Below are 57,281 nucleotides of genomic sequence, written 5' to 3'. Positions count from 1 at the left end.
GGGAGCACATTAGGAGGACCGCTTGGACCACCTCTTCCTGCCGCTACCATTCACTCTAGCTCGCAAAGCCTACCTCCAACAGGCGATCCGCATCCAATACGGTACCGCCAAACTGTTAGCCTCCGAACTCGGGGTCACGCCGGCCACACTATCCCAGGTCATCTCCGGGGAGTCCCGCTCCGCTCGCATCGAGGCCCGTCTCGCCGAGATCGCCCACATTCCCAGCCACCTCCTCTTCCCAGGCCGGGAAAGGGCCGCATGATGCCCACTCACACCTCCGCCTCCTTTCCTCACAGGGCTCCCGGGAGCGCCACCCGGGGGCCCTCCTTCTCCCCCAGTATGGGGCTCGGAAATCACGGAGTCAATTAGCGAAATCAAGCAGTTACTCAACGTCCACACTAGCGGACGTTAGCAGGAGGGGCGGGGAATGCGAACGCTGGACCAGGTGGTGGCCACCACGATCCGCCGGTACCGGGGCGGCGAGGGCATCGAAGACCTCGCGGACGCCCTCGGCATCAAGCCCGGCATGCTCTACCGCCTCAGTAACCCCCTCGACGAAGAGGCCAGAATCAACAGCAAGCACCTGATCCCCCTCATGGAAAAGACCCGCGACTACAGCATCCTCAAACACATTGCGGCCCGCCTTGGCTTTCTCTGCGTCCGCCTACCCCGGGTGCGCTCCGCCCGCGAGGCGGAGATCGCCGACTACCAGCGCCGCCAAGCCGAGGCCATCCGCGCGCTCCTGGGCTTCTTCGCAGGCGAGCGTGGGCAAGAGGACACCCTCGCCGCGATCCGTGCCGAGCTCGAGGCGGCCGCCGGGTGGGCAAAAGCCGTCGAGAGCCACCAGACCCCCTCCCTCTTCGAGGAGGACCCGGCGTGAGGACTGTGAAAAGTTCCCAATACAGACACTCCATTGGGAACTCCATTAGGAACTCCATTAGGAACCGCCAATGAGACGCCAACATGGAGCGTACACCATGACATGTCAACAGGATGCGCAACAGACCGCTCCGGCCGAAGGGTGGCTCAACCTGCACCTATTGGGAACTTTTGAAGGTATTACATCAAGGGCTGTGAAAAAGAGAATCGCACAAAATCTTTACCCCCCCGACAAGGTCAGGAAGGTCACCTCTGTGGGCTTCGCGGGCTGGACTTACGAGGTCCACTGGACAGCCCTCAGCCCAGACGGTCAGCGCGCCTACCTCGCCCGTAGGGGGGAGACACTGGAGCAAAAGGTCTCCACCGTCCTGGCTACCCAGACAGCCGAGCCGCTCCAGGACGCCCCCCAAGCCGAGGTCCCCGCCGAGACCCTCCAGCGCGCCTCCGGGAAGGCCCTCCGTCAAGCCGCCCACCGCGCCGGCCTGGTCGAGGCATTCCGCGCCTGCCAGACCAAGGCGGAGAAGGTTTCATTTGCGAAACGCCACCATCTCCCCCTATCCTCTATATATAGATGGTCGCGCCGGTACGATGGTACCGCCGCAAGCCTCCTTGCCCCTCCGAAGGCCGGCCGCCGGATGTCCACCACCGCCGCCGCCATCCGCCAGGCGGCGGTAGACCTCTACCTCCGTCCTGAACGGCCCACCCCCGAGCAAGTGCTGCACGCGCTGCGCACGCGCCTTGGTGAAGCCACTCCCTCCCGGGCCACCATCTACCGGTGGCTCACGGATGAGCAGGTCCTCGGCGGCCGCGGGAAGGCCACCTACATCCGGTGGGGGGAGAAGGTCTACCGCGACACTTGCGAGCCGATCCGCCGGCGGGACTGGTCACGCATCCCCGTGAACGGCTGCTGGGTAGGAGACCACCACGAGCTCGACCTCCTCGTCATCCGCCAGGACGGCACCATCGGCCGGCCCTGGCTCACCGCCTGGCAGGACGGGCACAGCCGCGCTATCGTGGGATACACCATCAACCCTCAGCCCAATTCCCTCGAAATCGGCCTGGCGCTCCGCGCCGGGATTCTCCCCACAGAAGACGAGCCCTTCCAGGGAATCCCAGCCAAGGTCTACGTGGACAATGGCAAGGACTACCGCGCCAAACTCCTCAACGGTAGTACCGTCCCCGTCTTCCGCCAGTCTCACGAGGATCCGATCTGGGGGCTCTTCGGGCACCTCGGTATCGCTACCCACTTTTGCGAGCCGTACCACGGGAAATCGAAACCGATCGAGCGCTTCTTTGGGACCCTTGAAAGCGGCTGGCTCTGCCTCATGAAGGGCTACTGCGGGCGGTCACCACAGCACCGCCCCGAGCACCTAGCCGCGGACGTGAAGGCCACCCAGGAGTGGCTCCAATCCAACGGTGCCCGCGGGGAGCGCCGCCTCATGACCTGGTGGGAGATGGAGATCGAGGTCTCCGAGGCCATCCGCGCCTACAACCGCCGCCCGCATTCGCAGATCGGATGGAACCCCGCCACCCAGTCCTACTACACCCCCGCCGAGGTCTACCTCCAAGGCCTCGGCGCCACCGTGCGCCTGCCGGCCCGCGAGGTGATGGACGTCCTGATCCTCCCCTCCGCCACCCGCCAGGTCCGGCAGGACGGGATCCACCTCCATAAGACCCTCTACTGGCACCCCGACCTGGCCCCCCTCATCGGCCAGGAGGTCGAGGTCCGCTACCACCCCCGCGACCTCCGGGAGGTCCTCGTCCTTCGCAAGGGTGCCTTCGCCGCCTGGGCTCAGGCCCAGACGGGCGCCGCCCCCTTCGCCGAGACCGAAGAGGAGACCGAAGAGCTCCGCGCCTTCCTCGCGGGCAATGCCCGAGCCCGCAAGGAGTACCGCGAGAGGCGCGCCGCGCTCCTCGCCGCGAACCCCCTGGCCGCCATGGTCCCAGGTACCCGCGAACTCGCCGCCGCCGGTCAGGTCATCCCCATGCCCCACGTCACCGGCTACGACCGCTCCGTACGCCAGGCCGCCCGCGCGAAGCGGGCGATGGAGAAGCGCCCCAACCCCCCCACGCACGCGCAGAGCGTGGCCGTGGGAGAGCTGATCGTATGGGAATTCCAACGGCAGGCCCAGGCCCACTCACGAAAGGAGGAGTCATGACCGAGACGATGAGCGCGAGAGGAGAGACCGAGGCCCTCATCGGGGAACTCAAATCTCTGATGGCGGCCCGCAACTGGGGCCAGCGCAGACTGGCGGAGATGCTCGGCGTCAGCCAGAGCACCATCTCCCAGTGGCTCCAGGGGAAATACCAAGCCCAGGAGGTCATGGACCGGCGCGTGGCCGAGTTCCTGCACGAGCGCAAATCCGCCGGCGAAGGCGTCGTCGCCGCCGAGGGGTACCGCCTCATCCAAGAGATCGCCACCCAGTGCCTGGAGGAGTGCAAATTCGGCGTGATCCAGGGCAACCCGGGCACGGGCAAAACCAAGGCGCTCCAACTCTTCGCGCAGGAGCACGACCAGGTCGTCTACGTCCGCGCAGATGTGACCACCAACCTCAAGGTCCTCCTGGAGGAACTCGCCCGCGCCGAAGGCGGCGGTCTCACCAACGCGCAGCTCATGCGCGAGGCCAGAGCCCGCTGCAAGGGCCAGCTCGTGATCGTGGACGAGGCCGACCTCCTCCCCGTACGATGCCTCGAAGCCCTGCGCGCCATCTGGGGAGACGGCGGCTGGTGCGGCCTGATCCTCGCCGGGACGCCCAAGCTCGAGCGCCTCCTCCGCAGGGGGCCCCACGCCAACGAGAACCTCGCCCAGCTATACTCGCGCGTCGACTTCAACGCCCTCATCACCAACCCCACCCCCGTGGACCTCGAGCAGTACCTCGACGCCGCCCAGGTCGAGGATCCCGAAGCCCGCCGCATGATCATTGCCGAAGGCACTCGCGGATCGTTCCGCGCCGCCGCCAAACTCCTTAACCAGGCCCGGCGCGTCGCCCGTCTCAACGGCCAACCCACCGTCACCGGCGCCGCCGTCCGCGCGGCCCGCCAGCTCATCATGCCCGCCCACGCGGCCTAATAGAGGAGAGGCCCATGCCAGACCAGACCGGACACACCCCCCGCCCCGAGATCACTCACAGCGAAGCGGCACAGATCGTAGCCGGCTACCGCGCCGACGCCCTGGACGCCCTGAAGCGCGTGAGCGAACTCCACCTCTACGCCGAGCGCAGCAACAACGATGCGGATCTCCGCCAGGCCCTCCTGGCCTGCGAGAACGCCGCCGGCCGGATCCGCCACTACATCTACGTCCGAAACAGCGCCCGCGAGCGCATGGCCTCGACGGCCGACCCGCGGGTGCTCGAAATGAAAGGAGCGTGAGCAGATGGTCAAGAACCCCATGCGTCTCTCTGCCCCGGCCCACCGGGTCACCCCCCAGACTGCCGCGGAGGCCTCCAATGCCATGGGCGAACTGGGCACGGCCATGGCCGAGCGGGCGAGGCTCCAGGCCGAGCTGGATGCGGAAGTGGCCAAGGTGACCGCGAAGTACCAGCCGAAGATCCAGCTCCTTGCCGCCCAGGTGAAGGACCTGGTGGGCGGTCTGCAGACCTGGGCCGAGGCGAACAAGGACGAGCTGACGGCCCAGGGCCGGCGGTCGGTGAACCTCGGCACCGGCGAGCTCGGCTGGCGTCTCAATCCGCCCAAGGTCAGGGTGACGGGGATCGGGAAGGTGATCGAGCTTCTCAAGGCCAAGGGTCTGGAAATGCTCGTGGCCGTCAAAGAGGACATCAACAAGAAGGCCATCCTCGAAGATCCCTCGCAGATCAAGGGCATCAAGGGGCTGGAGATCATTCAGGAGGAGACCTTCTGGGCCAAGCCGGCCTCCGTGGATATGGAGGAGATCGCGTCCTAGCCGAGAGGCCAGGCCGAAACGGGGGGATTGAGTCCCCCCGTCCGCGGGTGAGGCCCGCGCTGAAGAGGCCGACATGAATGGAAATGAGATTGTTCGGCGATTGGCTATGGAGATCCTGCCGCATATTTCCAGACGGGCCTTCCTCGTGGTCCTCGATCGGGAGTCCAAGGATGTGGCCATGCTCCGGCGCCTCCTCCGCGCGGAGGTGAATCTCCGGATGCAAAGCATCCTCGAGAAAACCGAACAGGCCATCAGGGAAACCGAGGCAATACCTCGCGATATCGATCATGTAGATCGCTACCTCGCCGCCCATGACCGCTTTCTCCTGGCGCTCCAGGAGGCGCGCGTCCTGGAGCAGTGGGAAGAGGCCATGGAGGCGAAACTCGACGAGAGCGAATCCATCGATCCTGGAATGATGGAGGCGCCCAGATGAAGGACTGCCAGGCGCTGGCCGCCAGAATACTCGCCGCCCTCCAGGCCTCGGCGAGGCCTCTCAAGCGCCGCGAGCTGGCCGACCTTTGCGGGCCCCATGGATGCAAGGTTACTACCGCAGAGCATCGGATCCGCGAGGCGCTGGACTGGCTCGTGCTCCAAGGGCACCCCATCATGAGCGACGGCTCCTGGTTCATCATCGCCAGCACGCCCGCGCAATTCGAAGCGGGGCTCCGCCTGCGTGAAAAGGCCGTACGCGCGGAAGCGATGAAATTGCGCAAATTGCGCGGGATGCTGCACCGCATGCAATACGCCGAGCGGCCCACCCATCAATCCCTGCCCTTCGAGGTGAACTCATGCCCATGAAGGATCCATCGATCTATGGCCCGAATTGGCAGGAGATCAGTTATGCAGAGAAGGAGCGCGCAGGCTGGCGGTGCGAATGCAGAGGCCAATGCGGGCTGGAGCATGGAAAAAAGGGCGAGCGCTGCCCCGCATTCCAAGGACAGGTGCGCCCATTTGGTAGACGGCCGGTGATTCTGACAGTCCACCATGTCAATCAGATCCCGTGGGACCACCGCAGCGATAACCTCCTGGTTCTCTGCGAGGGCTGTCACAATAGGCTGGACATGCCCATGCGGCAGAAACATGCTCGGGAAACCCGCCGGGCCGCAAAGCGCCTCCAATCGCTCTTCGGAAGTGACCCATGAATAGAGCGCCTTCCCGTTTGGGCCATGCCATGAAGAATCTGGCGATCCTCCTGCTCGCCGCCGCCCTCTCCGGGGACGTTGTCGAAGCCCCGGAGGCCGGCGCCCAACACCGCCGTCCAGCCCCCCTGGAGGCCCTCCAGCCGGCGGGCGAGATCCTTCTCGCCTCCTGGTACGGCCCCGGCTTCCATGGCCGCCCCATGGCCTCAGGCGCTCCCTACGACCAGGACGCTCTCACGTGCGCCAGCCCCTCTCTCCCCCTGGGCGCCCGCGTTCGTGTAGCCCCACTCCTCGGAGGCCCCACCCTCACCCTCACCGTGACGGACCGCGGCCCCTACGTCCCTGGCCGCACTCTCGACGTCAGCCGCGAGGCCGCACGACGCCTGGCGTTCCAGCGCCAGGGCCTCGCCGCCCTCCGAGTGGAGGTGGAAACATGGCCCTGACCGCCCGCATGATCCGGACGATCCACATCGCCAAGGCCAAGACCGGCATGCCCGAGGCCCACTACCGCGCCCTCCTCGAACGCTTCGGGGTGACCAGTTCCACGGACCCACGGCTCCAGCCGCGCGACTACCACGAGATCATGGCGCAGTTCCGGGCGCTCGGGTGGCCCCCGCGCGGGGCCACCGAGCCCGCACAGGGGACCCCAGCCGGCGGTACGCCCGCACAGGTCTATGCCGTCCGGATGCTCGCGAAGACCCATGGCGTGGAGCCCCAACGCCTGGCTGGGATCGTCCAGCGCGTCACCGGCCGCAGTGCCGCCCCGTCCGACCCGCTCCGCTTCTGCGGCCGCCGAGACCTGAGCAAACTCATCCAGGCCCTTACTCGCTGGGCCTGGGACCAGGAAAGCCCTGGATCCAGCACAGGAGGGGAAAATCATGGGACCTGACACCGGCATCCGGCAGCCTCGTATCGAACTCCACGACGCCCTCGAGCGCTTCCGCGCCGGGGGCTACTGGCGGCCCATGCGCGTGGCCGCTATCATGGGATGGAGCCGATCCTACATCTACTGGCACATCGCCCGCGGGGACCTGCGAGCCGAACGGATCGGGCCGCGCGTCCTCCGCATCCACGGCCAGGAAGTCGTGCGGTTCCTCAGCGGCCTGGCATCCGGGGACAGATAACGTCCAACCAGTCCACTCGGCAGTCGTGGGCCCCCCGAGGACCGGGGGGCCCTTTTTTAATAGACCTCGAACCCCCAGGAACCGAGCCGGGCCAGCTTTTTCCCGGTCCGGTAGTCGTAGATCTCGACCCAGGCCAAGCCGCCCTTCAGGGCCGCATAATCCGCGAGGACGGCGCATAACCCCTGCTTGCCGTCCACATTCAGGGCGTTCCAGGTCGCGGGGTCCACATAGACGTAGTGGTCGCCCTCGATTTTTCGCACGACACCATTCGCCAGTAGGCCCGCCACCCGCTGGGAGACCTCTTCATCCGTCAGGGTGGAGCGCTTCGTGGAGCGCGTCGGCTCCGGGGCGCCCGCTGGCGCGCCGACCCGATCTGCCAGGCCGCCGAGCAGTATGAGTAGGAGGCAGCACCCGACTCCCATCGCCAAGATGACCAACCAGGCCGTTCTCGATAAGCAGCCGTGGGAGCGGGTGCGGGTTTCCGGTGGGGTCCCGCCCGCGCCGGCCTGCCCCGACCGTATGCCGGGTGCCGCCAGGTCTCGCCCACGGTGCTTGCAGACCACGGCAGCGTCCTGGATCTCCCCCGCGCAGTATGGGCAGCTCTTCAGGGCCCCCTCCTTCCTGACCGAGCAGGTTGCCTCCGATTCTACCATTCCCCTCGATTGCGTCCAACGAGTCCCAGCCCCGCTTGCCACCGGCCCGAGCCGCGCCCCATCCTGTCTGCAGGGAGGCCGCGCGAATGGGGCAGAACGGGAAGAAGGCGGCGAGACCTGCCTCCGCTCCGGAGGCCCGCCCTCCCCGTATCCACGTGCGGAAACGGCCGCCCGTGTCGGAGGTGCCGCCCCAGGAGCCCAGCAGGACGGGCAGAGGGCGGCTCCTGGAGATCCAGGAGGCGGAGTGGGCCTTCGTGCGGGAGGGCCGCTCCCTGGCCGAGATCGCGCAGGCCCACGGGCGTCCCTACCGCACCATCCAGCAGTGGGCCCAGGCGGGGCTTTGGGAGGCCGCCCGCCGGCAGTTCCTGCTCTCGGACCAGGGGCAGGCCGACATCCTCCAGGAGGAGCTGCGCAAGGTGCTTCTGGATGTGCAGCGCGGCATCCGTCCGCTGACCGCGCCGCTGGCGCACATGATCCTCGTGACGAGCCGCGCCGCCAAGGAGATGCGGGGCGACCGCTACAGCGTGAGCGCCGTGTTCGCGGTCATGAAGGACTTCCTGCGGCACATCCGCGCCGCCCAGCCCGACCTGCTGGACCACCTCGAGCCCCACGTGGAGGCGTTCCTCAAGGCCATGCGGACCGACCTTCTGCCCAAGGGCCCGCCGGCGCGGAAAGGCTGAGCCATGCCGAAATTGACCCCACGCGAGTTCGAAGCCCATCTCGCGGAGACCCTCCAGCTCTGCCGCGAACAGGCTCAGCCCTTCGAGGACCACGGGCCCGCGGCCCGCGCGGCGCGCATGGAGGCGGCGCGGGGCGACCTGCTCGCATTCTGCCTGACCTATCTCCCCCACTATTTTTTCGAGCCGTTCGCCCCGTGGCACAAGGACCTCGCGGCCGCCTGCGAGACCCGCGAGAGGCCCGTCGTCATTGGTTCCATGGCCGGCGGAGGTAAATCGAGCCTCGTCACGATCGGCCTCACCCTGCGTGCAGTCGTGTTCAAGTCGGACCCCTTCGTCGTCGTCGGGTCCCTCACCGAGGATCTTGCGGCGCAGTTCACGGCGCTCGTTAAAATGGAGATCGAGCAGAACGCACGCATCCATCAAGATTTCGGCCCTCTCAAGGGCAGCCTGCGCTGGGAGGACAGGGATTTCGTCACCTCTACGGGTGTGCGCGTCAAGGCCCGGGGCATCGGTCAGCCCTTCAGAGGCCTGCGCTGGCGCCAGCACCGCCCCACGCGGGTCATTCTGGATGACATCGAGGACGAGGACCTCGTGGCCAGCTCCCGCCGCGTCCAGAAAGCGCTCACGTGGCTCCTCGCCACCGTCCTGCCACGCATGACGGCCAAGGGGTGGAGCCTGATCCTGGTGGGGAATGTCATTTCCCGAGCAGGCGTGCTCGGGACCCTGCTGTTCAACCCCGAGCATCGGGAGTGGGAGCGGCGCATCTATCCCGCCGAGGACTCCAGGGGCCGACCCACGTGGCCCGACCGGTACCCAAAGGCGGTCCTGAACCGTCTGAAAACCCTTCTGGGGCTCCCGCGCTACTCGCGGGAATACCTGTGCGCCCCAGTCGACGACACCCATCTCTTCCAGCCGGAGAATACGCAATGGTACCCGCAGACCGTCCTGCCCCGCCTGCGGGATGTGATCGTCTATATCGACCCCAGCGTGACCGAGAGCCGCAAGGGCGATTACAAGGCGATCGTGGGGGTGGGGCTTCTGCCCGGCGACCACCGGGAGCATGTCTGCGCGGCCTGGGTGCGCCATGCCTCGGTGGACGCCATGATCGCGGCGGCCTATAGGATCTGGGAGGCCCTGCATCCGAAGTACTTCGTGCTGGAGGCCAACGGCTTTCAGCGCCTGCTCAAGCGCGATTTCGACGCGGCGGCGCGGGCCAGGGGGTTCGCCCTGCCCATCAAGCTCCGCACCCAGCGCGAGAACAAGGGCGTCCGCATCGAGCGCCTGGTGCCCCTCCACGACGCCGGGGATCTCCTCTTCTGCCGCGAGGTGGGGGACACGCCGCTCCTCCTGGAGCAGATGTACGAGTGGGAACCCCAGGGGTCCGCCAAGGACGACGGCCCTGATGCACTGGCCGGCGCGACCGAGGAGCGCCGTGCCCCCAGGCGGGCGCGGTTCCGCAGCGCAGCGTAGTGAGTACACCGCTGATTCCGCCTTGATTAGCGGGCCGGAGGTCCCCATGAGCGAAGCAAAAAAAACGGCGCGGTTCCGGCCGGCGGGCCGGGTAGTGAACCCCCGGACGGGGCAGGATGACGGGAAGACGCCCGTCACCCATGAGACAAAATACGTCCCGACCCTCGGCAGCCCGGCACGGTACGCGCAGGCGGGCTATCTCGACCCCTGGCTCGGAGCCACCCAGAACGCCCTCGGGTCGAATGTGGGCGGCGCGGAAGTGTCCCCCATCTACGAGCCGACAGATCCCACGCGGCCGAAGGACGACAAAAAGATCCTGGCGCTCAAGGCCTTTCTGGAGGCGGATCCGCGCACCTACAGCACCCCGGAAGAGCGCCTCGAAGCCCTGGCCCTGGATTACCGGATCCAGGGCTACTGCGTCTTCGAGATCGCGCGCGACGCGGACAGGAAGCCATCGGCCTGGTACCACGTCCCCGCAGCGACCATCCGGGTGCATGTGGGGTTCGACCGGTTCGACCAGGTGGACGAGACTGGGCGCGTCATCGGGACATTCGGCGCCTACGCACCAAACGGGCGGCCCGATGGGCGGCCGGAGCTGATGCTCATCCGCCGCTACGATCCGACCGCGAAATACGTGGGGGCCCCTGGCATCGCTCCCCTCCTGGGGACCTTGGAGAGACTGGCCGCCCAGGACGCCTACAACACGAAGCTCCTGCGGCGGGGCGGTGTCACGCCATGGCTCCTGTTCCTGCGGGAGGCCCTAGATGATGAATCGTTTGCGCGCCTGAAGGACTTCTTGAAGCAACTCGAAAGCGGCCCCGAGGCTGATCTCGTGGGCATCCTCGACGGTGTGGGGGAAGGGGCGGACCTGAAGACGCTCGTGGAGGGCGCCGCCGAGATGACGCACACGGAAGGCGAGAAACTCATGCGGGACCGCGTTCTCGCCGTCCAGCAAGTGCCGCCCACAAAGGTCAGCCTGTCGGCCTCCAACTACGCGACCGCCTACCAGGAGGACCAGACCTTCCGCTTCCAGGTCGTCCAGCCGATCCTGCGGCGGCTTCTCAAGCGGCTCTCTGTCGTGGCCAGAGAGATCACGGGTGACGCCGAATACCGCTACACCTTCCGCCAGCAATCCTTGGAGGACTACCTCCAGCTGGTCCAGGCGGAGGACATCCTGATGACCAAGGCGGTCCACACCATCAACGACACCCTCGCGCGGCTCGGGATGCCCGGCATCGGCCCCCTGGGCGACGCGCGGATCGCCTTCACCAACCAGGGGCCCGTTCGGCTGGAGGACCTAGTGAACGGGAATCTCCCGCCCACGCCGGGCCGGATCGTGGACTCGCTCCTCTCCCTTCGCCGGGCCATCGAGGAGGCCCAACGTGCCGCGCCGCCAGCCACTCCGTCCAGCAAGGAGTGACTTCGGCGAGGTCCTTCGGCTGACCGAGCAATGCCTTTGCTGGCTCGGTGTGCTCTCCCCGTCCTCCGTGCGGGCGAAGGGCGGGGCCCCCAAGAGCCAGGTCAAGAGCCTTACGGCCGACCTCAGGCGCATCTGGCAGGCCCTTGAGGACGCTCTGCTCGAGGATGCCGTGTTCGATCAGGCGGGCCACGTGGCGGTAGATGAGGCCGCCATCGAAGCGCTGTGCGCGGCCTTCAGCTCCGAGATCGAACGGGCTCTCACCGCGGCCGTGAAAGACGCCGTGCAGTGGGGGGTGGACGAGGCGGCGGAAGACCTGGGGGTCTCGATCTCCTTCTCGAGCGTGGACGCTTCCCTGCTCGGAGCGCTCCAGGGCCAGGCGGTGACGCTCTGCGAGGCCACCGCCGCAAAAATCAAGGGCGACGTGAAGGGGATCCTCCTGGAATCCGTCCGCCTCGGGGAGACCCTCCCGCAGGCCATCGAGCGCCTCCAGTCGGCCTCCAGTCTGAGCGGCTACGAGGCCGAGCGCATCGCCCGCACGGAGCTGGCCCGCGCCGCCAACGCCGGCCGTCTGGAGGGCTACAAGGACCGCATCTCCCACGTCGTGTGGGTCCTCGGGCCGGCCTATAGAGGCGGGTGCGAGTGCGCCGAGATGGCCGGAGCCTACACGCTCGACGAAGCACGCTCCGTATCTATGCCCCTGCACCCGAACTGCGACTGCTACTGGCGTCCCGCCGCCGCGGACGAGGCCGAGGAAGCGGCCACCGACTAGGGGCTCGCGAGCCTCCGGCGCCCCGGCCCTCCGATTATGTCCAACGTGTCCTAAACCCCCTTGGCAGCGTGCTTTGCGGTCCCCATGCTATAGGGGACAAGGAGTCCACCCCAATGGATCGCGACGCGCGCACCGCCAGCCTGCTCGAACCGCAAAAGCGCTTCTACGCCCTCCGCAATGTCCGGAGGGACGGGGACGCGGTCTGGGCCTACGGGTACGCCACCACCGAGGAAGTGGACTCCTACGATACCGTCTTCGCGCTCTCGGCCACACGAGAGGCCGTGAAGGAATACGACCGCTGGCGTACCCTCCGGGGCATGCACCAGCCCATCGCCGCGGGAACCGTGCCCGTCCTCGAGCTCGACGACAAGGGGCTCTGGATCGGGGCGCGGGTTATCGACGATGCGGAGATCCGCAAGCTCGAAGAAGGCGTGTACAAGGGCTTTTCCATCGGGTTCGAGCCCCGGGACGGCCGCTGGGAGATGCGCGGCGGGCGAGACGTGTTCGTCTTTACGGCGTATGACCTGGTGGAGATCTCCCTCGTGGACCGTAACTCCAACCCCGGTACGCCCGTCCTGCTGTGGCAGCGCAGGGCCATCTACGACCTCGCTCCGGCCACCGCCGACTGGCTCTTCGACAATGTCTCCGACTTCGAGGCCATCCGCGCGAAGGGCGGCGCGGCCTTGCTGGCCGAGGCCTATGCATGGGCCGCCCCCGACGCCGGCGAAGACCCCGCTCGGTACGCGCTCCCCGTGGCGCGCCTGGCCGCCCCCGACGCCGAGCGCCTCACCCTGAACCGGTACGCCGTGCGAGCCGCTCGCGCGGCGCTCGATGGGGGCAGGGACCCCCTTCGCATTCCGGAGGACGAGCGCGCCGCGGTGCGGGCGCGCCTCGCCGCCCTAGACTCGCTGTTCGACCAGACGACGCCCGGCCGCCGGGCGCAGGAGGACACCATGGACGAAACCAAGATCACCAAGGCGGTCGAGACGGCCGTCACCGGTTTTTTCCGCCGGATCTTCGGCGGGGAGCCCAGGGCCGCGGCCCAGAACCAGAACGGCCAGGCCGCCGAGACCCCGGCCAAGGTGCGCGTTCAGGCCGCCGCCCTCGAGGGCGCCGCCGGCCTGCGGGCCGCGATCGAGGCCCTGGGCGAGGCGGGAGCGGAGGTCCTCGGAGCGCTGGACGCGGTGCTCGGCCGCATCGAGGCCGCCCCTCCCACCGCCACGGTCCCGCCGGAGATCCAGGTCATCCAGCAGAGGCTCCAGGCGCTGGAGGACGAGAACAAAGCTCTCCGGAGCTCCCTCGATCAGGCCCTCTCCCAGCGCAGGAGCGCCGATACGGTGCAGGGCGAGAAACCCTTCAAGTCCCGCTACGGCGGGGCCTTCGCGGGCTGAGCCGTCCGGACCGGACGCAAGGAGGACACCATGGACGAACTGCAGCAGCGCATCAACCGGATCCTGGACGCATGGGCCACGCGGTCCTCGATCAACCTCGCCACGGGCGGCCAGGTGCCCGCCGAGAAATTCACCGAGTTCCTCGCCACATCGGGCGCCGAGGGCACGCCCCTCCTGGCATCCATCCAGGCCGCCGGCGGGTTCCTCATCCGCAACGGCGATCCCATCAAGATCCCAACCCTCGGGCTCGCGAGCCGTCAGCTCCAGAAGGCCACGAAGGCCACGGCGCCCGGTACGGTGGTCTCCTTCACCACGGGCGAGGCGAGCATCTCCACCACCGAGGTGATCTACCCCGTGGACCTGGACTACCAGGACTACGAGGACGCCATCGGCCGCATGCCCACCGAGCTGGGCGAAGCCGCCGCCAACGAATACCTCGACCAGGTCACGGGCGACCTGGTCATGAAGGCCGTCGCGCGGGACCTCCAGGATCTGCTCCTCAACGGGGACACGGCCTCGGGCACCACGTTCCTCCAGACCTTCGACGGCGCGATCAAGCTCATCACGGCCGGGGGCACCCACTACAACCCGGCCGTGGCCCAGACCATCAAGGAGTTCATGCGGGGGCTCTACATGGCCTCCTCGGCGAACCTCAAGGCCCAGAAGGGGGACCTCGCCTTCTGGCTGGCCCCGACGGACTTCGCCGACCTCTGGGATCTCTACGACCAGCGCAACACGAGCCTCGGCGACGCGGCCCTCACCGAGGACCGGGAGGGTGGGCTCCGCTACCACGGTGTGCCCGTCTTCGAGTGCGACCACCTCCCCGACCACAAGGCTCTGCTCGCGAAGAAGAACTTCGCGTACATCGGCTTCCGCCGCAACTGGACCGTCGAGAAGCAGCGCCAGCCGCGCAAGCGCGTCGTCGAGATGACGGTCACGGCCCGCGTCGGCCACGCCGAGGTCCTCAACTACGTGATCCTCGGCACCCGCACTGTGTAGCTCCTCTCTTCGCGAGGGCCGGGGGGCCCTGGGCCAGCCCCCCGGCCCGATTTCTCCGGCCCGGAGGACCCGATGGCGAAGAAATCCGACAAGAGCCTCGTGAAGATCAGACTCAAGGCGCTGGGCGAACTCAGCCCTGTCACTGGGGGCGTGATGCTTCGCCAGGGCGATGTGATCGAAGTGGAGCCCGAGGTGGCCCAGGCCGCCCTCGCATCGGGCCGGTGGGAAGAGCCGGCTCCCGTGGCCCCAGCAACCGAGGAGCCGAATCAGGCCTAATCGCCGTCGGATCGGGGGTGTACTCGCCCCCGATCACCCCACTGGGGAGGTCCGATCATGGCCTACGCCACCGCCGACGAACTGGCCGCCAGGCTAACCCGGGACGGGGTCTCCTCCATCCCCTCCGGCGAAGTGCTGAGCGGCCTGCTCGAGGACGCGAAGGACCTCATCGACGGCTGGTGCCAGAGGGACTTCGACGACCACCCCGACGACACGGTGGCCCTCGACGGGAACGGACTCGATGAGATCCTCCTCCCCGTCTCCCCCCTCCGCTCCGTCTCCGCCGTCTCCGTGGACGGGACGGCCCTCACCGCCGCCGAGCTCGCCGAGCTCGAGGTGCTCTCCCATGGGTGTCTGCGGGGCTACACCTGGCTCCGGGACGCCCGCGTCGTCGTCATCTGCACGTGGGGCTACGCGACACCGCCCGAGAAGGTGAAACGGGCGTGCCTCCTCCTGGCCAGCCGCCTCCACCGCCACAAGGGCGTCCGCGAGAAGGCCGCCCAGGGCCTGCGGTCCCAGAGCGTCGAGGGTGTCTCCATCAGCCTCGACCCGCAGGACATGGACCGCGACCTGGGCCTTCTGCTGAAGCCCTACCGCCGCCGCGGGGCCTGCGCATGATGACCGCCGACGTGTTCACCGACACGGCCACCCTCCGCACGCGGACCCAGACGGGGACCAACGACCTGGGCGAGCCCACCTTCAGCGATTCCGACCGGACCCTCACGGGCCTGCTCGTGCGCCGCCTGCGCCAGCACTGGACCGAGCTGGGCCTCGTGGGCACGGTGGACGCCGTGTTCCTGACCACCGAAACGATCGCCGAGATCCCCGCCGGCGCCGTGCTCGTCGCCGAAGGCGTGACCTACCGCCGCGTGGCCCTCAACCGCCGCGCGGACCTGTGGGGCGACGACGGTGTGACCCGCCTGATCCTTGAGGAGGCCGGGGCATGAGCGACCTGCTGGCCCGCTTCCGCGACGCCCTGTCCCGCCGCGCCTTCGCCGCGGTGGACCGCGTCGCCCTCGACATGGAGCGCGTGGCCATCGAGAAGGCCCCCAAAAGTCTGGGCCAGCTCCAGGGCCGCATTCACGGAAAGGCCGACCAGGAGGGAGACGTGATCCGCGCCACCCTGCGGTGCGACAGCCCATACGGGCGCTACGTCGAAGAGGGCACCGGCCCCGCCGTCGGCCACGACCGCTACATGCCCCCGCCGGGCGCGCTCCGCCTGTGGGTCCAACGCACCGTCCGCCCCGCCTCCACGAACGCCGACGCGGAGGCGACGCTCACCGCGGTCGAGAACGCCATCCGCTGGAAAATCTACATGAAAGGCACCCGGCCTCAGCCCTTCATCGCACCGGCCGCCGAGCAGGGCCGAAAGGCCTTTCGCGCGGCCCTCGTGGGGGCGGTGCGCCAGGCCGTAAAGGAGGCGCTCCATGGCTAACGCCGCCGTGCTCGCCTCCATCCGGACATGGCTCCTGGCGTCCGCCGGCGTCGCGGCCCTCGTGGGCGCGCGCATCCACGTCAGCCGCGCCGACGTGTCCGGCGTGGTGCCCGCCCTCGCCCTCGAGCTCGGGGGCGGATCCGGTGCGCTGAACCCGGGCATCGACCAGGTCGAGATCCGCGTGAACGCCTGGTCCTCGGTGTCCTGGTCCGAGGCCCTCGCGGCCCTCGACGCGGCGGCCGACGCCCTTCGGAACAAGACCTTCCGCGACGGGCTCCCGGCGCCAGCGCTCTCCGTGATCCGCGTGGGGGCCCCCTCGCAAATCAGCGATCAAACGTACTTCCACGCCCAACTGAGCGTCACCGTGCTCGCCCGGGGAGGGGCCTGACCATGCGCCGCGCCCGTTGCCTCTTCGCCCTCCTGCTGGCCCTCGGCGTCGCCGTCCTGGGCGCGGACTACGTGAGCGTGACCTACACCGTCGCGCGGCCCGATGGGACGATCCCCGCGTCGGTCCCCGGCGCGACCCTGTCCGTGACCTGGCAGGCCAACCCGGACCCCGCCTACCTGACAGGGCCGCAAACGCCCGCCTACAGCGCGGCCACGGGCGTCTTGACCTGGTCCGTCCCCGAGGACTGCCAGGTCCGCGTCGTCGTCCCGAACACCCCCCTCTCCGCGGGGGTTACCTACAGCGTCGGGACGGCCGCCGTGGACCTGAACACGGCCGTCCCCGCCGCGCCTGAACCCGAGCCCTCCTGGTCGGAGCTGCTCGTGCCCTACGCCGGTGCCACCGGCGATGTGGACATAGGGTGGTACGACCTAGTGGGGCGCACGCTCGCCCTGCGCTCCACGGTGGCTCCAGTGGTGTCCGCGGGCACCGTCGCGGCCGAAGGCGCGGGGCCCCTCACGGGTGCCTACTCGTGGGGCGTCACGTATGTGACGGCTACGGGAGAGTCGGCCATGGGGTACGGGGGCGCGGGGTGGACCGCGACGCTCGCCGGGGAATCCGCGCGCCTCTCCGGGATCCCCACGGGCTCCTCCGAGGTGACGGCCCGCCGGATCTACCGCACCCTCGCCGGAAGCCCGTACCCCTACTACCTCGTGGGCACACTCGCCGACAACACCACGACCACCTACCTCGACGCCGTGGCCGACGGGGCGCTCGGCGCGGTCATCAACGTGGCGGGCACGACAGGCGGGGGCATCCACCTGAACGGGCTCCCGCTTGTGCTGGCCACGCCGGACCTGATCTCCATCGGGCCGGGCCACGGAACAGCCCCCCAGGTCGAAGGGAACATCTGGATCGGGCAGAACATCGCGCCCGGCGTGACCACCGCCCACCAGACCACCGTCGTGGGCTCCGGTGGGGCGGGCGGCCACATCACCACCGCCGCCGGCGATTCGTACTTCGGCTCGGGCGCCGGCGCCAACCACGTCTCCGGCAACCGGAACGCCTGGGGCGGCCTGAATGCCTTCTGGTCCAACGTCTCCGGGGCCTACAACACCGGTTGGGGCGCATGGACGGGATTCCAGAACCTCGGCTGGGGCAATACCTTCCTCGGCTACGAGGCGGGGTACAGCACCATCGGGGACTCCAATCTCGCGATCACCGTCTCCGATGCGCTCGGGAACGTCTACCCCATGATCTCCGGCAACGGCGCCGGCAATACCCTCACCTTCCATCGGCCCAGCTATTTCTCGGTGGGGTCGTTCAGTACGATTACCGCCACTAGCATCTCGACCACATCGCTCACCGTGAATGGGGTGAGCCTCCCCCAGACGATCCCCACCTTCGAAGGGGGCGCGACGCCTGGCCTAGTGCCCCCGAGCGGGGATGGCACGGCGTTATACCTCCGCGAGGACGGTACATGGGGGACCCCGTCACTGGCCCCGACTGGGGCGTATCTAAACCAGGTGCAGGTGTGGCCGGTGAGTCAGACATTTAACGTGTTCGCGGTGTCCACCGTGGAGGTCCCTGATGGCTACACCGCCGCGACATGGAGCGCGGCGGGCACCGCGGTGTCCGGGAGCGCCTCGCGGTGGATCAAGGCCATATCGGTGATTGGCGCCGTGCCTACTGGGCAGGCTGTGGTGGTAATAGTGGGGCATGTCCGGTACGAGCTGATTTCCGGGATACATTTCTACAGCCACTACCAGGATATAGGAGACGGTTCCTGGCTCATGGACCTTGAGGGGACGGCGGCGGGGGTGGCCACGGCCATCAATGCGCACTGCCCCGGCGTCTACGCCGTTGCGTCCAGATCCACTATCCTGATCACGCGCGGCAAAGGGGTCCCCACCGCGACGTTCAGCTACGCGGGCACCACGGTGGCGGGCACGTCTGCGCCCTACAGCCTGGCTATCGGGGACGATATCCCCGCCGTGCTGGCCGGCCCATGGGTCTTTCAGGGGCCATTGACAGCCGCCGGGGGGTTGCTACTGGGGGCGCCCACCTCCACACCCCTGACGGTCGGCATCGCCACCGTGGATGCGCGCGCGTGCTCATTCGTGCGGATCCCTGCCAGCACAACCGCCCGCTCCGTGGCCGGGATCCTTGGTGGTGCGCCGGGGAAAATCCTCGTCCTGACGTTCGAGGACGCGGTAACCAGCGTGGCGGACGCTGGGGCCGCCGGGTGGGTCAACCTGAACGGCACCTTCAGCTCTAGCGTGGGGGCCACTCTGGTGCTGATCAGCGACGGTGCGCAATGGCGGGAACTGTCCCGCTCGGTGAATTGAGGAGGCGCGTATGCGGCGGCTCGCACTGGTGTGGCTAGCATTGCTGTTGACAGCTCGTGTTTATGGGCAGGTGACCATGACCCTGAGCAAATCAGGGGGGGATGTCGTGCTCACATGGGCTGGGGGCGCCGGCCCATACACGGTCACGAGGGCCACCCACCCGAACATGCTGGTCGATCGGACCACCCTCACTACATTAGGGACCTCGCCCTACACGGATGTGGCCCCGCCCGCGAACAGCTACTACATAGTGAGCGATGCAGGCGCGCCTTCCGTCACGGTGGTCACACCCTCCGCCGGCTTCGCGTCGCCAGCGCCATGTATCTGCGCGGCCGGGACTGCCAGTGAAACGCTAAAGAGGGTCTATGCCAACGGCGCAGCGGGCACCGTGGCGGGCGCCACGTGGGAGGTGTGCCCTCACGGGACGGGCGTGCCCTTGGCCATCACAAAGCCCGGGGCGTGGCCACCGTGCAATGTGACCGTAATATGTGTGGATCTCGACGATAACTACACGTGGGGGGTAGTTCAGGGCTCGTATGTGGGGGCCCCCACGATGCCGGTCTGCACCCCGCGCCCGATGGGGTATTGACCATGCTCCGCCGATTGATCGCCTTCTGGAAGGCCTATCTTCTCGCTTACGTCCTGTTGTGGGCCATGCTTGCCCTCCTGATGGGCCTGGCCGCGCGGGCGCCGGGAGAGTAGCCATGGCCCTATACGGAGATCTCTCGGCCGCGACGCAACGCAACGTGCTCCTGTCTACCGGGATCATCCTGGTGGCCTTCGTGACCGCATTGGTGGCGATTGCCGTGCAGGCGGTGTTCCGCCCTCCGGGCCCTGCTACGCAACTGACGGTGGACTTCATCCTGCCGGAGGATGCGCAGGCTCTCGCCGACGTGCCGGGCGCGGCCCCCCGTGTCTACTGCCTGGAGCGCCCCGAGCGGGAGTGGACGACGCGCCTGGTGCGAGACGAAGAGACGGGGCGGTGGGCGTACCGGTGGACCTCGCGGAGCGAGGCGTGGCCGAACCGCAGCGCCCGTTGGGTGGCGTATTCGCAAGACGGGCTCGGCCGGGTGGCCGTGGCGGCGTTTGTGCCGGCGAACACGGCGCGAGTACACCTCGAGTACGCCCGCATCGAGTCTCCTGATCTAACCGAGCGTGGGGTGTGGGCGCCGATGCCGACGGGCCTCCCGATGGATCTGGCGGTGTCGTGGGGCCTGCTGGTCAACGGCCGCGTCGCCTACACCTGCCCGTGGGGATCGGACCGGCCCGAAGGCGGGGCCACCCCGGATCTCGGACGCCTGGAGGAGGGCGATCAGCTCTGCATCCGCGTGCGCCTGATCGGGGACGCCTACCTCTACTCCGCCACCGCGGTGATCGCATCGTACAGCGCAGAGACCTTCTAGGAGAGGGCTATGACGACCGCCACCTGGATCACCATCATCCTCGCTCTCTCGTCCGTCATCCTGAGCCTGATGCAGACGGTGTTCTGGTTCCAGATCCGGGATCTGCACCGGCGGGTGGAGACCACCAACTCCCGGGTGGACGCGGTCGAGAAGGCCCTCGGCGAGTGCCAGTACCGGCACACGTCCAGCGCCGCCACGAAGGGCGACGTGGCCGAGGTGAAAGGGGCGGTGACCAGCCTCCACCGGCGCATTGACGAGCTGTACCGCCTGCTCCTCGAAAAGAAGGGGGGGGACAACGCATGATGCCCCTCGCGCACCTTCGCCAGCTCCCGCGGTTCGACGCCTACGACAGCCTGTTCAAGGCCGCCGCCTCGCGGTACTTCGGCGCGCATCCGTACCCGTGGCAGAGGCTCAAGGCCCAAGCCATCCAGGAATCCATGCTGGATCCGAACGCCCGCAACGCGCGCACCGGGGCCGTGGGCCTCATGCAGCTCCTTCCGGGGACCGACCGATGGATCGACGACGACCTGGACGCGACGGACCCCGAGGGCAACATCGAGAACGGCGCCGCCCTCATGGCCTACCTGTGCGGCATCGGGACGCAAGTGCCCCTCCGCAACGGTGGTTCGAGGGCCTTCGGGTGGTACCGCGGCTTCCTCGACTGCCCTTGGCCCGAGCGGATGCGCTTCGCCCTGGCCGGGTACAACGCGGGATGGGGGCATGTGGGGGGACCGAAGCGGCCCAACGCCCGGAGCCTGGCCTACCTGGAGGGGAAAGACTCCAGCCGCTGGGCGGTGGTGGCGCCCTACCTCCGCCAGGTCACGGGGGCGAACGCGGCCGAGACGCTCCACTACGTCGAGGCCATCGAGCAGTACACCCGGATCCTCCTGGAGGCGCACCTATGACGCGCAAGCACTACTCGCAATCGTGGACCTTCTGGGGCATGGCGGGCGCCGCGGCCGCCTCCCTCGCCGTCGCCATCGCCGGCCACAAGTGGCCGGACTGGGTGCCGACGGCCATCACTGAGATGGCGACAGGCTCGGCGGTGGCGGCCCTCGGGTCCCTCGCCCTCCGCTTCCGCTCCCTTTCCCTCACGCGCGAATCCGGCCGCCCGGCCGAAGGAGGCTGTCATGGCACTGAATGAGAAGCAGAAGACCAGCGTCCTCAACGTCCTGCAGATGGTGGCGCTCATCGGGCCGCTGTTCACCCAGCTCCTCGCCCTCATCCGGGAGGCCGAGGACCCGGCCGTGGACGGGACGACCAAGAAAGCGGGCGTCCTGGCCTTCGTGGAGGCCCTGCTCACGGCCGGGGCGACAAAGATCGCCGGCCTCGACGACGCCACGATCGCGCTCGTCAAGGAGGCGGCGTCCTGGATCATCGACGCCTACGTCGCCTTCAAGAACACGATCGGCCACTTCGCCCACAAGGTCACGGGCTGACCATGGGCGCCTTCCTCTGGGGGCTCGTCGCGTTCGTCCTGCGCTTGCTCGGCGTGGGCGTGCGGCCCTCCGAGGCGGAGCGCCACGAAACCACGGCGCGGGACCTGGGTACCCAGGAAGCCCGCGCGCAGGCGGCGGAACAGGCGGTCGAGGCCCAGCAGGCGGCGCTTGACCTGGAAACCCGGATGCAGGAGGCTCAGGCCGAGGTCACGGCCCACCAGCCTTCGAGCGGAGAACCCCATGTCGGCACGGACCTCTTCCACCAGGACTGACTCCACGGGCTCCCTGCATCCGGGGCCCTCCTCCCGCGGGGCCCTGTGGCTGGCCTGCATGGCGGCGCTGTTCCTGGCGTGCCTGCTCGCCGCCCAGGGCTGCGCGCCGCGCCGCGTGCCCCTCCCCGTCGTCACCGTCTGCCCCCCCATCCCCATGCCCACCCGCCCGGCGGCGCCGTCGGTGGTTCTGCCGGCCCCGGACGCGGAGGGGCGCTACTGCCTGACCCAAAGGCAGGCCAACGATCTGGCCCATGGGATTCGGGATCTCCAAACCTACGCGGCCCAGGTCGAGGCCGCCGTCTCGCTCTACAACGCCTCCGTCCGACACCAGGCCGCAGAGGCCGACAGGAGGTGACACGATGGGCACGACAGCCAACATCCAACTCGGCATCGGCGACCTGGCGCTCAAAACCTACGTCGCCGGCACCTACACCGGCTTCACCAACGTCGGGTTCCACAGCGAGAAGGGCGGGTCCTTCAAGTACAAGGGCGAACTCCTCAAGGTCAAGTCGGGCAACCACCTGGCGACGACGAAAATCTTCGTGGTCGGCGAGGAGGCCAGCCTGGAGGCCGCCGTGCAGGAGTTCACGGCCCTCAACGTCGCCCGCGCCCTCGGGCTCGCCGACGCCGACGTGAGCGACGACGCGGTCAACCACATCAAGAGCCTCTACGTGGGCGGGAACACCACGAACAACTACTTCTCCGCCCAGTTCCGCGTCGATTTCGACGTGGCCGGTCTTTACGGTGAGCTGATCATCTTCAAGGGCCGCTTCGCGGGCGAGATGACGCTGGAAATGGCGCCCAACAAGGTCATCGAGGTGCCCACCGTCATCGAATGCCTCGCGGACGACGCGGCCGGAGACACCAACGGGAAGCTGGCCCAACTCAACTTCAAGTACCAGGTCTAGCCCAGGGCCAGATGGTGGGGCGGGCCTGGGCTCCCCGCCCCACCATCGCCAGCCATCTACGCGGGAGAGCCCGGAGGTGACCATGCAGACGTACCACATCGGAGACCGAGATTTCACTCTCGACGAACTTGTGCTGGACCAGGAGGAGGCCCTCGCGCAGATCCTGGCCCCCCTGTACGAGGAGGGCGAGATGACCGTCAAAGGGCTGGTGGACGCCCTCGTCCGGAAGGGCCTGCTCCGAAAGGCCCTCTCCGTCCTGCTCGTGCCCGCCGGCGAGACGGTCGAAACCGCCAACCGCGAGGACACCGAGAGATACATCGGACCGCGCATGACACTGAGCCAGCAGGCGAGGGTCATCCGCGATTTTTTCGACGTCAACGCCGGGGCTGTGAACGCCATCAAGGGCCTCGCCACGATGGCCCCCGGAGCGGAAGGCTCGACGATCTGATCGTGCGCCTTGCCCAGGGTGACGTGACCAAGCACCGGTGGATCCGGTACCACGTCACCCTCCGCGAGGCCATCCTTTACGCCGAGGATCTGGCGCGGCGGGAGAGGCGGGAGGAGTTCATGCGGCAGAGGCTGTACGAGGTGATCAATCGGAGCCTGGGCGGAGAGTACCAGGCCGACCGGAGCCTCCTCGACGAGGCTCCGCGTGCCTCGTCCGAGCCGCCCCAGGGCCGCCAGAAGCTGCGGAATTGGGTGGGCCTGGCCGATCTATTGGGCGCCGAGGTTCCGGCGCGCGTGAGGGCTCTGGCGGATGGCGACTGAGACGGATGACCCCCTCGTCGTAGATCTGGCCGCGAACCTGGGGCCGCTTTTCGAGGACATCGAAAAGGGCCTGCGCCAGGTCAAGGACCGCCTCCAGGCGTTCCGCGATGGGAAGGTGGATCTATCGGCCTCCGCGGACCGGCTCACTCGCGACCTGCGCCAGGCCACGGCGCAGACGGAGAAATTCAAGCGGGACGCCGACAAGGCCGCCGTCGTCCGGCCCACCGTGGACAGTACGTCGCTGACCGCCGCCTTCAGCCGGATAAAGGGCTACCTCGGGCTGCTGGGGGTCACGGCTGGCCTCGCCGGCGTCGTCAACCTCCTGCGATCGAGCGCCCAGGCGGCCATCGAGAACTCCCGCGCCGTCCAGGAGGTGGAGAACGCGGCCCGGAGCCTGACGCAGGCGACAGATGAACAGATCGAACGCCTGAACACGTGGATGGACGCCATGGAGCGGGCCAGCGGAAAAACGAACGAGGAGCTGACCCCTGGCGTCATCCAACTGATGGCGGTGACCGAGGATCTGACCCAGGCGCAAATCCTGACCCAGATCGCGGCTGGCGCCGCCGCGCGCGGTCTGGGCGACTTTGCCCAGAACGTGGACGACATGACCCGAATGCTCGTGACCGGGTCCATCCGTGGAGTGGGCGCCTTTGGCCAGGCCCTCCGCGACGCGGGGAAGGATGGCGTCATCACGGCGGACGAAATCACTCACCTGTACCGGGCCTACGGTGACGCGGGAGCGGAGATCGACCACTCCGCGATGGCCCTCGATCGGGCCAGGGTGGCCTGGGACAATACCAAGGAAGCGATCGGGGCCGTGCTGAACGCCGCGCTGATTCCTCTTCTCCCGCGCATCAGGATGATCACGCAGGGGGTGGGCCTCTTCATCGCCGGGATCGTGCGCCTCCAGGGCGAAATCACAGCGCTGGGCGTGGGGGCCGCCGGGACGTTCAAGGCCTTGTGGTTGCACCTCCGGGGGGACGATGCCGCCGCGGAGGCCGTGGATCGCCAAGCCGCGCGCGCCGCGCTGGCCATCAAGGAGCGGGCCTCGGAGGCCGCGAGCTCCATCCAGCAGTCGATCCTGGAGGCCTGGAGCGGGACGACCGCCCCGATTGAGATGGGGGCGAAAGCGGCCGGCCAGGCCTTCGCCGGCGGCATGAAGGTCGGGACGAAAAAGGCCAAGGAGGAGGGGGCCAAGGCGGCGGACGCCATCAAGAGGGCCATGCAGCAGGCCGCGGAGGCCAGCCGCGCGGCCTTCGAGCGTGCGGCGGCCTCCTGGGAGGCCATCTCCCGCTCCATGGCCGGGGACAAGATGAAAGCCATGGACCCCATGGAGTACGAGCGGTCCCAGGTCCGCATCGAGGCGGCCGAAAAAGAGAGGGCGGCGCGTGCCGTCCTGCGCGGGCAGGCGCTCGCGGACGCCTTGGTCCGCATCGAGGAGTGGAAGGTCCAGCAGATTCAGGCCATCAATGAGCGGGCGCAGGCCGAGGAGGACGAGCGCCGGCGGGCCGAGGAGGAAAAGGCCCAGGCCGAGTCGGAACGGGCCATCCAGGCCGCGATGGAGCGTGTGCGGCTGGAAGTGGGGGCGCATCTGGATCCGATGCAGGAGGTGATCCGGCGCGCTTACGATTCCCTGAATGCCCAGACGGCCCTGTGGGCCGAGCGCATCGTCTCGGCCCTCCAGCCCGTGTCTCAGGCCCTCTACAGTCTGATGATGGGCATGAAGGTGCGGTGGAGCCAGGTCCTGCGGCAGATGGTCGTCTCGTTCCTGATGGAGTTCGTCAACCGGATCCTGGCCATGGTGGCCGGGAAGCTGGTGGACATGATCGCCGGGAAGGCGGGCGCGGCGGATGCCGCGGCATCCAAGAAGAAGGTCGCGGCGGCCAAGGAGGAGCGGAAGGCCGAATACGGCGTGGCGGCGGCGAACATGAGCGCCGCGGTGGCGGAGATTTTCGCCGCGCACTCGGCCATCCCCTTCGCCGGCGTGGCCATCGCCACAGCTCTGGCCGAGAAGGCCATGCTCACCTGGGCGATCATGACGGCCCTCGGGGAATCCATCTCCAAGGGTATCGCCGCGTTCGCAAGCGGCGGCCTGGTGGACCGCCCCACGCTCGCGCTGATCGGCGAAGCCGGGCCCGAACTCATCGCCCCCCAGCGCGATTTTCAGGCGGTGATTGCCGGGCTCGTGGCCGATACGGTGGCGACCGTCCGCATGGCCGCCCTCGGCCCTACGCCGGTGGCGGGAGTGGGCGCCGGCGCGGCCCAGACCATGGCGTGGGAGCCTCATTTCCACGGGTTCGCGTTTGTGGATACGGGGAACCGGGGCTACATGCGGGCCGCGGCCCGGAAAATGTCTGCGGCGCTGGACGAGGAGCGCCGGTCACGGCTGGGGAGATAGGCCATGGGCGTGGCGTGGACCTACACGATCAAATGGTCCGGCTCCTCCTCCGGTACGATGCCGGACCCGGTCAGCGTCCGGCCGCGATGGAAGATCGCGGAGAACGTGTTCCGCACTCAGGATGGAGAGCGGCGCAGGGCCCGCAAGGGCCTGTGGCCGGCGGTGGAGATCCGGTGGATCCTCACTCCGGCCGAAGTCGCCACCCTGGAAAGCCTGCTCGCGGCCGAGAACGCCGATAGCGACGCGGTGCCTTTCACCCTCAGTCTCGACGGTACCTCATACGCACGGGTGCACCTCGCGAAGGAGCCAGAGATCCGGAATGTCCGGGACACCAACGTCGGGCTGGAGGTCACGTTGGACTTCGAGTACTACGACCGTGCAAGCGCGTTCGCGTCTCCGATCCACAGGGGGGATCCGGCGTGAGCTGGAGCCTGCAACTGCGCCTGAAAGACGGCTCCTTCCAGGATGTCCCTCTCCTGGAGAGCGAGGCGGGGAGCCTCTCGCAGAAATTCGAGGACTACGAGGCCCGCGCCGTCTTCGACGATCTGTCGCTCACGCTCGATAATTCCGATGGTTTCTGGTCCACGCTGTTCAGCGCGGCCAACCTGACCCCTACCGATGCCTACCCGAATCGGTTCGGCTTCCGGCTGCTCCAAGGCGGGACGCCCTTCTGGGAGGGCGATCTCGACTACGAGTCTGTGACCCACAACTCCGCCAAATCGGTCACTGAGGTCCGCGTGCTCGATGCGATCAAGCGCCTCGAGGCCCACAATGCGGAGAACCTCAAGCGGGACTACTCGTCCCTCGCCATCGTGAGCGGCGCGCGCCACAGTAAAAACCTCGTGGTCAACAGCGTGCTCGATGCCTCCGGCGAGCCCCTCTCCGCCGGCGATGAGCTCGAGCTCGCGCATGTGAAGCCCAACACCAAGATCGGGAAACAGACCCTCGTGGTGGCCTCGGTCAACCTGGGCACGAACACGATCACCTTCAAGAAGCGCCTGCGCTTCAACTACGGGCCCAGCGATGCCATCGTGGTGAAAAATCCATGGCTCCGTGGATGGACAGCGGGGGCCCTAATCGAGGCGCTGCTCGACCTGGTGCCTGGGTTCGATGCCGCGCATCGCGTCATCGACTACGATGGTGTGACGTGGGACGATACGGTGGACATCGCCGATTTCGAGGGCAAGGACGCGGGGGCCGCTGTCACGCTTGTGGCCGACTGGGTGAATGCCCAGGTCTTCAGTCGGGCCGGCGTGATCCACGTCGTCGGGCGCGAGAAGGACGCGGACGGAGCGCCCGTCCAGGATCTGTCCGGGCTGGTGGGCGCAGAAGGCGCGAACATCGCGCCGGCAGGTCATCGGCGTTACGACCTGGTGGTCATCAGGGGCCGCGACGGCCGGCAGGTGCGGAAGGGGCTCTCCCCCTTCGGCGGGAACAAGCTGGAAAAAGACTTCCCCTTCACCAAGGACCGCACGCAGCTCCTCGCCGTGGCCTCCCGCTACTGGGACTACTGGGGGCGGGTGCGACAGAAGGCCGAGGGGGTCCCTGTGTGGGACGACGCCACCGCCTACGTTCCGGGCAAGCGGGTCACCCTCGATGGGGTGGAGTACCGGGTCGTCCAGGTAGGGCAGGACCTCGAGGACGGAGGCGAGCTGACCCTCGACCTCGTCGCGAAGTCGGGGACGCTGCCGGATCCAGGCTCCTACGACGAGGACGACCTCACGGACGACGACGAAGACCCGCCGGAACCCACGGGCCTCGTATTCACAAAGAGCTATTCAACGACCTTCAATACCCTTTTCCCGTCCGATAAATACAAGCGCCTCACGACGGTCCGGGAAGTGGACGAGGACGGGAACCTGATCTCCGAAACCAAAATGAGGCTCTTCGAGCTCCGCTGGGCCTATCCCTACGACGAGCTCGGAGCCCTGGTGTGGCGCTTCCAGATCACCGTCTGGCCTGACGCCAAGGACCGGGAAAAGCCCAAGCGCGTGTTCACCGTACCTCCTGACCAGCAATCCGATGGGCTCTACTACGCAAAGGTCCGCCTGCCGGCGGGAAAACTCTGGTGGGCCGATGTCGTGGCCATCCTGGACGACCTGCGCGAGAGTCCTCCGAGCGACGAGAACTCCAGTGGGACCGAGGACGATACCGTCGAGGGAACCCCCGCGCCCAACACATTCGTGATGGGCACGATCAGTTCGGTCGAATCGGAGCCCCATGGCTCCAGCGCCAAGCGGTGCGACTGCTCCATTACTTTTACCGTGGCCGATTGCACCGAGGCCGAGGTGGTGCTGACGGACAGCACTACAGGCAAGACGCACCGCCTGACCGTGCTCGTGGAGGGCGCGGCGGGCGCGGCTTATTTCCCGCCGCAGTTCAAACGCGGGGGGACGCTCACGGTCACGAAGGTCGTGTGCTCCAACGGAAGCGCCAAGGCGACCTTCTCGAACCCCGGTACGTGGGCGACCGTGGCCGGAGGGTCCGCCCTCCCGGGTGCCCCTCTGGCACCGTCCATTACCGGTGTGACGCGGGTCAAGAAGGGGGACGAGTACGCCGTCTCGGTCGCTTACGACGGCTCGCATCCCGTGAGCCTCCTCCGGCGCCTGCGGCTGTACACCGCACCCACAGGGACGACGGGGACACCGGACACCAACACCGCCTGGAAACTGCGAAAGACCGTGGACATCGAGGCGGACGTCACGGCCGCTACTCCACGGACGTCCTACGAAATCACGGACGTGCGGTCGGGCACCGCGATCCGCGCCGCCATCCTCAAGGTCGAGGACTGCCACAAGCAGGCCACCTACAGCGTCATCTACGATGCGGGCACCGTGCCGGCCTCAGACGATACCCCCCCAGCGCTGCCCTCCCTGACCTCTCTGACGAGCACAGAGCGGGACGTCCCGGGGACCCGCCGGGTGGAGTGCGACCTGTCGGCCGCCTTCACCTTCGCCGGCTGCACGGACCTGGTGGTGGAGACGAAGGAGTACGATGGGACCACACTCAAGGACGCGGACCGCTGGAACGTGCGCGTAGAGGGGCTCTCCGGTCTGACCTTCTACAAGAAGGCCGTGGCGGCCCAGGGCCGGACCATTTACCTGCGGTGGAAGGGCGTCAACGGTACCGCATCGTCTGCCTGGTCCACGGCTGACGGCGCAGGCGGCTGGGGGGACAACCCCCCAACCGTGCCAGTGGCCCACAAGGTGACGGCCGGGTCGAGCCTGCCGGCCGCTCCCGCCATTACGGGTCTGGCCATCAAGGCCGCCAAGCGGGACCACACGACCTTCCAGGTGCAATGGTCCGGCGCGGCCGGTGGCGCCTATAAGGAGCTGCTGTGCGAGCAGACGGTTGACGGGGGCACGACATGGGAGCCGCTGAAGGCGGCGGATATCTGGCCCCAGAGAACGTCCGGCAAGGCCCGGTATTCGGTCCAGAATGAGGGAGACTACCAGCTCCCTGTGGTGCGGTTCTGGATCCGCGACAAGCACCTGACGGATGGCGCGTACTACCCCTCCGCCTCCGGTACTACCGCCGCCTGGTGGGCCACGGCCCTGGCCGGCGGCTCGGGAGACGGAGACCAGGGCGTCGGGCAAGGCGCGTGGGCCGACACCGTGGGGGCCGCGTGGGCATCCGACGAGGTGACCTTCTCCGGAGCGGGTTGGCGGGGCCGCCAAGCGCGCGATCTACCCAAGAAGGCCTTCAGCGTCTCGATGGCGTTGAAGCTCTCGGCCTACGGATCGGCGTACCTGGGCGTGTTGTCCACGTCCGGCGCGGCGCCCTATTCTGGGTATGCTCTCCGCTTCTCGTCCACGACGGCGGTGGACCTGTTCGTCGTCACGGCCGGTACGCCAGGAGCAACGCCTGTCGCCTCCCTGGCCCTGTCTGCGGCCCTGCCCACCACCGAGAGTTTTCCGGTGAAGATCGAGATCCACGCCAAGAAGATCCTCGTCACAGTAGGCCAAACTGGCGAGGGGCTTGTTGTCCAGGACACGACCCACCGCATCGCCAAGTGGCACGCATGGGTGGGCTCGAAGATCGGGAGCTGGAGCGAGACCGTCTCTACCTTGGTGGTCGAGGCGGCCTCCGTGCCTCCTGGCCGCCTGTGGGACGCGGCCGCGGCCCGTGACCTCCTGAGCATCTTCGAGCGAGCTTCCGATGGGCATTTGACGGCCGGCGGGGTGAAGGTGGCCGTGCTTGATGGGAGTACGGAGTACGCCCGCGTCCTCCAGGCGGCCGCCGTGCTGTTGCCTACGCCCACAGGCAACTCCGGCGGCACGCCATCGTTCACCAGCCAGCCGGTCTTAAAGGGGTCTATGCTCGTAGGTGGCGCGATCAACATGGCGAACATGCCCACCCCCAGCGCTGATCTGATGGGCACGCCGTTCCTCTATCGAGACGCGACCTACGGCCGCAAAATCTGCTTTTACGCCTGGGATCCCGCGTCCTCCTCGTATGAGGTCTGGTGGGGGAATCTCACGCGCGCCGATATCCAGCCCAGCGGCAGCGCCCCACCAGGTGGTGGTGACGATGGTGGCGGCTCGTGTTTTTGGGGGCAGGCGCTGCTCAGGGGCCCAGAGAACCGCGTGATCACGATGGCCGATGTGCAGGTCGGCGACCTGGTCCTGTCACGGTACAGGGGCAAGGACGCCTACGCCAGAGTGACAGCGAAGCGCGTCCACCGCGTCCCGTCCTGCCTCCTCCTGAATGGTTGCATCGGTGTAACACCCGAGCATCTTCTCTTTGCGTTTGTGCCCAGCGAACCTGACCTGACGGTCTCAGCCGGTGGCTGCGTCCCGGGTACAAGGCTCTACGGTATTCACGGGCCAGTGACCGTCGGGTGCCTAGAGCTGCACGCTCCGCCAGCAGGCCTCGACGTGTACTCGATCACCGTCGATCTCGGCCGGTATTGGATCGGTGGAAAAGGGTTGTGGATTTTGGCTCACAACCTAAAGGAGTTGGGCTAGTCGCGCGCCGATTCAGGCGCAATGAATGGGCCTTCAATGGCCCCCACAATCCGCGACCACCGCACTCACGCTCGGGCGAAGAGCCCGATTACTGTTGCCCGCGAGATCCCTCGCCGCCCCGATTGTGAGTCTCATTACATACGAGACTCGTTCTCATCTGATGTGAGACGATACACTTACTCACTTACTCACCTACTCACCTACTCACCTTCTCCCCTCCCCACCGTTCGCACCATGTGAAGAGAGGACCATTCGCCCCGGGAGACGTGGGTGATGAGCGGTTTTCGTGGAAAGAGGCGGCGGTCGATGGCCTGGTCCGAGAGACCCGCTTCGCGCAGGGCGGACACGCGCCCCCGCAGGTCCAGGAGGTAGTCCCGCTTGCGCCTCAGGAGGGCCGGCCCGTTTTCGAGGGGACCCTGGTGGGTGTCGAAGAGGGTCTCGAAATCCAGGGACGAAAGCTTTTCGAGGGTTTCCAGCGTGACGCGAAGGTCCTCGTCCTGAAAGATGACGCGCGGGGTGGCGGTGAGGAAGAAATCCCCGGTGAAGAGCCAGCCGCGGGAAGGTTCGTGGAAGAGGACGTGGTCCGCCGTGTGCCCCGGCCCCGGAAGGACGCGGAAGGCATGGCGATCGGTCTCCAGGAGGCCGGGGAGGGGAAGGGCCGGAAACGCGGGGCGGCGGCCCCAGATGAGGCGCCGGTACAGGGGAAGGCGGGGCTCGACGGCGGCCTGGGCCAGCCCGGCGGCGGGGGCCAGGATGGCGGCGCCGCGCTCGGCGAGGGCGGCGGCGTTGCCGCAGTGGTCCTCGTGCATATGGGTGAGGGCGACCCGGCGGGGCATCCGGCCCTCGAAGAAGGCCCAGAAGGGCCCGCGGAGGCTCCAGGAGCCCGCGTCCACCAGCAGGTCGTCCACGGCGTAGACGTAGACCTTGAGCCGGTAGGTCAGGAGCCGGGCCTGGCCCCACCACGACGTCACGCCCCCCGACTCGCTCCATCCCCACGCGGGCGCCAAGCGGACCTCCCTTCGATTTCGAGTCCGGGGCGGCGAACCGCTCCGAACCCGAAGGCCGCATGGTACCAGATGCTCACGTCGAAGGCACTTCTGCCATGGCGAGTCAAGAAGAACGGATCGTCCAGGGACGTGAAGATCCGCTTACATGCGAAGCGGGAGAATCGAGTTTCCCGAGGGAAACAAGGGGTCAGGGTCTGCGACAGCCCAGGAGGAACCCCCAGGCCGACAGGAAGCCGGCGCCCACGAATCCCGCGGCCGAGAGCCACAGGGGAAAGCTGCCCTGCCCGACGCGGACCTCCAGGCCGTAAACCACCCGCAGGAGGTGGGCCAGAGCCACGAGCCCGAGCAGGACCGCCGTGATCAGAAAGTAGAGCCTCTTGGAGTCCATCTCGTCCCTCCCTTGGACCTTCCGGTGGAAAGGTAGGGCCATCCGAGCGGTCCTTCAAGCAGGAGCCGCCCGGTTCAGGAAGTCCGGCTCCGGAGGCAGCCGCCCACCAGGACTCCCGCGCCGCCCAAGATGGCCACGAAGAACTCGAACCACTTGGGCTGGATGGCGTAGCTCGCCGCCTGGAAGGTCGACAGGTCCAGGCCAGGAGGCGGGAGAGCGGGCTCCACGCCAAGGTGTAGGAAGGCCAGGATCAGGCCCAGTCCCAGCACGATCCCCGCCAGGACCTTCACCGCGGCCCCGCGGCCGTCCCGCCCGACGGCCCCCGCCGTCCAACCGCCCAGAAGGGCCGCCGCGAGGTTCACCGGAGTGGCCATTAGAAGCCATCCCGCCGTCACCTTCGTGGTCCCCGGCTCGAAGGCGAAGCCGGGGCCGAGGACCAGCCATGCCAGCGTGAAACAGACCATGACGAACAGGGCGATGACCACGTAGCCCGCCACCACCGCTCCGACCGCTCTCCACATGCCGCACCTCCCTGCTGGGCTAACCCTCTTTCTTGCGAATTCATTGCACCGGAAGGACAGGCGATCGCGCACCCAAGGGTCTGCGACCCACATGGTCCGCGAGGGAAATCCCCCGCCGGGGCCCCTTCTCCCTCCGCTATCGCCGTCCCGATCAGCCCGCGCCCGAAACGCGAAGGACCTTGGCGCCTCGGATTTTGCGGGCCTTGAGTTCCCGAAGAGCCTGATTGGCCCCCTCCAGAGGGAATGCTTCCACCTCGGGCCGGATCCCCGCCCTGGCGGCGAGGGCGAGAAAGTCCTCCACGTCCCTCCGGGTCACGTTGGCCACGCTCTTGACCTCCCGTTCCATCCAGAGGTGGCGGGCGTAGTCCAGGGAGAGAAGGGCGTCGCGGTCGTGGTCCTCCTTGCGGATGGCGTTGATGACCAGCCGTCCCCCGGGCAGGAGGTGCTTCAGGGCCTCGACGACGGGCCTCCAGACGGGCGTCGTGTCGATGACGGCGCGGCAGGGCTCGGGCGGAGGCTCGGAGGTATCCCCGGCCCAGGCCGCCCCCCGGTCCCTCGCGAAGTCCCTTTCCCCGGGGCTCCGGGCCCAGACGTAGACGGGGCTGTTCGGATAGAGGGCCCGGGCCATGTCCAGGACGAGGTGCCCCGAGGCCCCGAAACCCGTGAGGCCGAGAGCCTCCCCGTCGCAGACCTTTGCGAGGCGCAGGGACCGGAACCCCACGGCGCCCGCGCAGAGGAGGGGGGCCGCCGCCTCGTCGGAAAGGGCCTCGGGCAGAGGGTGGGCGAAGGCCTCGGGCACCGCCATGAACTCGGCGTAGCCCCCGTCGGCGTCCCGTCCCGTGGCCCGGAACCCCGCGCACAGGTTCTCGTCTCCGCCCCGGCACGCGGAACATTCGCCGCACGCCCAGTAGATCCACGCCACGCCCACGCGGTCCCCGATGCGAAACCGGCCGGCGCCAGGCCCGGCCGCCTCGACCCGGCCCACCACCTGATGGCCGGGAATGACCGGCAGACGGGGAGGCGGGGTCCGGCCTTCGATTTCGTCGAGTTCCGTGTGGCAGACCCCGCAGGCCGCCACGCGGAGGAGGACCTCCCCGGGACCCGGCTCCGGCGCGGGCGCCCGGGCGAGGCGGAGCGGCTCGGCATCCGGCGTAAGGGGGGCGATCCGGTCCAGCACCATGGCGCGCAAGGTTGACCTCCCGGGTCCATTATCGCCCGGATTCTGATCTGCCACCCGGATCGGAACGCATCCCCCCGCGCCTCATTTTCCGGCCCGGCCCAGGCCCTCGGCCTCCTTGACCTTCGCGCCGCCCTCGGCGCAGGGCATCTGCGTCATCGAGCCCCTCCTGCCACCCGTCCCGGCTGGCCTCGATCCGATCGAAGCGCCCGGAGTAGGGCTTGATGTCCAGGAGGGGCGTTCCGTCCAGGATGTCGAGGCCCTCCAGATTGAGAACCCGCCCCTCTCGCCTCAAAAGCTTCACGAGGCTCAGACCGATGGGGTTGGGGCGGCACGGGGCGCGCGTGGCGAAGACCCCTCGCTCCGAGTCCTCCAGGTACGGTTTGACCGTCAACCGGGCGGGGCCCGCCCGATGGAGGTGGTAGAGCAGGTACACGTGGGAGAAGCCCTCCAGGTCGCACAGACCCTCGGCGTACTGGGGGAGGATTTCCTCCCGCCCCGCGCAGCCTTCCGCAAAGGCCGGCTGGATGGGCGTTCTGTCGGGGTCCGTGTGGCCGGTGCGAACCACGCCGATGGGATGGAAGGTAATGACCTCGGTGCCCTTCTCCCCCCGGGAACTCACCGCTGGGGAAGGCCCGCCCTGCGAATCGCCTCCTGTGCCCATCCAGCGTGCGGCTCCACCCGCTTTGCGCCCCGGCCCTCCACGGTATCCACTCATTCCCTGGGCCCTCCTTTCGAACCGAGGTCCGCCGCGCTGGAGGCTCGTTTTTCCAATAAGCGGCGGTGGTGCTCGGAGCCCTCCCGCACCATCGCTCCCCCGCAGGTCGGGCACTTGGTTTCCAGGCACGGCGTCCCGGGACGGTGAGGGACCCGCCCTCCGCACTTCAAGCCAATGCGCGTGCCGCCGGGACCGCCTCCGCCCTTACGCACACTCATGGGGTCCTCCTGTTCCTCGGCTTGGAAAGGGAGGCGGGGGCCCGCCGAAGACCCTCTTCCCGCTCTCCCGTCCGGCTCAATCGTGGCCGTGGTCGCCGCAGGCGTGGAGGTGCCCACCGCTGCACAGGGCACCGGAGGTATGCAGGGAGCCGGCGAGGAACTCCTGGACGGCGATCTCAGGATCCCGCGCCACGACGCCCGCCACGACTCGGATTCCGTAGGCTTCGAACATCTGCGCGGCCCTGGGCCCCATGCCGCCGGCCAGGATGACCTCGGCCCCCTGTTCACGAAGCCACCGGGGAAAGGCGCCCCTCTCGTGGGGAGGCGCCTGCAAGGAGGCCTTGGAAACGATGGACCGCGCCGGTTCATCCACCTCGAACAGGCCGAAGGAGTCCGCTCCGCCGAAGTGATCGGAAAACCGACCATCCGCCATGGGGACCGCTATTTTCACGCCGATCTCCTTTCGAGAATCCCAAGAGAAACATGGACATGGCCGGCCAAACGGAGCCGGGGCGGGTTGGCCGACCTGCGATCATTCCCCTCCGCCGGATTCTGGATTCGGACGATCCCCGGCCTCATCCTGGGTCCCTTCGCACCGGCAGGCCCTCCCGCGACGCCTCGGCCCCCCGTGGATCGGGCAGCGGCCCGGCGCGCCGGATCCGAAGCGAACCGGGCCTTCCCCGACGAGGAGGGCCTTTCCCTCCAGGAGCGCCTCCGCGACCTTGGCGTGCGCCCGCTGGAGGATTCTCCCGAAGGTCACCCGCGATACCCCCATGCGCTCGGCCGCCTCCTCCTGGTACAGCCCCTCGCGGTCCGCGAGACGAAGCGCCTCCAGTTCGTCGAGCTGGAGAAGGAGGACCGGCAGATCGGCCATGGGGATTCCGATGGGTTTGAAGCCTCGCATCGCAGGCCGGCGGGCAATCTGGCGGATCTGTGAAGGTCTGGCCATCGGGCCTCCTTCTCGGGCTGGTTGGCCGCAGATATGAACATATGTTCTTTTCTTTTCCCTGTCAAGGCCGTCCAACCACATCCCCTCGATCCCCTGCGGACGCGGGGGTTGACCCATCCATCGGCGGCCGGGTAAGGTGGACCTTCATCCGCGCCGAGCGCAGGGAGGGTGGGCCATGGAGAAGCCGAAGCATCCCAAGGGACTGTACGTGCTCTTCTTCACCGAAATGTGGGAGCGGTTCGGCTTCTACACGATGCTCGCCATCTTCACGCTGTACCTGGACGAGTATTTCCACTTCGCGAGCCCCGGGGCCATCTACGGCGGTTACCTGGCGGTGGTCTACTTCACCCCCATCGCCGGGGGATGGGTGGCCGACCGGCTCCTGGGTTTCCGAAAGACGATCCTTCTGGGAGCCGTTCTGCTCGCCATGGGCTACGGTCTGCTGGCGGTGAAGTTCCCCGAGACTTCGTCCGTGGAGCAATCGGTGGCGGCGGCCGAGCAGGCCCACGCCCAGGCGGTGGCCGACTGGCAGGCCCGAGGCGCCGCGGCGGCCCGGGCGGGTCAGCCCTTCAGTGAACCCACGCCCGAATATGAAGGCCCCGGGCGCACGGCGGGACGGCCCCTCTTCTTCCTGGCCCTCCTGCTTCTGGTCTGCGGAAACGGGCTCTTCAAGCCGAACATCTCGGTCATGGTGGGGAACCTGTACGAGGACGGCAATCCCTTAAAGGACTCGGCCTTCAACATCTTCTACATGGGGATCAACATCGGGGCCTTCTTCGCCCCCCTCGCGGCGGCGGCGCTGAGAAACACGATGGGCTGGTGGTGGGCTTTCGCCGCCGCCTCCTCGGGGATGGTCGTCTCCCTCCTGATTTTCGTCCTCTTCAAGCGCCACGTGGAGCACGCCGAAATCGGCCGCCACACCGACTCCCTCGTGAAGGGCCCGGAGATGACTAGGGCCCAGGAGTTGAGCCGCGTCTTCGCCCTCCTGGCCATTTACGCCATCGTGATTCTCTTCTGGATGGCCTTCCACCAGAACGGCTTCACGATGACCCTCTGGGCGCGGGACAGCACGGGACCCATCGGGGGCTTCAAGATCCCCGCGGAGGCCTTCTCGGCCGCCAACGCCTTTTTCGTGGTGACGCTGACGCCCCTCGTGGTGTGGTTCTGGGGACGCCTGAGGGCCCGAGGCCTGGAGCCTTCCACGCCCGCAAAAATGGGCATCGGGATGCTTCTGACCGCTTCCGCCTTCGCCATCCTGGGCCTGGCGGGAAAGATGGGCGGCGACTACGGACAGGTCTCCCCCCTCTGGCTCGTCGCCGCTTACGCCGTGGTGACCCTTGGAGAATTGAACCTCTCCCCCATGGGCCTGGCCTTCTGCTCCAAGGTGGCCCCGCCTCGCCTGCGAGGACTCATGATGGGCATGTGGTTCGGCGCCACGGCTTGCGGCAACTACCTGGCCGGCGGCGTGGAACCCCTTTGGGACCGCTGGCCCCACAGCACCTTCTTCTTCTTCCTCGTGGCCACGAGCCTCTTCGCCGCGCTTCTCCTGCGGCTCGTGCTCAAGAAGGTCAACGCCGCCGCGGCCGCCTGAGCCGGCGCGGGTTTCCTCCTCCCCGGCGGCGAGGCCGAAAACAGGTAGGAACCGCCGCCCTATTCGCTGAAGGCGAGGTAGGCGGGGACGAAGATCCCCACGAAGGGCACGAGGATCAGGATCCCCACCCACGCGGGCTTCCCCCTGCGCTCGGCCACCGCCATCCAGAGGATGATCCCGATGACGAGGTTGAGCAGGGGCACAAGGAGCAGGAGGATCCACCAGATCGGCTTCCCGCCGGCTTCCAGAAGGGGAACGATCTGGAGGATGGGGATCCAGGCCATCCAGGCGTTCTGCACCCCCGTCTTCTGAGCGATCTTGTACAGGCACAGGGAGAAGTACAGGTAGAAGACCAGCCAGAAACAGCAGATCCCGCCCCACACCCCCGTCACCAACGCCAAGGCCTGCTGGTCGTCGGTCATGGATCCCTCCCTTTTGAGTATCCCCGCTCTGTACCTTACCCGAGCGGGCTCGGGAGAGCAAGCCCGGACCGCCAACTTTCGCTCCCTGGTTCCCTGCGCTACACTCGGCCTGGGAACCGGATCCGAGGCTCTTGCCGTTGGGAGGCGCCGTGGCGGCTTCGAAGAATCGTCATTCCCGACCAAAGGAACCGGCCCGGCCGGGCGCCCCGAAGACGCACCTGGAGCGCAGTCCTGTCTTCGTGCGGACCATTCTCGACACGATCCTCGACGGTCTCCTGACCGTGGACGAAAGCGGCGTCCTCCTCTCGTTCAACCGGGCCGCCGAGAGAATCTTCGGGTACGAAGCCGAGGAAATCCTGGGGCGAAACGTCTCCGTCCTCATGGCCGAGCCGCACCGGAGCGCCCACGACGGATACCTCCGCCGGTACCTGGAAGAGGGCGACGCCCACGTCATCGGCCGGCTCCTGACCCTGGAAGGGCTCCGGAAGGACGGAACCGTCTTCCCCATGGACCTCACCGTGACCGAGATGGAAGTGGGCGGCCGGCGAGCCTTCGTGGGCCTCTGCCGGGACGCCACGGACCGCCTGCGGGCGGAGGAGGACCTCCGGCTCAGCGAGGAGCGCTTTCGGAAACTCGTGCAGAACGCCATGGACTTCTTGGCCGTCCTGGACGAAGAGGGAGTCATCCGGTACGCCAACCCGGCCGCCGAGACGATCCTGGGCTATTCCCTCCAGGCCCTCGAAGGGGCTTCTCTCCTGGAGATCCTCCATCCGGACGACGTGGGTCCCATCCGGTCCGTTCTTCAGGGCGCGGCGCGGACCGACGGAGAAGTGTTCTTCGCCAATTTCCGCATCCGAAGGCCCGACGGGCGCTACGCCATCCTGGAATCCCTGGGGACGAATCTCCTCAGGGACCCCGCCATCCGGGGGCTCGTCCTCAACGCCAAGGACCTGACCGAATCCCAGCGGGCCGTCGAAAACCTGAGGCTCTTCCACAGGGCCCTCTCTTCGAGCCGCAACGGAGTGGTGATCACGGACCCCTCCCAGCCGGACAACCCGATCATCTTCGTGAATTCGGCCTTCGAGCGGATGACGGGGTACAGCGTGTCGGAGGCGGCGGGGCGCAACTGCCGTTTCCTTCACGGGAAGGACGCGGACCAGCCCGGTCTGGAGGAGATCCGGAGGGCCGTGCGCGAAAGGCGCGAGGGCTCGGCGGTCCTGCGCAACTACCGAAAGGACGGCACCCCCTTCTGGAATGAGCTCCAGATCTTCCCGGTCCGGGACGACTTCGGAACGGTGACCCACTTCGTGGGCATTCAAAACGACATCTCCGAGCGGGTGGCCGCCGAAGAAGCCCTGCGCCGCAGCGAGACTCAATTCAAGGCCATTTTCGACGCCTCCCCCGTGGGCATCGCCCTGGTGGACGCGGAGGGACGTCCCTTCGCGAGCAACCCGGCCCTGTGCGAGATGCTGGGGTACACGGCGGAGGAGCTTCGAGGCCTCACCTTCGCCGACTTCACGGACGCCCGGGATCTGTACCTCGACCTGAAGTTCTTCCGCGGCCTCATGGCCGGGCAGAGGGAGGGGTACCGGATGGAGAAGCGGTACGTCCGGAAGGACGGAACGGTCTTCTGGGGAGCCCTGAACGTGGCCCTGGCACGGGGATTGAAAGGAGAGCCGCTCTTCGCCATCGGCATGGTGGCCGACGTGACCCAGCGCCGCGAAGCCGAATCGGCCATGCGCAACCGGGACGCGGTGCTCGAGGCCTCCAGCGCCGCCGCGGAACGCCTCCTTCGGGGAGAGGACTGGAGCCGGAGCATCGGAGGAGCGCTGGAGAGGCTTGGCCAGGCTCTCCAGGTCGGGTCCGCCGCCCTCTACGAGAAGCCCTCCGCCGAATGCCGGGCCGAGCGGCGGGCCATGTGGTTCGATCCGGACGCCTGCGGGTCCCCCCACGACCAGCCGCCCCCGGTGTGCCGTCCCGAATGGCTGCCGCGTGCCTGGGTCGAGGGGCTGGAGGCGGGGGAGGCGAAGTCGGCGTCTCCGGCGGACGCCTCCGGGGGCTTCCCTGCCGACTCGCCCTGGCAGGGCCGCTCCATCGCCTTCCTCCCCATTTTCGCCGGGCGCGAATGGTGGGGGATTCTCGTCCTCGCGGAGCACCGCCAGGTCCGGCGATGGTCCCTCGCCGAACTGGACGTCTTCAAGACCTTCGCCGGAACGCTGGGCGCGGCCATCCAGCGGCAGCGGGACCTGGCGGCCCTGCAGGAGAGCGAAGGGCGGACCCGGAGCCTCATCGACAACATGCTCGGGGGGCTCGTCTCCCTCCAGAAGGACGGTGTGATCGAAATGGTCAACCCCGCGGCGGAACGGATCTTCGGTTACTCGCGGGAGGAGATGGTGGGCCGGCACGTGAGCCAACTCATCGCCGTGCCCGAGGGGGAGGATCCCGGCGACTTCTTCCGCAGGGCCTTGGTTCAGGCCCTCGGCCGGGTGACCGAATGGGAGGCCATTCGAAAGGGTGGGGAGATCTTTCCCGTGGAACTCTCTCTCTTCGAGTTCCGGTCCCCGGCGGGGCGGCGGTACGCCGGCAGCATCCAGGACATTTCCCAGCGCCGCGAGGTGGACCGGCTGAAGAAAGAATTCGTCTCCACGGTGAGCCACGAACTCCGCACGCCCCTGACCTCCATCCGCGGCTCCCTCGGCCTCCTGCAGGGGGGGGTGGCGGGGGAAATGCCCGCCCAGGCCCGAGCCCTGGTGGACATCGCCCTCAAGAACAGCGAGCGGCTGGTGCGCCTCATCAACGACATCCTGGACATGGAGAAGATCGAGGCGGGGCGCATGGCCTTCGACCTGCGGGATTCGGACCTGGCCGCCCTCCTCCACCAGGCCGTGGAAGCAAACCGCGGCTTCGCTCACCAGTACGGACAGACCATCGCCCTCGAAACGCCTCCCGCCCACGGAACCCTCCTGGTAAGGGTGGACGTGGACCGGTTTCAGCAAGTGGTCACGAACCTCCTGTCGAACGCCATCAAGTTCTCCCCCGAGAACGGGACCGTTTCCCTACGAGCCGAACCGAGCGGCCGCCGCGTGCGGGTGTCCGTCACGGACCGGGGCCCGGGAATCCCCGAAGCCTTCCGATCCAAGATATTCGGCAAGTTCGCCCAGGCCGACTCCTCGGATACCCGCAAGAAGGGGGGCACGGGGCTCGGCCTCTCCATTGCCAAGGCCATCGTGGAAAAAATGGGTGGGAGCATGGACTTCACCACCGAAGAGGGAAAGGGCACGACCTTCTTTTTCGACCTGCCCCTTCTCGCCCCCGCCGATTCCACATCCCTCCCCGACGGACAGGGGACGCCGGCGACTCCTCCAGCGGGATCCGAACGCCCGCTCATTTTGCACGTGGAGGACGACCCGGACGTCCTGGAGGTGGTCCGGGGCATCGTCTGCGAGATCGCGGACGTCGTGTCCGCGCGGTCGCTGGAGGAAGCCCGCCGGCTTCTCGACGAGTCTTCCTTCCAGCTCGTCCTGCTGGATCTGACCCTTCCCGACGGAGGGGGCGCGGAGCTTCTGCCCGAATTGAGGGACCGCTCCGTACCGGCCCTGGTCTTTTCGGCCGAGGACAGGGCTCTGGAAATGCCGCCCGCCGTCGCGGGGTTCCTGGTGAAGGGGGCCACGTCCAACGAGAACTTGAGGCAGGCCGTTGAAGACGCCCTGGCCCGAGGAAAACCAATCCGGAGGCCCGATCCATAGAGAGCGCCACGACCGCAGCCGTTCGGACCCCGCGGGGACAGATGCGGTCAGGAAGTGAGAAAGGAGAGCACATGCCCGCGAGCGAATTGAGGCGAATCCTGTACGTGGAGGACGAGCCGGACATCCAGACGGTGGCCAGACTCTCCCTCGAAAGCCTGGGCGGATTCGTCCTGGAGGTGTGCAGTTCAGGGGCCGAGGCCATCGAGAAGGGCCCCGCCTTCGGCCCCGACCTCATCCTCCTCGATGTCATGATGCCCGGCATGGACGGACCCACGACCCTTCAGCGGCTTCGTCAGACGCCTTCCCTGGCCGGCGTGCCCGCGATCTTCATGACCGCCAAGGCCCAACCCCAGGAGATCCAGCAATTTCTGGCCCTGGGAGCCGCCGATGTGATCACCAAGCCCTTTGATCCGATGGCCCTGCCCGCCACGGTCCGGGCCATCTGGGAGCGGACCTCTCGCTGACGGAAACGGGGTGGGTCATGGGTCCCAAGATCGCCGTGGTGGATGACGAGCCGAAGATCCGGGAGTTTCTCCGCGCGGTTCTGGAGGGGGCGGGCTACGAAGTCGTGGAGGCCGCCGACGGGCTTTCGGGCCTCGCCCTCGTGGAGAAGGAGCGGCCCGCCTGCCTGGTCACCGATCTCCTCCTGCCCAGACTGAGCGGGTTCAAACTCTGCCAGCAGATCAAGGGCACCCCCTCCCTGTCCAGTACGCCGGTGGTGCTGGTCACCGGCGTGTACCGGAAAGATCGCTACCGAACGGAGGGAAAGCAGCACGGCGCCGACGCGTACCTCACCAAACCCGTCTCCCCCGAGGAACTTCTCGCGGCCGTCCGCGAGTTCGCCCCCCTTCCCACGTCATCACAGAAACCGGCGGCCGTCCCGGAGGACTTCCAGGAGAAGCTGAACGCCCTCCGGGAAGTCTTCGCCTCCGGGGTGGGGGCTCGCCTGGATGAGATGGATGCCTTGTGGTCGGCCGTCCGCTCCGGGCAAGCCCCGGCGGACGGTCCGGCGACGCTTCACCGGATGGTCCACAGCCTGGCCGGCACGGCCGGCACCTTCGGCTACACGGCCCTATCCGTCGCCGCCCGATCCGTCGAACACCTCCTGGCCGACATGGCCGAAGGCGGAACGCCGATTCCGGCCGACGCCGAAGCGGCCGTCTCCGAGGGGCTGTCCCGCCTGAGGGAGCTTTCCGCCCGGCCCGACGTCCTTCGGCCCGAGATCGAGGTCGTGCCCGCACGCTACATCGAGCCGCCTCCGGGAGCCAGCCGGACCGGGAAACTCATCCTCCTCGTGGACGACGACCGCGTCTTCGCCCTGAACCTCGGCATGCAGATCAGCCATTTCGGCTACGACGTGAGGACCGTGGCGCGCCTGGAGGATCTGGCCGGCATCGCGGGCGAGACGCCGCCCGCCGCAATAATCCTCGATATTCTCTTCACGGGCGAAACCGAGAAGGGAACCGAGGCCGCCCGGAGGCTCTTTCCAGAGGGCCGGCCGCGCCCTCCCCTCGTGTTTCTCTCTGAGGCCGGGGACTTCGCCACCCGGCTCGAAGCCGTCCGCGCGGGCGGAGCCGCCTTCTTCACCAAACCCGTGGAGCTCGGCGACCTGATCGGCACGCTGGACAGCCTGACCAATCCCCGCCCCGTGGATCCCCTGCGCGTGCTCATCGTGGAGGACGAGCCCGCCTTGGCGGAGCATTTCGGCCTGCTTCTCGGGCAGGCCGGGATGAAGATCGCCAAGGTGAACCGCCCTCAGGACGCCCTCCAGGCCCTGAGCGAGTTCAACCCGGAGCTGGTCCTGATGGACCTGTACATGCCGGGTTGCAACGGATTGGAGCTGGCCGCCGTGATCCGGCAGATCCCCGGATTCCTCACGCTTCCCATCGTCTTCCTCTCGGTGGAGAGCCGCATTCAACAGCAAATGAAGGCCATCGACCTCGGGGCCGACGATTTCCTCACCAAGAACATCGCCCCCCAGTACCTGATCTCCTCCGTCACGGCTCGCGCCCAGCGCGCCCGGATCCTCCAGTCCTTCATGAGCCGCGACGGGCTGACCGGCCTTCTCAACCACACCCACATGAAGGAGCAGATCGTCGTCGAGGTGGCCCGCTCCCGCCGGGTCGGGAGCCCCCTGTCGCTGGCGATGATCGACGTGGACCGATTCAAGGAGGTGAACGATACCCACGGCCACGCAACGGGGGATCGGGTTCTCAAGAGCCTGTCCTACCTCCTTCGCCAGCGCCTGAGAAGGACCGACGTCTTGGGCCGCTTCGGCGGGGACGAGTTCGCCGTGTTGCTCACCGACACCACCGCCGATCGCGCCGCGGGCATCCTGGATGAGGTCCGCGCCGCCTTTGCGCAGGTGATCCACCCCGCCGAGGGCACCACCGTCACCTGCACCCTCAGCGTGGGCGTGGCGGGGCTCGAGGAGGGAATGGACGCCCAGAGCCTGAGCGAGGCCGCCGACCGGGCGCTCTACCTCGCCAAGGAAGGGGGCCGAAACCGGGTGGCCCCGGCCCGGCCGTGACCTCCAAGGATTCGCGCCCCCTGTTCAAGCCCCGCAAGCCCCTCTCCAGCCGGCCCGTCTTCCGAAAACCGTGCCCCTGCCTTCCCGCGACCCGGTCCGGTTGTCCGGAGAAGCAGACGCTGGTTTTCCTCGCCGCCGGGATGGAGTGCCCCCACTGCCACCTGGCTTCCCTGGCGGAGCGGGAGGGCGCGCTGATCCAGTGCCCCATCTGCGGCTACGGCACGCACCGGCCGGTAACCTGATAGAGGCCGGTGGACCGGGGTCACCGGTCGGGCAAGCGGGTCGTCTGGTGAATCGGCCCGGGCCTCCAAGCCAGACCGCCCTCGGCGGACGGCGATTCAGCTCAGGGGCCTGCACTGATTCTCCAGACGAGCCAATAATCAGGCCGCAGGATTGGGCCTTGGGCGAGGAAGGCGAGGCGGCCGCACCGGAGGCGTACCTGTGTACGTTGAGGATGCGGGCGCCGAAGCCTGACAAAGCCCAAGGTCCGGGACGTGCGGCCTCCTGAAAAGGGGGTGGGGGGCAACGGCGTGGCCGTGCCAGCCGAAGCGGGACGGAGCGCCCGAAGGGCGCGGGGAGGCCATGGACCGGGACGCGGACGTGCGTGCACGGAAGCGGCCGGTCCAGGCCTCGCAAGCCGCGCCAACGGCGCGGCGCCCGTCCCGCCTTGCTTCGAAGGCAAAGAGGCCGTTTATTTTGGACACGCATGCCGTTCGCCCCATGGATTCGAAATCCGAAATCCCCCTTCGAAATCCCCTCCGCCTCTTGCCCCGCCCCGCCCCGGGTGGCACCATGGACATGGAGGACGATCCGATGAAGAAATCAGCGATCCTTGCGCTCACCCTCACCGCGGCCAGCCTCGGCGCCCAGGCTCTGATGGGCATCAAGTACCGCGGCGAGGTCAAGATGGAAGGCGGGCCCCAGCAGAAACAGGAGGCCCGCGAAATGTCCGCCGAAGACAAGGAGATGGCACGAAAGCTCGGCCTCCCGACGGGCGACGGAGCCATGGGATTCCTCTTCGAAGTCATGGCGGACAGCGGGAAGTTCCGGATGAACTACCTCTCGGACTTCTTCATGTTCCCGAAGGGCTCCTACATGCTGGGCGACAACACCGGCAAGGTGGCCTACTTCGTATACCCGGACCGGAGGGAATACGTCGAGATGAACCTCGACGAGATGCAGAACGCCGCCAACCAGATGGGGCAGTCCATGAAGATCACCTACAGCGACCAACAGGTGGAGGTTTCGCCGCTCCCTCCCAAGGTCGTCTCGGGCGTGCCCTGCACCGGGAAGCGCATCCGCCTGGCCTACACCACCGAGGCCAAGGTCATGGGCTTCAAGACCAAGTCCCGCACCGAGGACGTCACGGATTACTACACCACCACGGCCTACGACGTCCTGGCCATCTTCGGGGAGCGGAACTGGCACAGCCAGGGTCTGGTGACGGGCGACCCCGCCTTCGACAAGGTGGTGGCCGCCAAGGTCGGCTTTCTGGGGTTCCCCATGGAGGTCCGGACCAAGCACTTCGTGGACGGCAAGGATAACGGCACGAGCATCCTGACGACCAAGGACGTCCAGATGGCCGCCATCCCCCCCGGGACCTTCGTTCTTCCCGCGGGCTACACGAAGACCGAACTCGGCCTGGGGTCCATGATGAAGGGCCTCACGCAAATGAACGACGAGGCCAACCGGAATGCCGGGCAGAGCGCCGAAGCCTCCGGCGAAGAAGGGGAGCAGGTACAGCCCCAGCAACAGTCCCAGGAGGAGCAGAAGAAGAAGAAGCCCTCCCTCAAGGACCTCATGAAGGTTCTGGGAAAGTAGATTCAGACCGGGCGGGAGGGGCTCGATCCCTTCCCGCCCGTCCCCATCGGACGGCGCGGCGGGCGCGGGCGTGGCAGCCCTCCTGCGGATTCCGTCTCCCCGACACGGAATCCCTCTGGCCGCATTCCCCGCTTGGGCCCTCAGGCCCCTTGCACTTTCTCCGAGAACCTGTTATAAATGACGGGCTTTCGCCTCAGGGCGGAGGCAAATTGGCTCTAGAGGGGAGGCGATAGCGATTGCCGACAGTGGTCCTTAAAGAGGGCGAGACCGTCGAAGGCGCGATCCGGCGTTTCAAGCGGAAGTGCGAGAAGGCGGGCGTGCTCTCCGAGCTGAAAAAGCGCCAGCACTACGAAAAGCCCAGCGTGAAGCGCAAGAAGAAGGCCCTGGCCGCTCGCAAGAAGCTCCTCAAGCGACTGGCGCAGGAACGCAAGCTCAACGCATAAGGCGTACAATCCGAACCAGATGGACGTCAGGACGCTCCGGTCCCTCGAGTGGGACCGCGTCCTGGCGCTGCTTTCCCTCTGCGCCCAGACGGAGGAGGGGAAGGCTCGCGCCGGGACCCGGCTCCCCGGGGGCGACGCAAACGAAGTGATGGACCGGCACGCCCGGGTCGAGGCGTGCATGCGGGGCGAATCCCTGTCCGGCGCCCTGAGCCTGGAGGGGTATCGTCGCCCGCCTTCCAGGGTGCCGAAGGGCCTGGCCTTCCCCCTCGAGGTCCTGCGGACCCAACGCGACGCCCTTCGCGTGGCCTCCCGCGCCGAGGCCTGGATACTGGACCCCGCCTCCCCCAAGGAGGTGATCCGGCGCTCCTTTCCGGCCGGAGAAGGGTGGCGTCCCCTGCTGGGCCTTTTGGAGCGGACCCTCGACGAACGGGGGGACGTGGCCGACGGGGCGAGCCAGCGCATGAGGTCCATCCGGCGAGAGCGCGAGGCGGCCCGGGGCCAGGTCCTCTCCCGCATGGAGAGCCTGGTGGATCGTCTCGGGTCCTCGGTCCTGCGGGAGGCCACCTACACGGTCCGAAACGGGCGCCTGGTTCTTCCCGTCCAGACGAGCTTCAAGGGCCAGGTGAAGGGCATCCTTCACGACACCTCCTCCACTGGCGCCACGGCCTACATCGAACCCTTCGAGGTGGTGGACCTGAACAACCGCCTGACGGCCCTCGACGCCGAGGAGCGGGAAGAGATCCACCGGATCCTGGTGGAGGTTTCGGGCCTGCTTTCGGCGGCCGCCGACACCCTGGAGGCCGTCTACGAGGCCGTCGAGCGCCTGGACGAAGACCTGGCGTGCGCCCGCCTCGGGCGGCGGTACAGTGGAATCCTGCCCCAGGTCACCGAGGAGGGCGACCTGGTCCTCGTCTCGGCCCGCCACCCCCTCCTCGCGCCCGAGCTCAACGACCTCAGGGCGGAAGCCTGGGGGGAAAGTCCCCGGGGACCCGCCGTGCCCCTCGACCTGTCCCTCCACCTCTCCGGGACGCGCAGTCTGGTGGTCAGCGGGCCCAACGCGGGGGGAAAGTCGGTGGCGCTCAAGACCGTCGGCCTGCTCTGCCTCATGCACCAGTCGGGGATCCCGATTCCCGCCTCGGAAGGCACCCGCCTGCCCGTTCTGCCCTGCATCCACGCCACCGTGGGAGACACCCAGTCCATCCTCGACGACCTGTCCACCTTTTCCGCTCGCATGGTGGCCCTGCGGGACGCCCTGGTCGGGATCTCGGAGCCCTTCCTTTTCATCCTGGACGAACTGGGCTCGGGGACGGATCCCGCGGAGGGCTCGGCCCTCGGAGAAGCCATCCTCCTGCATCTGCACGAGAAGCGGGGCTTCACGCTGGCCAGCACCCATTTCGAATCCCTCAAGATGCGGGCCCTCGTGACCGACGGCATGGGAAACGCCGGCATGGAGTTCGCCGAGGGGGACCGGGCCCCCACCTTCCGCCTCCGCATGGGCCAGGTGGGAGCCAGCCGCGCCCTGGAAATCGCCGAACGATCGGGCGTTCCCGCGGGCATCCTGGCCCGCGCCCGGACCTTGCTGCCCGAGGGGGAAAAGCACCTGAGGGACGTGATGGCCGCCCTGGAGGCCGAGGCCGAGGCCCTGGCGGCCGCCCGGAAGGACCTGGAAGCAAGGCGGAGCGAGGCGGAGGCCGCCGCGGCCGCCAAGGAACGCGCCGCCCGGGCGCTGGATGCCGAGCGGCGGCGCTTCGTAGAGTCCCTCCCCGCCCTCCTCAAGGAGGCCGAAACCCGCTTCGTGGAGGCGCTGAAGCCGGAGGTGAACAAGCAGGCCGTGAGGCGCGTGGCCCCAAAGGCCGCCGTGAAGGTCGCCGAGGAGGCGGGGAAATCCCTCGGCCTGGACACCTCCCCCTCCCCTCCCCGCATCCTTCCCGCTCCCGGCGACCTCGTCCGCGTTCTGGGACTCGGGTTCACCGGGCGGGTGATGGAGGCCGATCCCTCCTCGGGACGGGTCCTGATCGAGGTCGAAGGCAAGACCCTTCAGGTTGGGGCGTCGGACGTGGAGGTGCTGGAGAATCCACCCGAGGGGAAGCGCCGCGGGCGTGGGTTGGGCACCGAATACGGCGGGGCCGACGCCCGGTGGGAAATCCACCTCCTGGGACGTACGGCCGCCGAGGCCGAGGCCGAACTGGAGCCCTTTCTGGACCGGGCGGTGGCCGCCGGCCTCTCGGAGGTTCGGATCATTCACGGAATCGGAACGGGCCGGCTCAGGGCCGCCGTGCGGGAGTGGCTCAAGCGCTGTCCCTACGCCGCTTCCTGGGAGGAGCCGCCGCCTTCCGGAGGAGGCGCCGGGGTCACGCTCGTGCGGCTTCGAACGTGAGGAACCGCTCACATACTCGATTTTATCGTGCAAAACTCGGGTTGCGCCGTCCGGGTTGAGGCACTAGATTAGCCTGTGGCCTGCGAGGTGCCATGACCATCGTCCGCCGCGTGGAAGAAATCAAATCCCTCATTGATCCGATTCAGGTCTATCAGGATTACGTGAGGCTCACCCGCCGCGGACGGCGCTCCGTGGGTCTTTGCCCCTTTCACCGCGAAAAGACGCCCTCTTTTTCGGTGGATTCGGACAACGGCCTCTTCTACTGTTTCGGCTGCCACAAGGGCGGGGACGTGATCCGCTTCCTCATGGAGGCCGAAGGCTGCTCCTTTCCCGAGGCGGCGGAAATCCTCGCGCGGAAGGCGGGCGTGACCTTGGAACTCGGGGGCCCGCGAGACCGGGACCCGGGGCCCGACCGCCGGGACCGTCTCCGAAAGCTCCTTGCCCTGTCCGCGGATTACTACCGGAACGCCCTCCGGTCGGCGCCCCCGTCCAGCCGAATCCGCGCCTACATGGATCGGCGGGGCATTCGGGTGGAGACGGCGGAGCGTCTGGGCCTGGGTTTCGCGCCTCCCGGAGGGGGCCTCCTGGCCCACCTCGGGCGCCAGGGCTTCAAGGCCGAGGAGGCCGGAGAGGCGGGTCTGGTCCTCGAGCGGGGGCGCGGCGAACACGTGGAGCGTTTCCGGGATCGGCTCCTCTTCCCCATTCAGGACGTCATGGGCCGCACCGTCGGCTTCGGTGGAAGGGCCCTCGGGGACGAAGAGCCCAAGTACCTCAACTCTCCCGAAAGCCCGGTCTTTCAAAAGCGGGACGTCCTGTACGGTCTCAGCCTGACCCGTCAGGCCGTTCGCGAGGCGGAGCGGCTCCTCCTCGTGGAGGGGTACATGGACTTCCTCGCGGTGACCCAGGCGGGCGTGCCCTTCGCGGCCGCCACGCTGGGAACGGCGCTCAGCGAAGGCCAGGTCCGGCTCACCAGGAGGTACGCCCGGGAGGTGATCCTCAACTTCGACCAGGATGCCGCCGGTCTGCAGGCCGCCGAACGCGCCATCCGCCTCCTGCTCCAGGAAGGGCTTCGGATTCGGGTGCTTGCTGTGCCGCGCGGGAAGGACCCGGACGGGTACATCGCCGCCGAAGGGCCGGAGGCCTACAGAAAGCTCGTGGATTCGGCGCTTCCCTTCTTCGACTTCCTGGTGGAACGCGCCCTCGCCTCCGCGAGTCTCAGGGAGGTGGAGGGCCGAGTGGCCTTCGTGGATCGCCTGGCCGAATTCCTGGGGGCCGTGCCCGATCCCATCGAACGGCAGGAGTACGCGAGGGACGTGGCCGGGCGGACGGGCATCGCGCCCGCCCTCATCCTCAAGCGCCTCCAGGAGACCCGGGGCGGCGCCGCGGGACCGGCCCGGGAGCCCGCTCCCGAGCCCGCCCCGCTCCCGGTCCGGGAGCAGATCCTCGTGAAGGGGCTTTTCTCCCACGGGGAGGAGGCGCGCAGGGTGCTCCGCGGCCTTCCGGAGGAGGTGTTCCATTCCATGCAAGCGGCCCCTCTCCTCCTGGCCCTCCTCCAGGGGGATCCACCCGAACCCTCCCAGGAAGCGCTTCTGGCCCGCGTGTTGAACGGCTGTCACGAGCCGGCGGGCGAAGGCGACCTCCAGCGGGCGGCGGCCGAAGTGCACGCCTCGCACCTGAGGACCAAGGAGCGGGACATCCAGAGGCAGCTCAAGGAAGCCAGCCGGAGGCAGGACTTCGGCCTCGTGCAAATCCTCAATCGAGAGAAGATGTCCCTCATGGAGCAGATCCACACCATCGAGGGCGGGCCGGCCCGGGCCCTCTAAATCCAGCGGGATCGGAGCGAAGGAAAGACGATGGACGAACGACTCGACGACATCCGGGAAATCGTGGTGGATTACGCCCGGAACAAGGAAAAACTGAATTACGACGAGATCAACGAGCTTCTCCCCGCCGACTTCCACTCGACGGAGGACATGGATTTCCTGCTCCAGATCCTGGAGGAGCAGGGCATCGACGTGGAGGAGAAGCCCGTTCCCGAGGAAGCCGGGTTCGCCGCCAAGCCCCACTCGGAGGAGAGCCTCCTCGATTACGACCCGGACCTCGAGCGGACCAACGATCCCGTCAAGATGTACCTGCGGGAGATGGGCCAGACCCCCCTGCTGAACCGGGAGGGGGAGGTCCGGATCGCGAAGAACATCGAGCGGGGCAAGAAGATGATGATCAAGGCCCTTTCGCGCTCCCGGTACGCGGCGGGGATGATCCTCGGCATGGGGGAGGAGATCCGCCGCGATCCTGAGGCGGCCCGCCACTACCTGTCCTTTTTCGACGACGTGGAGGACGAGGAGGACCTCAAGCGCCGGCTGGAGGAGCAGATCGAGATCGTCGACCGCATCCGCGCCATCCAGAAGCAGGCCGAATCCCTCGCCTCCAAGCTCGCCGCCGAGGTCAAGAAGAACAAGAAGTCCAAGAAGGCCCGCAAGCTCAAATGGACCCTCAGCCGCCTCTACGTCGAGCTCACCCAGAAGATCCGGCGGCTGGAGCTCAACTCCCGGTTCATCAACGACATGATGGCCTCCTTCAAGAAGTCCCACCAGGAGATCCGCGCCCTGGAGTCCACCCAGAAGCGGCTCAAGACGCGCCTTTCGAAGACCGAGAAATCCCGGCACGAGGACCTGGGCAAGCGGCTCAAGGAGGTGGAGGCGCGCCTGAAGCAAATCGAGAAGGAGATGGGCTCGCCCGTGTGGGAGGTCAAGCACATCGCCTCACTGATCGCGCGGGGCGAGGTGGACATGGAAAACGCCAAGAACGATCTGATCCGGGCGAACCTGCGGCTCGTGGTCAGCATCGCCAAGAAGTACACCAACCGCGGTCTTCAGTTCCTGGACCTCATCCAGGAGGGGAACATCGGGCTCATGAAGGCCGTGGAAAAGTTCGAGTACCGGCGCGGCTACAAGTTCTCCACCTACGCCACGTGGTGGATCCGGCAGGCCATCACCCGGGCCATCGCCGACCAGGCCCGGACCATCCGGATCCCCGTCCACATGATCGAGACCATCAACAAGCTCTTCAAGACCATGCGCACGCTCGTCCAGGAGATCGGCCGCGAACCCACCCCCGAGGAGGTGGCGGACCGGATGGGCATCACGGTCTCGAAGGTGCGCAAGATTCTCAAGATCGCCCAGGAGCCCATCTCCCTGGAGACCCCCATCGGGGAAGAGGAGGACAGCCACCTGGGGGATTTCATCGAGGATCAGGTCATCCCCTCGCCCGTGGAGCACGTTCTCACGGAAGACCGACGCGACCACATCACGGCGCTCCTGGACGAACTGCCGGAGCGGGAGGCCAAGGTCATCCGGATGCGCTTCGGGCTGGGATACGACACGGAGCACACCCTGGAGGAGGTCGGAAAGGCCTTCGCGGTCACAAGGGAGCGCATCCGGCAGATCGAGGCCAAGGCACTGCGCAAATTGCCCTCCCGAAGCCGCCACCTGCGCGCGTTTCTGGAGGGGACCCGCTGAGCGGGTCTAGAATAGTCTCCTGAGGAGGAGCGAGATGAAAACCGCTGTCCGCACGCTGGCCCTGGCCGTGATCCTGATGACCATCGGCACAGGGGCCTTCGCCCAGCTGACCAAGGGGATCCGGGGGAAAGTGCTCGACCGGGAGGGGAAGCCGGTTGCCGACCTCCCCGTCCGCATCGTGGACGAAGCCAACTCCAACAATCATTACACCGTCACAACCGACAAGTTCGGAACCTACGTTCAGGCCGGCCTCCCCTACTCCGACAAGGGCTACACGGTCACCGTCAAGGTGGGGGACCTCCCCGAGATCAGCAAGAACGGCAAGCCGAAGCTCATGGACCTCATCGAGATCAACTTCGACATGCGCGCCGACATCACCGTGCAGGAGGTGAAGGCCAGTCCCGCCGCGGAGGCCAAAGCCCTTTACGAGATGGGGGATTACGAGGGCGCCCTGGCCAAGGCCAACGAGGCCATCGCCCAGAACGACAACCTCAAGGCCGCGCTCTTCTTCAAGGCGGCCTGCTATGACCAGATGGGCGACACGGACGGCGCCCTCGCCGCCTTCGAGGCCTACGACATCCAGTACCCAGGGGAAACAAGCGTCCTGGGGATGCTGGCCAAGCTGTACGACAAGAAAGGCGACGCGGCCAAGGCCGCCGAGTACCGAAAACGGTTCAAGGAGAAGGGCGGCCAGGTCACGGGGGAGACCTACAACGCGGGCGTCACGGCCCTGAACTCGGGCGATGCCCGAAAGGCCGTGGAACTCTTCGCCCAGGCGACGAAGGAGGACCCCAACGACGCCGACGCCCACCGGGAATGGTCCATCGCCCTGGCCCAACTGGGGGACTACAAGGGCTCCATCGAACAGCTTCGGATCTACCTCAAGATGAAGCCCGACGCGCCGGACGCCCAGCAGTGGAAGGACGCCATCGCCGCCCTGGAGCCTTTGGCCAACCAGCAGAAGTAGACCCCGAGGGAGGTCGGGGGGGCGCCCCTCCCCGGCCTCCTTCCCTCGGGGCCGTCCTTCCCGTTTCCTCCTCGGTTCTCCCCGGACCCGGGGGTCGATGTCCCCTCCTTTTCCATCCCTTTACTTCCCAAGGAGATGTGTGGTAACATTTGCCGTTACTGCTGGGCCCTTAGCTCAGCGGTGAGAGCCACCGGCTCATAACCGGTCGGTCCCAGGTTCGAATCCTGGAGGGCCCACCAGGAAGGGAGCGTGTCCTTTGAACAGGGTTCCCGTCCCCGAGCACAGGTGAGATCCCGAGGGGTGCATAGGAGTGCACCCCTTATTTATTTTTGAGAGCAAGGGAGCCGCGAGAGTGAACGAGATTCTTGAGAAACTGCTCCGACTTCAGAGGCTCGACACCTCCATCCGGACCCTGGGCCATGACCTCCAGCAGATTCCGAAGAAGGCCAAGGTCATCGACGAGAAGGTCAGTTCGGTGAAGGCGCCTCTGGACAAGGTCATGACGGAGATGGAAACCCTCACGAAGGGCCGCCGGGAGGCGGAGGAGGCGCTGAAGTCCCTGGATGAGAAGGAGCGGAAGCTCAAGCTCAAGATGCCAGAGATCCGCTCCAATGAGGAATACAGCGCCCTCCTCAAGGAAATGGACGCGACCAAGAAGGCCCGGGAGGTCCTCGAGGAGCAGGCCTTGAAGGACATGGCCCGCCTGGAGGAGATCGAGAAGCTCCTGCCGGAGCTGAAGAAGAAATACGAGGAGGGGGAATCCCACGTGTCTCAGGACCGGGGAGCCCTCAAGAAGGAGCAGGAACGGCTCTCCGCCGAAATCCTGTCCCAGAAGAAGGAGCGGCAGGAACTCCAGAAAGCCATGCACCCGGGGTGGTTCACCAAGTACACGCACATCGCCGCCCAGCGGAACGGCCTTGCCGTCGTCGAGGCCAAGGGCGGCATCTGCCAGGGGTGCTTCATGAGCGTCCGCCCCAAGCTGATCCAGGACCTCCACTACGGCGAGGAGGTGGTCTTCTGTGAGGGTTGCCAGCGCATCCTCTTCCTTGAAAACGGTTCGGGCCGGTAGCCTGCCGGTCCTGTTCCTCCTCCTCTGCCCGTTCCGCGGCCCGATTCTGGCTGCCGAGGCAGAGGACTTCCAGATCTTTCAGCGACTCGTCCGGGAGGGAGCGGTCCAGACCGCCGTGGAGCGGGGATTGGCCTACCTCGAGCGCCATCCCGGAGGGCCCCACCGTCCCTACGTGGCCGGCCTGGTCGGACGCGGTCTGCTGGAGCAGGGACGCCCCGGGGAGGCCCTCCCGCTCCTCGAGGAGGCCCTGAAGGGGCTTCCGGCCAAGGATCAGGACACGCTTCCCCTGGACCGGGCGGAGGCCCTCCTCGCCCTTGGTCGCGCCGCCGAGGCCGCCGAGGCCTTGAAAGCTCCGCTGAAGGGCAAGGAACCGGCCCGCCTGCGCCACCTTCGACTGACCGCCCGCGCCGCCGAGGCCCTCGACGATCCCGAGGGCGCCGTGCGGGCCCTCACGGCCCTTCCCGAATCGCGACGGACCGCTCCGGACCGGCTGGCGCTGGCCCGGGGCCTTTCGGTCCTCGGGCGGGACGAACCCGCGGCGCGCCTCCTCGGCTCCCTGGCCGCGGATCCCGGCCTGTCGGGCGACGTGAGAACCGAGGCCCATCTTCTCCTCGCCGCCTGCCGCCTGCGACTGAAGGACGCGGACGGGGCCCTCCAGGCCCTGGATTCCGCCGGGATGCTCCCCGACGACGAACAGGCGCGCGCCGATCTCCTTCGCGCGTGGGCCCTGCTCGCCACGGGCGAGGCCGCCCGAGCCTACGATCTCGTGCGCACCCGAATCCCCTTGAAGGCCTGGGAGGAGGCCGCCTCCCTCGCCGCCGTCCGCGGGGCGGACTTGCGCCGGGATGCCGAGGCGACCGTCGCGGCGGTGCGGGCCCTTCTGGCCCGGTTTCCCGATGGCCCGGCATCGGCCGAGGCCCGGCTTCGGGGCGCGCGGTCCCTCGCGAGCCAGGGGCGCTTCGCCGAGGCCCTGGACCTCCTGGAGCCCGGCCTCCCCATATGGTCCGACCCGGCCGTCCGCCTCGAAGGCGCCATTCTGGCGTCACGGCTGGCGTGGGAGGGGCCCCGGGATCCCGCCCGGGCGGCCCGTTGGGCTTCTCTGGCCTCGGCTTCGGCTTCCTCGGAGGGTGAAAAGGGCCGCGCCGCCCTGGCGGCGGCCCGGCTCGCCTGGGAATGCGGCCGTTCCGCCGACGCCCAGGAGATCCTTGCGGAGAGGATTCAGGCCGCCCCCGAAGGGGCCGCCGCTCCCGGGGCCTACCTCCTCATGGGACGAATCCTCCTTTCGGAGGGCGATTCGGGCCGCGCCCGCGAGGTCCTGAAGGTCGTTGCGGAGGCGTACCCCGACGCCCCCGAGGCCCGGGAGGCCCTGCTCCTGGCCGCCGAAAGCCTCGCCACGGAGGGCCGGGCCGGCGACGCGGTCGGCCTGCTCGACGCGGCGCGCGCCTTCCCCCTGGATCCCTCCCAGACCCGCCGGCTCGCCCGGCTTCGGTGGAGGGAGGCTCTCGCCCGCGGCTCCATGGAGGAGGCCCGCCTCCATCTCGTGGAAGCCACCACTTCCACCCGCGATCCCGATGAAGAAGACGAGGCGCGCTACCAGATGGCTCTCGCGGACCTCGTCGAGGGACGGCTCGCGCCCGCCGTCGAGGCGATTCGAACGCTCGCGGAACCTTCGAGGAGGACGGCCCTGACCCTGCGGTGCGCCGACTCGCTCGCGCGGAGCGGCCGGACGGAAGAGGCGCTGGAACTTCTGACGCCTCTCCTCGTCGATTCCTCAGGAGAAGCGGCCACGATCCGCCTGGTCCGGGCCGACCTGCTCCTCCAGGCCGGAAGACTCCCCGAGGCCCTGGAGGATCTCCGCGCCGCGGCCGCCCCGACCCCGGACAACGCCCTGGCGCCCCTGGCCCAGCGGCGCCTGGAAATGACGCTCCTGGTCCAGGAGGGCCCGGAGGCCGCCCTGCGAGCCGTGCCTCCCTTCCGGGAATCGGAACCCTCCGCCCTCTCCGAGGGAGAGACCCTCCTGAGACGGGCCCGGTCCAGCCTGGCCTCGGGGGACCGCGCCGGCGCCGCCCAGGCCTACCGAGGGTACCTGGACCGGAGACCGAAGGGACCGGGGGCCCCGGAAGCCTTGCTCTTCCTGGCCCGAGAAGCCACAAGCCGGGGGGATTTCACCGCCGCGCGCTCCCTCCTGCAGGCATCCGCGGACCCCGAGGCCCTCCTCCTCCTCGGGGAAGCGGCCTTTGCCCAGCGCGACATGGCCCCGGCCCTGGAGGCGCTGGAACGCTCCCTTTCCGTACCCAGCGGTTTGTCGCCCGTCCAGGCGCTCAGGGCCCACTGGCTCGCCGGAAACGCCGCGCGCGTGCTCGGGCGGACGGCCGGCGCCGTGACCCACCTGGAGGCCTTCGCCTCGGCCGCCCGGGCCACCCCCGAAGAGCGAGAGGATCTGTTCACCGCGGCCCTTTTCCTGGAGGAAAGGGGCCGGCTCGAGTCGGCCCTGCAGGCCTTCGCGCGGCTCAAGGCCGCCTTCCGGGACGCCGAAACGGGCTTCCACTTCGCCTACACGCTGGAACGCCTCGACCGCCCGCGGGAGGCTCTCCAGGCCTACCTCGACGTGGCCTACACCTCTTCGAGCGCCGAGTGGGCTCTGACCTCCCGATACCGCGCCGCCGAACTCATGGTAAGGCTGGGACGCCGGGACGACGCCGCGGCCCTTTACCGGGAGCTGGCGGCCCAAAGCGAGGGCACGGTCCAGGGAGAGTACGCCCTCCGTCGTCTGGCCGAGCTTTCTCCCCCCA

58 protein-coding genes and 1 tRNA gene are annotated in these 57,281 nt (G+C 67.8%); 50 read left to right on the top strand and 9 right to left on the bottom strand.

Going from position 1 to position 57,281, the window contains the following annotated elements; all coding sequences use genetic code 11:
- Positions 1-22 precede the first annotated feature (22 nt).
- The 11 genes from AB1824_01400 (at position 23) to AB1824_01350 (ending at position 7,043) form a co-directional block, all read left to right on the top strand.
- A complete protein-coding gene (locus tag AB1824_01400) occupies positions 23-262 on the top strand; it encodes a hypothetical protein (GenBank protein ID MEW5763605.1) in 240 nt (79 codons plus the stop codon).
- A 165-nt stretch (positions 263-427) separates the two neighbouring features.
- A complete protein-coding gene (locus tag AB1824_01395) occupies positions 428-880 on the top strand; it encodes a phage regulatory CII family protein (GenBank protein ID MEW5763604.1) in 453 nt (150 codons plus the stop codon).
- Positions 881-1,133: 253 nt separating this feature from the next.
- Positions 1,134-3,038 carry a Mu transposase C-terminal domain-containing protein gene (locus tag AB1824_01390; GenBank protein ID MEW5763603.1) on the top strand — a complete coding sequence of 635 codons (1,905 nt, stop codon included), beginning with the start codon at positions 1,134-1,136 and terminating at the stop codon, positions 3,036-3,038.
- Positions 3,035-3,949, top strand: coding sequence for an AAA family ATPase (locus AB1824_01385; protein ID MEW5763602.1), 915 nt, complete (start codon positions 3,035-3,037; stop codon positions 3,947-3,949). The genes AB1824_01390 and AB1824_01385 overlap by 4 nt, the downstream gene beginning before the upstream one ends.
- 14 nt (positions 3,950-3,963) lie before the next feature.
- On the top strand, positions 3,964-4,248 hold the full coding sequence (locus tag AB1824_01380) for a hypothetical protein (protein ID MEW5763601.1): 285 nt from the start codon (positions 3,964-3,966) through the stop codon (positions 4,246-4,248).
- A 4-nt stretch (positions 4,249-4,252) separates the two neighbouring features.
- On the top strand, positions 4,253-4,780 hold the full coding sequence (locus tag AB1824_01375) for a host-nuclease inhibitor Gam family protein (protein MEW5763600.1): 528 nt from the start codon (positions 4,253-4,255) through the stop codon (positions 4,778-4,780).
- 73 nt (positions 4,781-4,853) lie between these two features.
- Positions 4,854-5,213, top strand: a complete 360-nt coding sequence (locus AB1824_01370; protein MEW5763599.1) for a hypothetical protein — start codon at positions 4,854-4,856, stop codon at positions 5,211-5,213.
- The gene (locus AB1824_01365; GenBank protein MEW5763598.1) at positions 5,210-5,578 is read left to right on the top strand and encodes a hypothetical protein; all 369 of its coding nucleotides are present in this window, start codon (positions 5,210-5,212) and stop codon (positions 5,576-5,578) included. Before AB1824_01370 ends, AB1824_01365 begins: the two co-directional genes overlap by 4 nt.
- A 340-nt stretch (positions 5,579-5,918) precedes the next feature.
- On the top strand, positions 5,919-6,362 hold the full coding sequence (locus tag AB1824_01360; protein MEW5763597.1) for a septal ring lytic transglycosylase RlpA family protein: 444 nt from the start codon (positions 5,919-5,921) through the stop codon (positions 6,360-6,362).
- A complete protein-coding gene (locus tag AB1824_01355; GenBank protein MEW5763596.1) occupies positions 6,353-6,808 on the top strand; it encodes a regulatory protein GemA in 456 nt (151 codons plus the stop codon). Before AB1824_01360 ends, AB1824_01355 begins: the two co-directional genes overlap by 10 nt.
- A complete protein-coding gene (locus AB1824_01350; protein MEW5763595.1) occupies positions 6,798-7,043 on the top strand; it encodes a hypothetical protein in 246 nt (81 codons plus the stop codon). Before AB1824_01355 ends, AB1824_01350 begins: the two co-directional genes overlap by 11 nt.
- Positions 7,044-7,099: 56 nt before the next feature.
- On the opposite strand, the gene AB1824_01345 is transcribed toward AB1824_01350, so the two are convergent.
- Complete coding sequence (locus AB1824_01345) at positions 7,100-7,471, bottom strand: hypothetical protein (GenBank protein MEW5763594.1); 372 nt, start codon at positions 7,469-7,471, stop codon at positions 7,100-7,102.
- Positions 7,472-7,782: 311 nt separating this feature from the next.
- Between AB1824_01345 and AB1824_01340 the strand changes: the two genes are divergently transcribed.
- The 25 genes from AB1824_01340 to AB1824_01220 all read left to right on the top strand — a co-directional run bounded on the left by AB1824_01340 (position 7,783) and on the right by AB1824_01220 (position 31,027).
- On the top strand, positions 7,783-8,376 hold the full coding sequence (locus AB1824_01340) for a hypothetical protein (GenBank protein ID MEW5763593.1): 594 nt from the start codon (positions 7,783-7,785) through the stop codon (positions 8,374-8,376).
- Between the two features lie 3 nt (positions 8,377-8,379).
- Positions 8,380-9,846 (top strand): hypothetical protein, encoded by a 1,467-nt coding sequence (locus AB1824_01335; protein MEW5763592.1) that lies wholly within the window; start codon positions 8,380-8,382, stop codon positions 9,844-9,846.
- Between the two features lie 46 nt (positions 9,847-9,892).
- The gene (locus tag AB1824_01330; protein MEW5763591.1) at positions 9,893-11,266 is read left to right on the top strand and encodes a phage portal protein; all 1,374 of its coding nucleotides are present in this window, start codon (positions 9,893-9,895) and stop codon (positions 11,264-11,266) included.
- Positions 11,229-12,035 carry a hypothetical protein gene (locus AB1824_01325; GenBank protein MEW5763590.1) on the top strand — a complete coding sequence of 269 codons (807 nt, stop codon included), beginning with the start codon at positions 11,229-11,231 and terminating at the stop codon, positions 12,033-12,035. Before AB1824_01330 ends, AB1824_01325 begins: the two co-directional genes overlap by 38 nt.
- Before the next feature lie 113 nt (positions 12,036-12,148).
- A complete protein-coding gene (locus AB1824_01320; GenBank protein ID MEW5763589.1) occupies positions 12,149-13,426 on the top strand; it encodes an HK97 family phage prohead protease in 1,278 nt (425 codons plus the stop codon).
- Positions 13,427-13,456: 30 nt separating this feature from the next.
- Entirely contained in the window at positions 13,457-14,425 is a 969-nt protein-coding gene (locus AB1824_01315) for a hypothetical protein (protein MEW5763588.1), read from the top strand.
- Positions 14,426-14,497: 72 nt separating this feature from the next.
- On the top strand, positions 14,498-14,701 hold the full coding sequence (locus AB1824_01310) for a hypothetical protein (GenBank protein MEW5763587.1): 204 nt from the start codon (positions 14,498-14,500) through the stop codon (positions 14,699-14,701).
- 57 nt (positions 14,702-14,758) lie between these two features.
- A complete protein-coding gene (locus tag AB1824_01305) occupies positions 14,759-15,319 on the top strand; it encodes a hypothetical protein (GenBank protein MEW5763586.1) in 561 nt (186 codons plus the stop codon).
- On the top strand, positions 15,316-15,648 hold the full coding sequence (locus AB1824_01300; GenBank protein ID MEW5763585.1) for a hypothetical protein: 333 nt from the start codon (positions 15,316-15,318) through the stop codon (positions 15,646-15,648). Before AB1824_01305 ends, AB1824_01300 begins: the two co-directional genes overlap by 4 nt.
- Positions 15,645-16,136: a hypothetical protein gene (locus tag AB1824_01295; protein MEW5763584.1), complete on the top strand. Its 492-nt coding sequence runs from the start codon at positions 15,645-15,647 to the stop codon at positions 16,134-16,136. The genes AB1824_01300 and AB1824_01295 overlap by 4 nt, the downstream gene beginning before the upstream one ends.
- The gene (locus tag AB1824_01290; protein MEW5763583.1) at positions 16,129-16,524 is read left to right on the top strand and encodes a DUF3168 domain-containing protein; all 396 of its coding nucleotides are present in this window, start codon (positions 16,129-16,131) and stop codon (positions 16,522-16,524) included. Before AB1824_01295 ends, AB1824_01290 begins: the two co-directional genes overlap by 8 nt.
- 2 nt (positions 16,525-16,526) lie before the next feature.
- The gene (locus AB1824_01285) at positions 16,527-18,869 is read left to right on the top strand and encodes a hypothetical protein (GenBank protein MEW5763582.1); all 2,343 of its coding nucleotides are present in this window, start codon (positions 16,527-16,529) and stop codon (positions 18,867-18,869) included.
- Between the two features lie 704 nt (positions 18,870-19,573).
- Positions 19,574-20,272 carry a hypothetical protein gene (locus AB1824_01280; GenBank protein ID MEW5763581.1) on the top strand — a complete coding sequence of 233 codons (699 nt, stop codon included), beginning with the start codon at positions 19,574-19,576 and terminating at the stop codon, positions 20,270-20,272.
- Between the two features lie 9 nt (positions 20,273-20,281).
- Positions 20,282-20,575 carry a hypothetical protein gene (locus tag AB1824_01275; protein MEW5763580.1) on the top strand — a complete coding sequence of 98 codons (294 nt, stop codon included), beginning with the start codon at positions 20,282-20,284 and terminating at the stop codon, positions 20,573-20,575.
- Positions 20,572-21,177, top strand: a complete 606-nt coding sequence (locus AB1824_01270) for a transglycosylase SLT domain-containing protein (protein MEW5763579.1) — start codon at positions 20,572-20,574, stop codon at positions 21,175-21,177. Before AB1824_01275 ends, AB1824_01270 begins: the two co-directional genes overlap by 4 nt.
- Positions 21,174-21,416 carry a hypothetical protein gene (locus AB1824_01265; GenBank protein MEW5763578.1) on the top strand — a complete coding sequence of 81 codons (243 nt, stop codon included), beginning with the start codon at positions 21,174-21,176 and terminating at the stop codon, positions 21,414-21,416. Before AB1824_01270 ends, AB1824_01265 begins: the two co-directional genes overlap by 4 nt.
- The gene (locus AB1824_01260) at positions 21,403-21,711 is read left to right on the top strand and encodes a hypothetical protein (GenBank protein ID MEW5763577.1); all 309 of its coding nucleotides are present in this window, start codon (positions 21,403-21,405) and stop codon (positions 21,709-21,711) included. The genes AB1824_01265 and AB1824_01260 overlap by 14 nt, the downstream gene beginning before the upstream one ends.
- Before the next feature lie 2 nt (positions 21,712-21,713).
- Complete coding sequence (locus tag AB1824_01255) at positions 21,714-21,983, top strand: hypothetical protein (GenBank protein MEW5763576.1); 270 nt, start codon at positions 21,714-21,716, stop codon at positions 21,981-21,983.
- On the top strand, positions 21,952-22,338 hold the full coding sequence (locus AB1824_01250; GenBank protein ID MEW5763575.1) for a hypothetical protein: 387 nt from the start codon (positions 21,952-21,954) through the stop codon (positions 22,336-22,338). Before AB1824_01255 ends, AB1824_01250 begins: the two co-directional genes overlap by 32 nt.
- A gap of 4 nt (positions 22,339-22,342) precedes the next feature.
- Positions 22,343-22,891, top strand: coding sequence for a hypothetical protein (locus AB1824_01245; GenBank protein MEW5763574.1), 549 nt, complete (start codon positions 22,343-22,345; stop codon positions 22,889-22,891).
- Between the two features lie 82 nt (positions 22,892-22,973).
- Positions 22,974-23,339: a hypothetical protein gene (locus AB1824_01240; GenBank protein ID MEW5763573.1), complete on the top strand. Its 366-nt coding sequence runs from the start codon at positions 22,974-22,976 to the stop codon at positions 23,337-23,339.
- Positions 23,340-23,341: 2 nt separating this feature from the next.
- Positions 23,342-23,659 (top strand): hypothetical protein, encoded by a 318-nt coding sequence (locus AB1824_01235; GenBank protein MEW5763572.1) that lies wholly within the window; start codon positions 23,342-23,344, stop codon positions 23,657-23,659.
- Positions 23,649-26,060 (top strand): hypothetical protein, encoded by a 2,412-nt coding sequence (locus AB1824_01230; protein MEW5763571.1) that lies wholly within the window; start codon positions 23,649-23,651, stop codon positions 26,058-26,060. Before AB1824_01235 ends, AB1824_01230 begins: the two co-directional genes overlap by 11 nt.
- Positions 26,061-26,063: 3 nt before the next feature.
- Entirely contained in the window at positions 26,064-26,483 is a 420-nt protein-coding gene (locus AB1824_01225) for a hypothetical protein (protein ID MEW5763570.1), read from the top strand.
- Positions 26,480-31,027: a hypothetical protein gene (locus AB1824_01220; protein ID MEW5763569.1), complete on the top strand. Its 4,548-nt coding sequence runs from the start codon at positions 26,480-26,482 to the stop codon at positions 31,025-31,027. Before AB1824_01225 ends, AB1824_01220 begins: the two co-directional genes overlap by 4 nt.
- A gap of 200 nt (positions 31,028-31,227) precedes the next feature.
- On the opposite strand, the gene AB1824_01215 is transcribed toward AB1824_01220, so the two are convergent.
- The 7 genes from AB1824_01215 to AB1824_01185 form a co-directional block, all read right to left on the bottom strand.
- Positions 31,228-32,034 carry an MBL fold metallo-hydrolase gene (locus tag AB1824_01215; GenBank protein MEW5763568.1) on the bottom strand — a complete coding sequence of 269 codons (807 nt, stop codon included), beginning with the start codon at positions 32,032-32,034 and terminating at the stop codon, positions 31,228-31,230.
- 187 nt (positions 32,035-32,221) lie between these two features.
- Positions 32,222-32,422: a hypothetical protein gene (locus AB1824_01210; GenBank protein ID MEW5763567.1), complete on the bottom strand. Its 201-nt coding sequence runs from the start codon at positions 32,420-32,422 to the stop codon at positions 32,222-32,224.
- 74 nt (positions 32,423-32,496) lie between these two features.
- Positions 32,497-32,943 (bottom strand): hypothetical protein, encoded by a 447-nt coding sequence (locus AB1824_01205; protein ID MEW5763566.1) that lies wholly within the window; start codon positions 32,941-32,943, stop codon positions 32,497-32,499.
- 151 nt (positions 32,944-33,094) lie between these two features.
- Entirely contained in the window at positions 33,095-34,132 is a 1,038-nt protein-coding gene (locus tag AB1824_01200; protein ID MEW5763565.1) for a zinc-dependent alcohol dehydrogenase family protein, read from the bottom strand.
- Positions 34,133-34,151: 19 nt separating this feature from the next.
- Positions 34,152-34,838 (bottom strand): tRNA (N6-threonylcarbamoyladenosine(37)-N6)-methyltransferase TrmO, encoded by a 687-nt coding sequence (gene tsaA, locus AB1824_01195; protein ID MEW5763564.1) that lies wholly within the window; start codon positions 34,836-34,838, stop codon positions 34,152-34,154.
- A 294-nt stretch (positions 34,839-35,132) separates the two neighbouring features.
- Entirely contained in the window at positions 35,133-35,507 is a 375-nt protein-coding gene (locus AB1824_01190; GenBank protein ID MEW5763563.1) for a NifB/NifX family molybdenum-iron cluster-binding protein, read from the bottom strand.
- Positions 35,508-35,588: 81 nt separating this feature from the next.
- Positions 35,589-36,005, bottom strand: coding sequence for a DUF134 domain-containing protein (locus AB1824_01185; protein MEW5763562.1), 417 nt, complete (start codon positions 36,003-36,005; stop codon positions 35,589-35,591).
- Between the two features lie 175 nt (positions 36,006-36,180).
- Here AB1824_01185 and AB1824_01180 point away from each other — a divergent pair, with 175 nt between their 5' ends.
- A complete protein-coding gene (locus AB1824_01180; GenBank protein MEW5763561.1) occupies positions 36,181-37,596 on the top strand; it encodes a peptide MFS transporter in 1,416 nt (471 codons plus the stop codon).
- A gap of 59 nt (positions 37,597-37,655) precedes the next feature.
- Here the strand turns inward: AB1824_01180 and AB1824_01175 are convergent, their stop codons facing one another.
- Positions 37,656-38,018 (bottom strand): DUF5684 domain-containing protein, encoded by a 363-nt coding sequence (locus AB1824_01175; GenBank protein MEW5763560.1) that lies wholly within the window; start codon positions 38,016-38,018, stop codon positions 37,656-37,658.
- 239 nt (positions 38,019-38,257) lie between these two features.
- On the opposite strand from AB1824_01175, the gene AB1824_01170 reads away from it, so the two are divergent.
- The 13 genes from AB1824_01170 to AB1824_01110 all read left to right on the top strand — a co-directional run.
- Positions 38,258-41,764: a PAS domain S-box protein gene (locus tag AB1824_01170; GenBank protein MEW5763559.1), complete on the top strand. Its 3,507-nt coding sequence runs from the start codon at positions 38,258-38,260 to the stop codon at positions 41,762-41,764.
- 71 nt (positions 41,765-41,835) lie between these two features.
- Complete coding sequence (locus AB1824_01165) at positions 41,836-42,228, top strand: response regulator (GenBank protein ID MEW5763558.1); 393 nt, start codon at positions 41,836-41,838, stop codon at positions 42,226-42,228.
- 17 nt (positions 42,229-42,245) lie between these two features.
- The gene (locus AB1824_01160) at positions 42,246-44,294 is read left to right on the top strand and encodes a response regulator (protein MEW5763557.1); all 2,049 of its coding nucleotides are present in this window, start codon (positions 42,246-42,248) and stop codon (positions 44,292-44,294) included.
- The gene (locus tag AB1824_01155; protein ID MEW5763556.1) at positions 44,291-44,536 is read left to right on the top strand and encodes a hypothetical protein; all 246 of its coding nucleotides are present in this window, start codon (positions 44,291-44,293) and stop codon (positions 44,534-44,536) included. The genes AB1824_01160 and AB1824_01155 overlap by 4 nt, the downstream gene beginning before the upstream one ends.
- 571 nt (positions 44,537-45,107) lie before the next feature.
- Positions 45,108-46,115, top strand: coding sequence for a hypothetical protein (locus AB1824_01150; protein MEW5763555.1), 1,008 nt, complete (start codon positions 45,108-45,110; stop codon positions 46,113-46,115).
- Between the two features lie 236 nt (positions 46,116-46,351).
- Positions 46,352-46,558 (top strand): 30S ribosomal protein S21, encoded by a 207-nt coding sequence (gene rpsU, locus AB1824_01145; protein MEW5763554.1) that lies wholly within the window; start codon positions 46,352-46,354, stop codon positions 46,556-46,558.
- Between the two features lie 19 nt (positions 46,559-46,577).
- Positions 46,578-48,935, top strand: a complete 2,358-nt coding sequence (locus AB1824_01140; GenBank protein MEW5763553.1) for a Smr/MutS family protein — start codon at positions 46,578-46,580, stop codon at positions 48,933-48,935.
- A 92-nt stretch (positions 48,936-49,027) separates the two neighbouring features.
- Positions 49,028-50,758, top strand: coding sequence for a DNA primase (gene dnaG, locus AB1824_01135; protein MEW5763552.1), 1,731 nt, complete (start codon positions 49,028-49,030; stop codon positions 50,756-50,758).
- Positions 50,759-50,788: 30 nt separating this feature from the next.
- Positions 50,789-52,453 carry an RNA polymerase sigma factor RpoD gene (gene rpoD, locus AB1824_01130; protein MEW5763551.1) on the top strand — a complete coding sequence of 555 codons (1,665 nt, stop codon included), beginning with the start codon at positions 50,789-50,791 and terminating at the stop codon, positions 52,451-52,453.
- Positions 52,454-52,487: 34 nt separating this feature from the next.
- A complete protein-coding gene (locus tag AB1824_01125; GenBank protein ID MEW5763550.1) occupies positions 52,488-53,420 on the top strand; it encodes a tetratricopeptide repeat protein in 933 nt (310 codons plus the stop codon).
- A 163-nt stretch (positions 53,421-53,583) separates the two neighbouring features.
- A tRNA-Ile gene (locus AB1824_01120) sits at positions 53,584-53,659 on the top strand.
- Positions 53,660-53,772: 113 nt separating this feature from the next.
- Entirely contained in the window at positions 53,773-54,489 is a 717-nt protein-coding gene (locus AB1824_01115; GenBank protein MEW5763549.1) for a C4-type zinc ribbon domain-containing protein, read from the top strand.
- The coding region (locus AB1824_01110) for a tetratricopeptide repeat protein (protein ID MEW5763548.1) at positions 54,440-57,281 on the top strand (2,842 nt) is incomplete at its 3' end. The genes AB1824_01115 and AB1824_01110, both read left to right, overlap by 50 nt.

Source organism: Acidobacteriota bacterium (assembly GCA_040752915.1).
Classification (GTDB): domain Bacteria; phylum Acidobacteriota; class UBA4820; order UBA4820; family DSQY01; genus JBFLVU01.
The sequence above is the reverse complement of the archived record's forward strand: the minus strand, read 5'-3'. Positions and strand labels throughout refer to the sequence as shown.

Coding starts and splice junctions, on each gene's coding strand:
- AB1824_01395 (MEW5763604.1), top strand. CDS start 428: ATGCGAACGCTGGACCAGGTGGTGGCCACCACGATCCGCCGGTACCGG.
- AB1824_01385 (MEW5763602.1), top strand. CDS start 3,035: ATGACCGAGACGATGAGCGCGAGAGGAGAGACCGAGGCCCTCATCGGG.
- AB1824_01380 (MEW5763601.1), top strand. CDS start 3,964: ATGCCAGACCAGACCGGACACACCCCCCGCCCCGAGATCACTCACAGC.
- AB1824_01375 (MEW5763600.1), top strand. CDS start 4,253: ATGGTCAAGAACCCCATGCGTCTCTCTGCCCCGGCCCACCGGGTCACC.
- AB1824_01370 (MEW5763599.1), top strand. CDS start 4,854: ATGAATGGAAATGAGATTGTTCGGCGATTGGCTATGGAGATCCTGCCG.
- AB1824_01365 (MEW5763598.1), top strand. CDS start 5,210: ATGAAGGACTGCCAGGCGCTGGCCGCCAGAATACTCGCCGCCCTCCAG.
- AB1824_01360 (MEW5763597.1), top strand. CDS start 5,919: ATGAATAGAGCGCCTTCCCGTTTGGGCCATGCCATGAAGAATCTGGCG.
- AB1824_01355 (MEW5763596.1), top strand. CDS start 6,353: ATGGCCCTGACCGCCCGCATGATCCGGACGATCCACATCGCCAAGGCC.
- AB1824_01350 (MEW5763595.1), top strand. CDS start 6,798: ATGGGACCTGACACCGGCATCCGGCAGCCTCGTATCGAACTCCACGAC.
- AB1824_01340 (MEW5763593.1), top strand. CDS start 7,783: ATGGGGCAGAACGGGAAGAAGGCGGCGAGACCTGCCTCCGCTCCGGAG.
- AB1824_01335 (MEW5763592.1), top strand. CDS start 8,380: ATGCCGAAATTGACCCCACGCGAGTTCGAAGCCCATCTCGCGGAGACC.
- AB1824_01330 (MEW5763591.1), top strand. CDS start 9,893: ATGAGCGAAGCAAAAAAAACGGCGCGGTTCCGGCCGGCGGGCCGGGTA.
- AB1824_01320 (MEW5763589.1), top strand. CDS start 12,149: ATGGATCGCGACGCGCGCACCGCCAGCCTGCTCGAACCGCAAAAGCGC.
- AB1824_01315 (MEW5763588.1), top strand. CDS start 13,457: ATGGACGAACTGCAGCAGCGCATCAACCGGATCCTGGACGCATGGGCC.
- AB1824_01310 (MEW5763587.1), top strand. CDS start 14,498: ATGGCGAAGAAATCCGACAAGAGCCTCGTGAAGATCAGACTCAAGGCG.
- AB1824_01305 (MEW5763586.1), top strand. CDS start 14,759: ATGGCCTACGCCACCGCCGACGAACTGGCCGCCAGGCTAACCCGGGAC.
- AB1824_01300 (MEW5763585.1), top strand. CDS start 15,316: ATGATGACCGCCGACGTGTTCACCGACACGGCCACCCTCCGCACGCGG.
- AB1824_01295 (MEW5763584.1), top strand. CDS start 15,645: ATGAGCGACCTGCTGGCCCGCTTCCGCGACGCCCTGTCCCGCCGCGCC.
- AB1824_01290 (MEW5763583.1), top strand. CDS start 16,129: ATGGCTAACGCCGCCGTGCTCGCCTCCATCCGGACATGGCTCCTGGCG.
- AB1824_01285 (MEW5763582.1), top strand. CDS start 16,527: ATGCGCCGCGCCCGTTGCCTCTTCGCCCTCCTGCTGGCCCTCGGCGTC.
- AB1824_01280 (MEW5763581.1), top strand. CDS start 19,574: ATGGCCCTATACGGAGATCTCTCGGCCGCGACGCAACGCAACGTGCTC.
- AB1824_01275 (MEW5763580.1), top strand. CDS start 20,282: ATGACGACCGCCACCTGGATCACCATCATCCTCGCTCTCTCGTCCGTC.
- AB1824_01270 (MEW5763579.1), top strand. CDS start 20,572: ATGATGCCCCTCGCGCACCTTCGCCAGCTCCCGCGGTTCGACGCCTAC.
- AB1824_01265 (MEW5763578.1), top strand. CDS start 21,174: ATGACGCGCAAGCACTACTCGCAATCGTGGACCTTCTGGGGCATGGCG.
- AB1824_01260 (MEW5763577.1), top strand. CDS start 21,403: ATGGCACTGAATGAGAAGCAGAAGACCAGCGTCCTCAACGTCCTGCAG.
- AB1824_01255 (MEW5763576.1), top strand. CDS start 21,714: ATGGGCGCCTTCCTCTGGGGGCTCGTCGCGTTCGTCCTGCGCTTGCTC.
- AB1824_01250 (MEW5763575.1), top strand. CDS start 21,952: ATGTCGGCACGGACCTCTTCCACCAGGACTGACTCCACGGGCTCCCTG.
- AB1824_01245 (MEW5763574.1), top strand. CDS start 22,343: ATGGGCACGACAGCCAACATCCAACTCGGCATCGGCGACCTGGCGCTC.
- AB1824_01240 (MEW5763573.1), top strand. CDS start 22,974: ATGCAGACGTACCACATCGGAGACCGAGATTTCACTCTCGACGAACTT.
- AB1824_01230 (MEW5763571.1), top strand. CDS start 23,649: ATGGCGACTGAGACGGATGACCCCCTCGTCGTAGATCTGGCCGCGAAC.
- AB1824_01225 (MEW5763570.1), top strand. CDS start 26,064: ATGGGCGTGGCGTGGACCTACACGATCAAATGGTCCGGCTCCTCCTCC.
- AB1824_01210 (MEW5763567.1), bottom strand. CDS start 32,422: ATGGACTCCAAGAGGCTCTACTTTCTGATCACGGCGGTCCTGCTCGGG.
- AB1824_01205 (MEW5763566.1), bottom strand. CDS start 32,943: ATGTGGAGAGCGGTCGGAGCGGTGGTGGCGGGCTACGTGGTCATCGCC.
- tsaA (MEW5763564.1), bottom strand. CDS start 34,838: ATGAGTGGATACCGTGGAGGGCCGGGGCGCAAAGCGGGTGGAGCCGCA.
- AB1824_01185 (MEW5763562.1), bottom strand. CDS start 36,005: ATGGCCAGACCTTCACAGATCCGCCAGATTGCCCGCCGGCCTGCGATG.
- AB1824_01180 (MEW5763561.1), top strand. CDS start 36,181: ATGGAGAAGCCGAAGCATCCCAAGGGACTGTACGTGCTCTTCTTCACC.
- AB1824_01175 (MEW5763560.1), bottom strand. CDS start 38,018: ATGACCGACGACCAGCAGGCCTTGGCGTTGGTGACGGGGGTGTGGGGC.
- AB1824_01165 (MEW5763558.1), top strand. CDS start 41,836: ATGCCCGCGAGCGAATTGAGGCGAATCCTGTACGTGGAGGACGAGCCG.
- AB1824_01160 (MEW5763557.1), top strand. CDS start 42,246: ATGGGTCCCAAGATCGCCGTGGTGGATGACGAGCCGAAGATCCGGGAG.
- AB1824_01150 (MEW5763555.1), top strand. CDS start 45,108: ATGAAGAAATCAGCGATCCTTGCGCTCACCCTCACCGCGGCCAGCCTC.
- AB1824_01140 (MEW5763553.1), top strand. CDS start 46,578: ATGGACGTCAGGACGCTCCGGTCCCTCGAGTGGGACCGCGTCCTGGCG.
- dnaG (MEW5763552.1), top strand. CDS start 49,028: ATGACCATCGTCCGCCGCGTGGAAGAAATCAAATCCCTCATTGATCCG.
- rpoD (MEW5763551.1), top strand. CDS start 50,789: ATGGACGAACGACTCGACGACATCCGGGAAATCGTGGTGGATTACGCC.
- AB1824_01125 (MEW5763550.1), top strand. CDS start 52,488: ATGAAAACCGCTGTCCGCACGCTGGCCCTGGCCGTGATCCTGATGACC.